Origin of the sequence: Streptomyces sp. NPDC051322, from assembly GCF_040689485.1 — a bacterium.
Taxonomy (GTDB): domain Bacteria; phylum Actinomycetota; class Actinomycetes; order Streptomycetales; family Streptomycetaceae; genus Streptomyces.
The window spans coordinates 1-57671 of the sequence record NZ_JBFBAK010000013.1 but is presented as its reverse complement, the minus strand read 5'-3'; the positions used below and the strand labels follow the sequence as shown (position 1 = coordinate 57671).

The following is a 57671-nucleotide window of genomic DNA, read 5'->3' as shown; positions in this document are numbered from 1 at the left end:
GCACGGGCGCCACCCCGCAGGCCGGCCCCGAGGACGGCTCCACCACCTCGGAATTCGCCGTCCCCGAGGGCTTCTCCCCCGAGGCGCCCACCGAGCCCGAGGGCTCCGCGTTCACCACGCCGCACACCTACAGCGCGCAGAACTCGCCGCCCGTCTTCACCCCGGCTCACGGCATCCCGATGGTCAGGCTGTCCAAGGAGGCGCCCTGGCAGGACCGGATGCGCACCATGCTGCGGATTCCGGTGCACGAACGGCCGACTCTGGAGCCGGCGCAGCGGCGGGACGACGAATCGGGACCCGCCATTCCCCGTGTGCTGGACCTGACGCTGCGTATCGGCGAACTGCTGCTGGCCGGCGGTGAGGGCGCCGAGGACGTGGAGGCGGCGATGTTCGGCGTCACCCAGGCGTACGGGCTGGAGCGCTGCGAACCGACCGTCACCTTCACCCTGCTGTCGATCTCGCACCAGCCGTCCCTGGTCGACGACCCGGTCACGGCGAGCCGGACCGTGCGCCGCCGGGGCACCGACTACACCCGGCTGGCCGCGGTCTACCACCTGATCGACGACATCACGTCCGAGGACGTCGAGGTGTCACTGGAGGAGGCCTACCGGGGCCTCGCCGGGATCCGGCGTAACCGTCACCCCTACCCCGGCTGGGCGCTCACGGTCGCCAACGGTCTGCTGGCGGGCGCGGCATCGGTGCTGGTCGGTGGTGGTGCGCTGGTCTTCGCGGCGGCCATGGTGGGCGCCATGCTGGGCGACCGGCTCGCCTGGCTGCTCGCCGGGCGCGGGCTGCCGGAGTTCTACCAGTTCGCGGTGGCCGCGATGCCGCCGGCGGCGGTGGGGGTCGCGCTGACCCTGGCCGACGTGCCCGATCTGCGGGCCTCCGCGGTGATCACCGGTGGGCTGTTCGCGCTGCTGCCCGGGCGGGCGCTGGTCGCGGGCGTGCAGGACGGGCTGACCGGCTACTACATCACGGCCTCCGCGCGTCTGCTGGAGGTGATCTACTTCTTCATCTCCATCGTCATGGGCGTGCTGATCGTGATCTATCTGGGGCTCCAGCTGGGCGCGGACACCCTGGACGCCGAGGCGGCGCTGCCCACCGTCGACCGGCCGGTGGTGCAGATCATCGCCTCGATGGTGCTCACCTTCGCCTTCGCGATCCTGCTCCAGCAGGACCGTTCCACGGTGCTCATGGTGACCATGAACGGCGGCGTGGCATGGGTGATCTACGGGGCGCTGCACTACGCGGGTGATTTCTCCCCGGTACCGTCCACGGCCATCGCCGCGGGCCTGGTGGGCTTGTTCGGCCAGTTGTTCTCGCGGTACCGGTACGCATCGGCGCTTCCCTATGTCACCGCGGCGATCGGCCCGCTGCTGCCCGGTTCCGCGACGTACTTCGGGATGCTCTACATCGCACACAACGACCTGGACAAGGGGTTCGCCTCGCTCACCAAGGCGGCGGCACTGGCGCTGGCGATCGCGGTGGGGGTGAACCTCGGTGGTGAGATCTCCCGGCTGTTCATGCGGGCACCGGAGGCACTGGGCGGCCAGCGGCGCGCGGCGAAGCGCACGCGCGGCTTCTAGGCCCGCAGTGATCGGCCGGACAGGACCTCCCTGTCCGGGCACCCGGCCGGGCCTCACCGGCGTCTCGCTCAGCGCTTGGCGTGGCGCCTGCGGCCGCCCGGCAGGCCCGCAGCGTCCTGCACGGCCGCCTCGGTGCCCGCCTTCTTGTTCTTGGACCGCGCCCGCAGGTACTCGATCGCGATCGGGACCACCGAGACCAGCACGATGGCGACCAGGATCAGCTCGATGTGCGCGTTGACGAAAGCGACCTTGCCGAGCGCCGCCCCGAGCAGCGTGACACCCACGCCCCAGAGGGTGCCGCCGATCACGTTGTAGACCAGGAACGAGCGGTAGTTCATCCGGCTGACGCCCGCGATGATCGGCGTGAACGTCCGCACGATCGGTACGAAGCGGGCCAGTACCAGGGACTTCCCGCCGTACTTCTCGAAGAACTCGTGTGCCTTCTCCACGTTCTCCTGCTTGAAGAGCCGGGAGTCGGGGCGCTTGAAGAGCGAGGGGCCGACCTTGCGGCCGAAGAGATAGCCGACCTGATCCCCGGCTACCGCGGCGACCGCCACCAGGATGCAGACCAGCCACAGCGGCGTGCCCAGTTTCCCCGTGGTGACCAGCAGGCCCGCGGTGAAGAGCAGGGAGTCGCCGGGCAGGAAGAAGCCGATCAGCAGGCCGGATTCGGCGAAGATGACCACCAGCAGGCCGGCGACCCCGAACGTACTGATGAGGTGGTCCGGGTCCAGCCAGCTCGGTCCGAGCGCAAGGGTAGTCACGGGTTCCGGGGCTCCTGGGGTCAATCGGCAGTGGTCAGTCGGCATGGGTGCCATGCGGCAATGGCTGGCCAAAACTATCAACGCCGCGGAACGCCCCCTGGTTCCAGTGCCGGTTCCGGCGCCGTTCCTGGCGCCCCCGCGGAGGTGCGGCATCCGGGTTCTCGGGGAAGGGTGAGCGCAGGAGGTGTATGCCGGATGAGCATCGAGGATTACGGCGGCGGGCAGACCACACAGTCCGACGTCCTGGTGGTGACGACGAATGACGTCCCGGGTTACGCGGTCCAGCAGGTGATCGGCGAGATCTTCGGTCTCACCGTGAGATCACGGCATCTGGGCAGTCAGATCGGGGCCGGGCTGAAGTCGATGGTCGGCGGCGAGCTCAAGGGCCTGACGAAGACCCTGGTGCAGACCCGTAACCAGGCGATGGAGCGGCTGATCGACCAGGCGCGTGCGCGCGGTGCGAATGCGGTGCTGGCGATGCGGTTCGACGTGACCGAGGCGGCCGACATCGGTACCGAGGTGTGCGCGTACGGCACCGCGGTGGTGGTCAACCGGCTGTGAAGCCCCGGCAGCCGGGCCTCATCCGAATGGTCAGAGCGAGTCCGCACCCCCGCCGCGAGGAACGCGAGGAAGGTGAGCCCGAACGATGGCACTGCACCGAGGCGCCCACGAGGCCAAGAAGTCCGGGGAACAGCGCAAGGTCGCGGTCAACCCCTTCTTCGGCGAGGCCAACCCGGTCGCCGGGATGGACACGGCGCCGCCCACGCACCGCATCCCGGACGGTCCGCTGGCGCCGTCGACCGCGTACCAGCTGGTCCATGACGAGCTGATGCTCGACGGGAACTCCCGGCTCAACCTGGCCACCTTCGTCACCACCTGGATGGAGCCCCAGGCGGACGTGCTGCTGGCGGAGTGCCGGGACAAGAACATGATCGACAAGGACGAGTACCCGCGGACCGCGGAACTCGAGCGCCGCTGTGTGTCGATGCTCGCCGCCCTGTGGAACGCACCCGATCCCGCGGCCGCCGTCGGCTGTTCGACGACCGGGTCCAGCGAGGCCTGCATGCTCGCCGGGATGGCGCTGAAGCGCCGCTGGTCGCAGCGGGCCGCGAAAAGGGAGGCCGGCTCCCGCTATCCGGGCGCTGCCCGGCCGAATCTCGTCATGGGCGTCAACGTCCAGGTCTGCTGGGACAAGTTCTGCAACTTCTGGGAGATCGAGGCCCGCCAGGTCCCGATGGAAGGCGACCGTTTCCATCTGGACCCGCAGGCCGCGGCCGATCTCTGCGACGAGAACACCATCGGGGTGGTGGCCGTGCTCGGCTCCACCTTCGACGGATCCTACGAGCCGGTCGCCGAGCTCTGCGCGGCGCTGGACGCCCTGCAGGAACGCACCGGTCTGGACATTCCGGTCCATGTCGACGGGGCGTCGGGAGGGATGATCGCCCCGTTCCTGGACGAGGACCTGGTCTGGGACTTCCGGCTGCCCCGGGTGTCGTCCATCAACACCTCGGGCCACAAGTACGGACTGGTCTACCCGGGCGTCGGCTGGGCTCTGTGGCGCTCCCCCGCCGAGCTGCCCGAGGAGCTGGTCTTCCGGGTCAACTACCTGGGCGGGGACATGCCCACCTTCGCCCTCAACTTCTCCCGGCCCGGGGCGCAGGTGGTGGCGCAGTACTACACCTTCCTGCGGCTGGGCCGGGAGGGTTACCGGGCGGTTCAGCAGGCGACCCGTGAGGTGGCCCGAGGGCTCGCCGAACGCATCGGGGCACTGGACGACTTCCGGCTGCTGACCCGGGGCAACGAGCTTCCGGTGTTCGCCTTCACCACGGCACCCGACGTATCGGCCTTCGACGTCTTCGACGTGTCACGGCGGCTGCGGGAGCGCGGGTGGCTGGTGCCCGCGTACACCTTCCCGAAGAACCGGGAAGATCTGTCGGTGCTGCGGGTGGTCTGCCGGAACGGTTTCTCGGCCGATCTCGGTGAGCTGCTGCTGGACGCCCTGGACTCATTGCTGCCGGAGTTGCGGAGCCAGTCGGGGCCGCTGAAGGGGAGCGCTTCGAAGGTGACGGCGTTCCACCACTGAGTGCGCCGCCGTCTTTTGTCCACAGGCTGTGGACAAAAGACAGCGGCGAGGCGGTCGGGACCTACCCTTGCCCCATGGACGACGTATGGACACGGTGACCGACCGGGCGTTCGCGGCGGCGCTCTACAGCCAGGGCGACGCGGGTCTGGACACCGGCGCCTCGCTGCTCGCCGCCGCCCCGGAGGCCGACCGGGAGCTCGCGTTGCGCGGGGAGGAGTTCCTGCGCCGGGCCTGGCAGGGCGGCTGGCAGCCGGCCGATGTCGTGCGGCTGGTCCGCCGCGATCTGGCGGAGCCGCACGTCCGGCTGTTGTCTGCCCTGATCGTCTCCGAGCTGCGGGCGTACGACCCGCTGCCGCCGCGCTGGCAGTCCCAGGTCGACGAACTGGACCCGTCCGTCCGGCGCGCCGACCGCTTCTCGCAGGCGACCACCGTCCTCGAGCTGTACCGCCTGCTGCTCCGGCTGCCGGCCGTCGAGCCGGTGGGCCCGGCGCCGGGTGCGACCGCCCTCGTACCGCCGCCGCACCACGCCGAGCCGCGCACGCTCACCCGGATCCGCGCACTGCTCGCCAAGGCCGAGGCGACGGACTACGCGGCGGAGGCCGAGGCGCTGAGCGCGAAGGCGCAGGAGCTGATGGCGCTGCACAGCATCGACGAGGCCCGGCTGTCCGCAGACGGCCGGCACCGTCCCGAGACCCCGGGCGCCTGCCGGATCGGGATCGACGCGCCGTACGAGAGCGCCAAGGCGGTCCTGCTGGACGCCGTCGCCACCGCGAACCGCTGCCGCGCCGTCTGGAACGGCGCCTTCGGTTTCTCCACGGTCGTCGGCTTCGAAGCCGACCTCGAGGTGGTCGAGCTGCTGCACACCTCGCTCCTGGTGCAGGGCACTGCGGCGATGACCCGGGCGGAGGCGGCCCAGCGGGCCGGTGGGCGGCGTCGCACGAAGACCTTCCGCCAGTCCTTCCTGATGGCCTACGCGAGTCGCCTCGGCCACCGGCTGGCCGAGGCCACCGGGCAGGTGACGGCGGAGGCCGCCGGATCACTGCTGCCGGTGCTCGCGGCGCGGGACGTGGCGGTGACGACCGAGGCGGAGCGGATGTTCCCGCGGACGACGGTCAGCCGGGTGCGCGGTGGGTCGGTCGCGGACGAGGCGGGCTGGATGGACGGGACGGCGGCAGCGGATGCGGCCCGGGTGGACGGACGCACGGACGGGCGCACCGAGGGAGGGACAGCGCTAGGACGCTGACGGGACGCCCGGGATCTTCTTTCCGTCGGTCTTCTTGAAGGTGTCCTTGATGCCGCTGTTCCATGACACCGTCAGTGTCTTGCCGTCGGCGGACTCGATGGAGCCCGCGGTGCGGTCGGCATTCCCGTCGGGGCACTTGAGCGACAGCTTCGCGGTGTCGGTGAGCGTGCCCGAGCAGACCGCTCCGCCCAGCAGCGCCGCGCTGTGACCCTGAATCACCATCAAGGTGGACTTGCCGCCGGTCACCGCGGCCCAACTGCCTTCGACGTCCGCGGCTTTCACCGTTCCCGAGCCGCCGCTGCCGTCATCGCTGCCGCCACCACTGCTGTCGCTCGGCTTTCCGGCCGGCCTTTCGGACGGCTTTCCGGACGGCGCCGGTGCGGCTCCGGAGTCCTTGTCGTCGCCGCTGCCGGAACAACCGCCGATGACCAGGACGGCCGCCAAACCGGCTGCCACGACGCCGGCCGTACGTACGAGCCTGTGCACTTCCCATTCCCCCTGGATCGCTTCGGGTCGAGCTGGCCAAGTTAGCAGGGCACCGGATCGGGACCTGGTGCGTCTACAGAGCAGGAGCGGGACTGCGGCGGAGCTGTAGCGGAACGAACACCCCGCGTGCACGTGCATTTGCTCATGCAGCGGCATGTGAACACAGCTATGATCCAGCACAGTTGACATCTGTACTTCCGCACTTCTTGTACTTCCCGGGAGCGACCTGTGCACCACCCGTACAACGGCATGGCGGCAACAGAGCTTCACGGGGTCGCCTGGCAGAAGAGTGAGCAGAGCAACTCGCAGGGGTCCTGCGTGGAGTTCGCCAGGCTGCCCGGCGGAGAGGTGGCGGTACGCAATTCACGCCACCCCGACGGACCCGCCCTGGTCTACACCCCGGCCGAGATAGCGGCCATGCTGCACGGCGCCAAGGCCGGGGAGTTCGACCACCTCGTGGCGGACCAGGAAACGGTTCGCTAGTCGGTGGCGTGCAGGCGGAACAGCGCCCACACCACCTTGCCGCGCAGCGTCCCGGCCAGCGGATGCCAGCCCCAGCCGTCGGCGAAGGAATCCACCAGGAAGAGCCCGCGGCCCGACTCGGCGGCGAAGTCGCTGACCTCGCCCGCACTGGGGCTCTGCTGGCTGGGGTCACGCACCGCACAGACCAGCCGCGAGGTCCACCGCATCAGGTGCAACCGGACCGGCGCATCGTCGGAACGCGGCGCATCAGCGGGCAGGGCATGCCGCAGCGCATTGGTGACCAGTTCGGAAACGACCAGCGCGACATCGTCGAAACGTTCCGCGAGACCCCAGCCGGTCAGCGTCGACCTGGTGAAGTGTCTCGCCCCACGGACCGCCTCGAAGCGCGGCGGCAACGCACAGGAAGCAGAACTGGACACAGCCGCGGGGTCGATGGGGGGAAGCCCCTGCCTTAACGGCTCGAGCATGGTCGATCCATTCATCCCCATGCGAGGCACTCCCGGGATTCGCGGCCGTGGTCGGCGTGCGGTGGTTCGAGAACGCAGGTGCGCGGGGACCATGGTTCCCAATGCGCAGGGCAGATGCAAGGGCAGATGCACGTGCACGCGCCGGACTTGGCCCCGAGCGTGCCGTTCTGACTCTTTTCTTCCTTCGGCTGATTCTGTAGCTTCGCTCTTTCCGTAATCGATTGAGTACAGCCTGAAGCGTTTTGGTGGCAGACTGCGCCCCATATCGCGACCGGGGAGGGTTGAAAAGTGTCAGCAGGCGAGTCCTGGGGGTCATCGCAGACGTTGAGCCCCGGGGGAGGTTCCGTTGTTCGGCGCATCTTGCTGGGGTCACAGCTCCGGCGTCTGCGCGAATCACGGGGGATTACCCGCGAAGCGGCCGGCTACTCGATCCGCGCGTCCGAATCCAAGATCAGCCGCATGGAGTTGGGCCGGGTGAGTTTCAAGGCCAGGGACGTCGAGGATCTGCTCACGCTCTACGGAGTGGCCGACGACGCCGAGCGCGGTTCCCTGCTGGGGCTCGCCAAGGAGGCCAATCTCGCCGGGTGGTGGCACAGTTACGGCGATGTCCTGCCGGGCTGGTTCCAGACCTACGTCGGCCTGGAGGGCGCCGCCTCCCTCATCCGCGTGTACGAAGTGCAGTTCGTGCACGGCCTGTTGCAGACCGAGGCCTATGCCCACGCGGTGGTCACCCGGGGCAACCCCAGGGCGTCGGCCGCCGATATCGACCGCCGGGTCGCGCTGCGCCTGGAGCGCCAGAAGGTGCTGGTCTCGGAGAACGCGCCGCAGCTCCACGCGGTACTCGACGAGGCGGCCCTGCGTCGCCCCTACGGCGACCGGTCGGTGATGCGCGGGCAGTTGCAGCACCTGATCGAGATCTCCGAGCAGCCGAACGTCACGCTGCAGGTCATGCCGTTCGACTTCGGCGGGCACGCCGGCGAGAGCGGCGCCTTCACCCTGCTGCGTTTCCCCGAGTCGGACCTGTCCGATCTGGTTTACCTCGAGCAGTTGACCAGCGCGCTGTATCTGGACAAACCGGAAGAGGTGGCCCAGTACGAGCAGGTGATGGGGGAACTCCAGGGGGAGAGCCCCGACGGAGCGGGCAGCCGGGACGTCCTCCGCGGTCTCCTCCAACTCACCTGACTCACCAGTACGATGACACCAGATCAGTGGTCTGCACCCGCAGTAGCAGCACTAGGGGATGACATGTCCTTCTTCACCGAGCTGGCCCACCAGTACATCGACGGCGAGTGGCGGACCGGCAACGGCTCCTGGGACATCATCGACTTCAACCCGTACAACGGGGAGAAACTCGCCTCGATCACGGTGGCGACCGTCGAGGAGGTCGATCAGGCCTACCGGGCGGCCGAGCGCGCGCAGCTGTCCTGGGCGCAGACCAACCCCTACACGCGCAGGTTGGTCTTCGAGCGGGCGCTGCGGCTCGTCGAGGAGCGCGAGGACGAGATCGTCGGCGCGATCATCGAGGAACTCGGCGGCACCCGGCTGAAGGCGCGGTACGAAGTCCGGCTGGCGATGGAGTTCCTCCGCGAGGCGATACAGCTGGCGCTGCGCCCGGAGGGCCGGATCCTGCCGTCCCCGGTGGACGGCAAGGAGAACCGCGTCTACCGGCTGCCGGTCGGTGTCATCGGGGTGATCAGCCCCTTCAACTTCCCGTTCCTGGTGACGCTCAAGTCGGTCGCGCCCGCGCTGGCGCTGGGCAACGCGGTCGTCATCAAGCCGAATCAGAACGCGCCGGTGGTCGGCGGCGGTCTGATCGCCAAGATCTTCGAGGATGCCGGGCTGCCGGCCGGTCTGCTGAACGTCCTGGTCACCGACATCGCCGAGATCGGTGACGCGCTCATCGAGCACCCGGTGCCGAAGGTGATCTCGTTCGCCGGCTCGGACCGGGTGGGGCGCCATGTCGGCGCGGTCGCCGGCAGCCACTTCAAACGCGCCGTGCTGGAGCTCAGCGGCAACAGCGCCCTGGTGGTGCTGGACGACGCGGACCTGGACTACGCGGTGGACGCGGCTGTTTTCAGCCGTTTCCTCTATCAGGGCCAGGTCTGTATGGCCGCCAACCGCATCCTGCTGGACCGCACCGTCGCGGCGCGCTTCACCGAGAAGTTCACCGAGCGGGTCGCGGCCCTGCGGACCGGCGACCCCGCCGACCCGGAGACCGACATCGGCCCGGTGATCAACAGTTTCCAGGCCGAGGCGCTGACCGGGCTGGTGGACCAGGCCGTCGCCGAGGGCGCGACCGCGCTCGTCCGCGGCACGACCCGGGGCAATCTGGTCGAGCCCACCGTGCTGGCCGGGCTGCCTGCCGACTCGCCGCTGCACCAGCAGGAGATCTTCGGCCCGGTGGTGCTGCTGACCACCTTCGACGGCGAGGACGACGCCGTACGGATGGCCAACGACAGCCCGTACGGGCTGAGCGGCGCCGTGCACACCGGGAACGTCGAGCGTGGCGTGCGCTTCGCCCAGCGGATCGTCACCGGCATGATGCACGTCAACGACTCGACCATCCAGGACGAACCGTTGGTGGCGTACGGCGGGGAGAAGTACTCGGGGCTCGGGCGGCTGAACGGTGACTCGACGGTGGAGGCCTTCACCACCCAGAAGTGGATCTCGATCCAGCACGGCCGCACGGACTTCCCGTTCTGAGACCGCCGGGCCGTAATCTGGACCGCATGTCAGCGATCCGTCTGCTCGTCCTCGGAGCAGTCCGCCAGCACGGGCGTGCACACGGCTACCAGGTTCGCAACGACCTGGAGTACTGGGGCGCCCACGAGTGGTCCAACGCCAAGCCCGGGTCGATCTACCACGCGCTGAAGCAGATGGCGAAGCAGGGCATGCTGCTGGCCCACGAGACCGCGCCCAGCACCGTGGGCGGGCCGCCGCGCACCGAGTACGAATTGACGGCGGCCGGCCGGGCCGAGTACTTCAGGCTGCTGCGCGAGGCCCTGGTCGGCTACGACCAGAAGATGGACGTGATGTCGGCGGCGCTCGGCTGCATCGTCGACCTGGAGCGCGCGGAGGCCGTCGAGCTGCTGACCCAACGGGTGCGGGCGATCGAGGCCTGGCGGGCCGAGGTCACCGAGCACTACATCCCGGAGGACGGGCCGCAGCAGCTGGGACACATCGGCGAGATCATGAACCTCTGGGTGCACTCGGCGGACGGCGGAGCCGCGTGGACGCGCGGCCTCATCGAACGGATCGAGGGCGGAGCCTACGTCTTCGCGGGCGAGGGCGAGCCGTTCGTGGGTGTTCTCGCGGAGGGCCAGGAGAATCCGTACGCCCACCGCGACGGTTGACGAGGAGGTCGTACACCGCCCACGACCGGCCGCGGAACGGCCGATTGTCAGTGCCTGCTGCCACACTCGCTCTCATGACCGAGCGGTGGGCTCTGGCGGCGGCGGAGGGCGGCGGGGCGGACCTGGCGCGGCTCGGCCGTGACGGGCTGCCCGTGGGGGACGTACTGCACGAGCCGGATCTGGTGGCAGCGGTCCGGTCGCGGCCCGACGTCGGCCGCTGGGTGTGGCGATCGACGGCCGGCATCTATCCGCGGCTGCTGGCCGCCGGCGTGCGCGTCGAGCGGTGTTACGACATCGAGGACGCGGAGCTGCTGCTGCTCGGCCACGCGGGACGGTACGGCGAGCCGCATTCCGCGGCGGCCGCCTGGGCGCGGCTGCACCACGCCCCCGTGCCGCCTGACCCGAGACCGCGGTCAGCCGAACCGGGCTCCCAGTCGTCGCTCTTCGAGCCGACGCCGGCGCACGTCCCGTTCGATGCGCTGCTCGAGGTGTACGCGGACCAGCTGCGGCGGCACGACACCGCCGAACACCCGGACCGGATGCGGCTGCTGACCGCGTCGGAGTCGGCCGCGATGCTGGTGGCCGCCGAGATGCACCGGGACGGACTGCCCTGGCGGGCCGATGTGCACCGGGCGGTACTGGACGAGCTGCTGGGCGAGCGGTATGCGGGGGGCGGTGAGCCCCGCCGGATGGCGGAGTTGGCCGACGAGGTGTCAGCGGCGTTCGGACGGCGGGTCAGACCCGAGCTGCCCGCCGATGTCGTGAAGGCCTTCGCCCAGGCCGGCATCAAGGTGAAGTCGACGCGCCGCTGGGAGATCCAGGGCCTCGGCCACCCGGCGGTGGAGCCGCTGATCCAGTACAAGAAGCTCTACCGGATCTGGACCGCACACGGCTGGAGCTGGCTGCAGGACTGGGTGCGCGACGGCCGGTTCCGGCCGGAATACCAGCCGGGCGGGACGGTCTCCGGGCGGTGGACGACCAACGGCGGCGGCGCGCTGCAGATCCCCAAGGTGATCCGGCGTGCCGTGGTGGCGGACCCGGGCTGGCGTCTCGTGGTGGCCGACGCCGACCAGATGGAACCGCGGGTGCTGGCGGCGATCTCCCGCGACCCGGGGCTGATGGAGGTGGCCGGGCATGACGGCGATCTCTACAGCGCCCTCTCCGACCGCGCCTTCAGCGGGGACCGGGACCACGCCAAGATCGCCCTGCTCGGCGCGATCTACGGGCAGACGTCCGGTGACGGCCTGAAGAACCTCGCCGCGCTGCGGCGCAGGTTCCCGGCCGCAGTGGCCTACGTCGACGACGCGGCGCGGGCGGGCGAGGACGGGCTGCTCGTCCGCACCTGGCTGGGCCGGACCAGCCCCCGGGCGGCCGGGGCGGGGGCCGAGGACGAGGGCGAAGCGGGGATTCCGCAGGACGACCCGGAATCCGCGGCCACCGGGCGTGCCTCATCGGACGCCAGGGCCTGGGGCCGCTTCACCCGGAACTTCGTGGTCCAGGGCAGCGCGGCCGACTGGGCACTGCTGATGCTGGCCGCACTGCGCCGGGCCCTGCACACCGAGGCACTCCGCGCCGAACTGGTCTTCTTCCAGCACGACGAGGTGATCGTGCACTGCCCGCAGGAGGAGACCCGGCGGGTGGCCGATGCGATCCGGGCAGCCGGTGAACTGGCCGGCCGGATCGCCTTCGGGGACACCCCGGTGCGGTTCCCGTTCACCACGGCAGTGGCGGAGTGCTACGCCGACGCGAAGTGACGGTGCCGGGTGGCTGCCGTCCGGGCGGGCCGGCCCGGATGCGTGCCGCCCGGATCGGCGGGTAGCCGAAACGACAGCATCAGCCACAGCACGAAGTGGCACGCACCGAGTGAGAGCACAAGGGAGCACGCACCGATGACTGACACCGTGAAGAGCACGCTGCCCGCCGCCGCACGGGAGACCACCGGGGACGCCCTGCAGGGCGCGTTGGTGGATCTGCTCGGCCTCTCCCTGCTGGCCAAGCAGGTCCACTGGAACGTGGTCGGGCCCCGTTTCCGCTCCGTCCACCTGCAGCTCGACGAGGTGGTCACCGCTTCCCGCGACTACGCGGACACGGTCGCCGAGCGCTGCTCCGCGATCGGTGTCGCACCCGACGGGCGCATCACCGCGCTGGCCAAAACGACCGAGCTGCCGGAGCCGGCCACCGGCTGGATCTCGGACGACGACGTGGTGGCCCTCCTGGTGGACGCACTGGGCGGCGCGATCACCCGGATGCGGGAGCGGATCGCCGCCACCGACCAGCCCGACCCGGTCAGCCAGGATCTGCTGATCGGGCTGACCGCGGAGCTCGAGAAGCAGCGCTGGATGTTCCAGGCCGAGAACCACGCCTGAGCAGATCGTCCTCGGCCGGCCGGAGTCCGGCCTCGGTGCCGGGCGGGCCGGTCGGCGCGGGCCGGCCGGGCTGCCGGATCCGGGAGGCGAGGACGGCGATGTCGTCCTCCGCGTGCCGGCCGAACCGATCCAGTACCTCGTCCAGCAGATCCTCCAGGCCGCCACCGGCCGGCAAGGTGAGACCGGTCAGCCGCCCCAGGGACACGTCGATGTCCTCGCCGCGCCGCTCCACCAGCCCGTCGGTGTACAGGAACAGGACGGAGCCGGGGGGACAGGGCAGCGTGGTGACCTCGTACCCGCCCAGCCCGGTGCCGAGTGGCGGTCCTACCGGTATCTCGGCGAGCCGGGCACCGGTCGCCGGGCCGATGAGCACCGGCGGCAGATGACCGGCGCTCGCCACGTCGCATGTCCCGCGGAACCGGTCGACGACCGCGAGCAGGCAGGTGGCGGCCCGGTCGAACCCGGATCTCTCGACCATGCGGTCGAGCTGCTCCAGGATGACGTGCGGTGACAGGTCGTCGACGGCCAGGACCCGGAGCATCGAGCGGTAATGGCTCATGGCGACCGCCGCTTCCACCCCATGGCCCATCACATCGCCCATCACCTTCAAATGACGGGCATCCGAGAGCGGCAGCACATCGAACCAGTCGCCGCCGACCATCGCACCGGGGCCGGACGCCAGATAGCGGGTGGCGACCTCGACGTGCGGGTGGGGTTCGTGCGGTTCGGAGAGCAGCGAACGCTGGAGTTCCAGGGCGATGCCGCGCTCGCGGGCATACCGCCGGGCGTGATCCAGGTCGATCGCCGCCCGGCCCGCCAGTTCCCGGGCCACCACCACATCGTCATCGGTGAATTCGGGCGAACCATCGGCCCGTACGAGCGTCAAGGAGCCCAACGGCCGGCCCCGCGCGGTCAGCGGCACGACGCACGAGGAGTGGAATCCGAGCGCCCGGTAGTCGGCGACCCGCTCGGGGTTGGGAGCGGAAACGCTGATCTGCTCGTCGCTGTACATATTGATCAGGACCGGTCGGCCGGTCGCCAGGCAGCGGGGAATCGCCCCGCCCTCCTGGTAGTCCACGTACTGCCCCGGCCGTCCGAACCGCTTCACCGCTTCCCGCAACCTCGGAACGGCGGCCATGCCCGCCCTGCGCAGCCGCACCACCCCGGTCGGGGCCGGCCGGACGGAGTGACCGACCTCCGGGGGGAAGATCTCGACGCTCGCCGCGTCGGCGAGGTCCGGAACCACGAATTCCGCGAGCTCACGGCAGGTGGTGTCCAAGTCGAGGGTGGTGCCGATGCTGGTGGATGCGGTGTCCAGCAGCGTCAGGTGCCGCCGGGCCTGCTCGAGCCGTTCCTGCTGGTGAACGTCGGCACTGACCTCCAGGACGATGCCGAGCAGGCCCCACACGCGTCCGTCCCGTTCGAGGCGGTGGTAGACGCCGTGCCAGTAGCGGGTTTCCGGGCCCGATGACGCGGGTGTCTGCCCGCTCGTCGTCACCTCGCGGGGCTGCCCGCCCTCGAGCACCTCGCGCAGCAGGCTCTCCTTCGCGTCGATGCCGGGCAGTACTTCGGAGATGGTCCGGCCCAGGTGGGCGGCGGCCGGGATGCCGTTGAGCCGTTCGAGCGCCGGGTTGACGTACAGGTAGCGAAGCCGGGTGTCGAGCAGGGCGACGCCCGCCATGGTGTCTCCGAGCAGCATGCCGACGGCTGCCGCGTCGAACGGCAGGGCCTCCTGCGCTTCGGCGGACAAGGCAACCTCCCCGGGACGGTTCCTGTATCCCATGGTCGGCCGCTCGGCGCCCCGGCGCATCCGACCGGTACCTGACGTCTGTGTGCCGGGACCACCGGCCACCGCAGCCGGAACCGGTCAAGCGGCTACGGGCCGACGTCCTGGCTGTCGTCGATGCCGTACTCCAGCCGGTCGAGCACGTCGACCACCCCGTCGACGTCCCGGCACAGGCGGACCGCGATCGGGATCACGCTCCTGCGCTCGACGAACCCGCTGAGCGTGACATGGCCGTCGGCGACGTCGACCGTGATCGCCGAGGGCGGCAGTCCCAGGGTTCTGGTGAGGACTCCCTCGAGCACTTCCTCCCGGATCGCCCGATCCCGGCGCAGGAAGATCTGCAGCAGATCGCTGCGGCTGATCACCCCGACCAGTCGGCCGTCGCCGTCGACCACCGGCAGACGCTTGACCCTTCTGACCTCCATCACCCAGCCGGCCTCGACGATCGTCCACAGCGGGCGGGCGACGACGGCGGGGCCGGTCATCAGCCCTTCGGCCGTGGTCGCGTCGGCCTTGCGCATGTCATCACGGACCCGCCGCTGTTCGGTGACACGCGGCTGCTCATGGCCGTCCGGGAGGACCGCGGTCAGGCCGAGCAGTTTGCGGAGCAGGTCGGCCTCGGAGACCACGCCCACCGGGCGCTCCTCGTCGTCCACCACGGGCACCGCCGAGATGTGGTGCTCAGCGAGCAGTTGTGCGATCTCCTTGAGGAAGGTGCCCCGCTGCACGCGCACCACATCCGTCGTCATCATGTCGCCGACGGTCCGGCTCGACGTCACGCGGAATCACCCTGCCTTTCCTGGCCCACCACCGGATCGGCCGCTCGTCGTTCCGGCCGTCCCGCTTCCCTGGTCAGTGTTCTCCTGACCCGTCCCCGGAACGCGCAGATCGGTGCCGAGAGATTCTCGCGCCGGTCACACCCGTGGTGGATCACCGGGCGAACAGGCAGCTGCCGAGGGCTATCAGTGCCGGCACCTTGACCGCCTCGAAGGCGATGTAGAACACATGGGCGGAGGAGCGGGGCAGCTCCTCCCCCGCGAGCACCCGGTCGGAGCGTCGGTTGAGCCGGGGCCGGATCACCGCGAGCTGTCCCGCGAGCAGGACCGCCGCCACCGCCGTGAGCACGGCGACCGGCAGAGTCGGCTGCCCGGTCGCGACCAGCACGATCACCGCGACCGCCAGGACCGCTTCCACCAGATTGAGGGCCCGGAACACCAGGCGTCCGATCGCGAGCCCGATCGGGACGGTGACCCCCGGGGCCCGGAACTTCAACGGTGTCTCCAGGAAGGAGATCGCCAGCACCATGCCGAGCCATACGAAGGTAACGGCGCCGGCCGCCGCTGCTGACGGGGTGTTCACAGGTTCTCCCAGGGACGGTTGCTTCTCATACGGCAGGCGCTCGTGCGGCGGGTGCTCATGCGGCGGGCGTGAGGTGGGCAAGGCAGGCGTCGGGCTCGACGAACGGTTCGAGCCGGGTGGCCTCGACGGGGGCCCGCAGCTCCGCCAGGGCGCCCTGCATCAGGCCCAGGTGGAGCGGGCAGACGATCGGTCCGAACTCTTCGGCGAGTTCGAGGAAGGGGCAGTGCCGCAGCCGCAGACCCTCGGGCACTTCGTCGCCGCCGTCCACGGCCTCCGGTTCGAAGCCCAGCTCGGCCAGCAGTCCGGTGAGCCGCCCGACCGATTCCGCGCCGGTCGCCCGGTGGAACGGAGGCGGCTGCTCGACCAGGTACCGCCCCCAACTCCGGCCGGCCTCGGTGGCCTCCGCCCCCGCGTCGGGCCCGGTCGACGCCAGCCGGCTGAGCAGGATCCTCGCCAGCAGGTGGTACCCGCGGCGCCCGCCGCGGTCCATCCCGGGCCGCGGTGCGTACACCGTACGAGGACGGCCCGGCCCGACGAGCTTCTCCAGTGTCCGCTCCACCGCGCCCTGCGATACCAGAGCGTCCAAGTGGAAGCGGACCGTGTTGGGATGCACTCCGACCCGCTCCGCCACCTCGTTGACCCCCAGCGGGGTCTCGGCTTCACGCAGCAGGTCAAGCACCATGCGGCGGCGCGGGGTTACCGCGGGGCCGCGCTGGTCGTCGGGCACTGTGTCCTCCTCACGTCCGGCGCGCATTCTCCACGGCGTAATTTCTACGAATGATACATGTAAGAATAGGGACCACTAGATGGGACGAGAGGAAACAACGTGGCGCCGTCTTCCGAGATCTACGTCCAGTCGACCGATACGGATCCGAGCGTCCGGGCCCGCGCCGTGGTGCGACAGGAGCATCGGCCCCTGCGGGACGGACTCGCGGCTCTCACCACGACGGGCGCCGCACCCGAGGCGCTGGTCGACTTCTGCACCGGCGAGCTGCGCGACAGCCTCTCGGCCGCCGACGAAACGCTCTGGGCGCCAGCCTCCGGTGCGGCCGAAACCCGGCTGCTGGTCCGGGCGTTGCGCGTCAGCAGGGCCGCGATCGATCGGCACATCGACGAGCTCGCCGCCGGCGACACCGGAGCTGTGACAGGTCCGCACCGGGCGGGTGGCGGCCGGTGAGTGACAGCGCTCCGGTGCCCCGCGCCCTCTACGACGTCAACGCCCTGACCGATCAGCCACCGGAAACGTCCGGGGCCGTCTGGCGGTTGGCCGAATCCGGACGCCAGCTCGACGCCAACGTCGTCCATCTGCCACCGCTGCAGCGCGTCGACACCCACACCGAAGCGGAGTTGGACGTCCTGCTGCTGGTCGTCGCCGGCCGGGGCACGCTGGGCACCGAGGAAGGGTCCGAACCGCTCGGCGAGGGACGGCTGATCTGGCTGCCGCACGGCTCCACCCGCTCCGTGACCGCGGGCGCCGAGGGCCTGTCCTACCTCACCGTGCACCGGCGCCGCCCCGGTATGCGGATCGGCCACCACCCATCCGGCCCGCGCCCGACCTCCGCAAGCGACTGAAAGACCGCCGGGAAGCGGCGCGGTGCGCCGCCTCAGCCCCAGAATGCCTGGGCCAGCGCCGCCCCCACGAAGGCGGCGCCGAGTCCGGCCACGACACTCGCCGCCACGTTGGCCAGGGCGAAGAAGCGGGCCCCGTCCTCGGCCAGGCGCATGGTCTCGTAGGAGAACGTCGAATACGTCGAAAGCGCCCCGCACAGCCCGGTGCCGACGAACAACTGCACCTGGGAGGAGGCCGCCCCGGCGGTCACCGCACCGGTGAGCAGGCCGAGTACCAGGCAGCCGCTGACGTTGACGGCGAAGGTGCCCCAGGGGAACACCGTGTCGTGCCGGGACTGGACCGTGCGGTCCGTGAGATAACGCAGCGGGGCGCCGATCGCCGCTCCGACGATCACCAGCAGCCAGTTCACCGATCCTCCGTGTCGCGGCCGACGCCGGTAAGGACGACTTCGCAGTGGTCGAGCATGACGAGCCCCTCGGGGACCAGCTCGTCGAGTTGCGGAAGAAACCCGCGGATCCGTTCCTCGGTGTCGACGATCATGATCGCCACCGGCAGGTCCTCGCTCAGCGACAGCAGCCGACTGGTGTGGATCAGAGCGGAAGCGCCGTATCCCTCGATGCCCCGGAAGACGGAGGCACCCGCCAGCCCCGACCGGTGCGCCCGGTGCACGATCTCGGTGAAGAGCGGCTTGTGGTGCCAGACATCGCACTCACCGATGAGAATGGTGAGCCGCACGGCCGGTCCGGTCAGCCTCATCGCTGCCTCCGTTCGAAGATCCGGCGGGTCAGCGTGACCGCGGTCCAGACCGCTGTGACCGCCGCGAGCAGGGTGAGTACCAGGTACACCAGGCCGGTCCGGGCATGTCCGTCATCGACCAGGCGCTGGATGTCGACCGCGTAGGTGGAGAAGGTGGTGAAGCCGCCCAGGACGCCGGTGCCGAAGAACGGACGGACCAGCCGGTGGGCCGACCGGACATCGGTGATGATCACCATGAAGACGCCGATGACCGCACAGCCGATGACGTTGACCAGCAGCGTCGTCCAGGGGAAGGTGCCGGCCTCGGTGGGCCAGAGCAGGGCGGCACCGTAGCGCGCGCAGGCTCCGATGCTGCCGCCGAGCGCGACCACGGCCACGACCGGCAGTTGCCCGCGTCGCAGCTGTCTGCGCTGCGCGGAGACGTGCAGGTCGAGGTCGGGGTCGACAGGCCCGTTCAGCATGGGTGCCGGACGCTTTGCCACGTGGTTCTCCTACTCGCCGGGCAGGGCGGTGCAGCCGAGTGCACGCCGTCGCAAGTAGGGACCGTTGGCGGCGTCGTCACCGCGGTTCGGGTACGGCGGGCCCCACCGCCGCGATGGTGGTTCGGAGAACAGCCATCGGGACGAGTTTATCGCGTGCGGAGGCCCCGCTCCTGTCGGCCCGGCATGGCGACTCGAGGTGCCGCGCAGGCCCGCTCGGAGGTGCAATGGAAGGAGATAGGGATCGTCGGCAAGGAGGCCCCGGATGCCCAAGGCGACGCGATTGCTGACCGTGCTCCCGCCCGAGTACCGCGAACGCCTGCTGGAGCTGGCGCACGACGTCTCCTTCCCGCAAGACGCACGGATCTTCGAAGAAGGGGGCACGGCGGACCGGTTCCTGGTGATCCGCTCGGGCACGGTCGCACTGGATCTGGAGGTGCCCGGCCGTCGCCGGATGACGGTCGGCACGCTGAGCATCGGCGATCTGCTCGGCTGGTCGTGGCTGTTCCCGCCGCACGAATGGGACTTCGGAGCTGAGGCGTTCAGCCCGGTGCGGGCCCACGAGTTCGACGGCCCCGCGGTCCGCTCACTGTGCGAGTCGGAGCCGGCACTGGGTTTCGTACTGACCCGAGCCATCGCCAAGATCCTCGCGCACCGGCTCGAGATGACCCGCGGGAAACTGCTCGACCAGTACGCGCTGCACGGCGGCCCGTACATGTGAGAGGCCGGGCCCGCCGACCGCCCGGTTACACGGGGGCGGTGAGCAGCGGTCGCAGTACGCCGTCGCTCAGCCGGGCGACCAGCGGTACGGCGAATCGACGTGCGGTCCAGGTGGCGGCGAACCCCACGACGCCCCCGACCACGAGCGCGGCCAGTACGTCGTGCGGGTAGTGGGCGCCGACGTAGACCCGGGACGCCGCCATCAGCAGAGTGAACACAGCGGCCAGGGCGCTCAGCCGCCGGTCGACGAGGAACAGCGCGGCTGCGACGGCCGCCGCGACGGTGGTGTGGTTGCTGGGGAAGGCGTAGTCATTGACCGGCGGGCACTTCTCGATCAGGAAGTCGTGCGGCAGCGCACGACAGGGCCGGGGTTCGACGAAGACCGACTTGATGCCGTCGTTGACGAGGTAGGCGAGCACGGCGGCGACCGGGGCCGCCAGAGCCGCTGTCATGACGGCGTGCCCCTGTCGCCGTGCGATCCACCAGCCCACCAGCATGAAGACGGCGAACAGAGCGATGCCGTAGCTGGTGAATTCGGACACCGTTCCGTTCAGCCAGTGGGTGTGGCGCGCGAAATCGGTGACGTCGCCGTACAGGCCGCCGTCGATGCCTGCGCCGTCCAGGGCGTGCCCGGCGAGGGTCGTAGTCGTCATCGGGTAGAGGCCTCCGGAGCGAGGGGGTGTGCGCAGGCGGGCTAAGGGTCTACAGAACTGTAGTCGATGAAGCCGGGCGGTGCTTTTCGCCCGGCTGGGCCCGACTGGAACCGACTGGGACCGACTGAAACCGACTGGAGAAGTTTTGCACGGTTCGGGCCATCGCTTGCTCCCGGCCGGACGGCGGCTCATGGTGGAGAGACCGAGGCGAAGGCGGTCGAGCGGTATGACGCGATCCGAAAGCGCCGGGGACGACCGCACGGCGTGGCCGGAGGATCCCGTCGACGAGGCGGCCAGCGCCCGGGCCACCGTCAATCCGCACGGCGTCGTGTCCGGTTGGAGTGAGGGCGCGCGTCGGCTGCTCGGCTACCGGGCCGCGGAGATCGTCGGCCGGACCGCGACCGTACTGCTCGCCGGTGATCCGCCCGCCGAGGTGCTGCGGTCGTTGGAGACCCGGCCGAGGTGGACGGGGCCGGCGACGCTGCTGCACCGGGACGGCCACCACGTCACGGTGAACGTGCTGGCCCAGCGCCCGGCGCCGATGGGGACGACCGGCGAACCCGGCGGGGGCGGCCACTGGCTGCTGGTCACCCCGCTCGTCCGCCCACCCGAGCCGTCCCAGGACGACGCGCTGCTGATGTGGTCGTTCTCCCAGTCGCCGTCCACCATGGCGCTCTACGACACCGGCCTGCGGCTGCGGCGGGCGAACGCCCGCATGGAACGGGCGACGGGCCTGTCCGAGGCGGAGATGCGGGGGCTACGGGTTCCAGAGGTCGTGGTCCACCCGGAGAGCGACCGAACGGAGGAGTCCATGCGGCGGGCGCTGGCAACGGGCGAACAGCAGCACCTGCGGCAGACCCTGCGCCTGACGACACACGAGCGCGAGAGCGTGTGGACGACGTCGCTCACTCCGGTGCGGGACGCCGACGGGACGATACGGGGCGTGCTCCTTTCCGCGCACGACATGACCGAGGAGCACCTGGCCCGGGCACGGCTGGCGCTGCTCAACGACGCCAGCATCCGCATCGGCAGCACCCTGGACCTCCCGCGCACCGCGCAAGAACTGACCGACGTGGCCACTCCCCGCCTCGCCGACTTCGCCACCGTCGACCTGCTCCCCTCCATCGAAGGCGGCACCGACCCACGCGCCGGCGTGCCGAGCAGCCCCGTGGTGCTGCGCCGGGTCGCCGGCCAGTCCGTTCTGCCGGGCTGCCCCGAGGCCGTGGTCCGGCGCGGCGCGGTGGCGACCTACCCGGACACCTCACCGGCGGCCGAGTGCCTGGCCCTGGGCCGGCCGCTGATCCGGGCGGTGACCGACCCCGGGGTGGCCAGCTGGGAGAGCGAGGACCCGGACCGGGCCGAGCGGGTGCGACGGTACGGCTTCCATTCGGTGCTGGCCGTGCCGATGCGGGCCCGCGGCATCACGCTCGGCGTCGCCACCTTCTCCCGCCACCGGCGTCCGGAGCCCTTCGAGCAGGACGACCTGCTGCTGGCCGAGGAGATCACCGCCAGGGCCGCGGTATGCATCGACAACGCCCGCCGCTACACCCGCGAGCGCCGTACCTCCCTCGCCCTGCAGAGCAGCCTGCTGCCGCAGCGCCTCCCCGAGCAGGCCGCGGTGGAGGTCGCATCCCGCTACCTGCCCGCCCGTGCCCAGTCGGGGGTCGGCGGCGACTGGTTCGACGTGATTCCGCTGTCCGGCGCCCGGGTCGCGCTCGTCGTCGGCGACGTCGTCGGCCACGGCATTCAGGCCTCGGCCGCCATGGGAAGGCTGCGCACCGCCGTACGCACGCTGGCCGATGTCGATCTGCCGCCGGACGAACTGCTGACGCACCTGGACGATCTGGTCATCCACCTGGCCGAGGCCGGCAGCACCGGCGACACCGGCGGTGACATCGGGGCCACCTGTCTGTACGCCGTCTACGACCCGGTCTCCCGGGTCTGCACCCTCGCCCGCGCGGGTCACCCGACGCCCGCGGTGGTCACCCCGGACGGCGCGGTGGAGTTCATCGACCTCCCCGCGGGCCCGCCGCTGGGCCTGGGCGGCCTGCCCTTCGAGGCGACCGAGATCGAACTGCCCGAGGGCAGCCTCCTCGCCCTGTACACCGACGGTCTCCTCGAAACCCGGGGCCGCGACATCGACGAAGGCGTCGACACGCTGCGGGACGTGCTGGCCCGGCCGGAGGAGTCGTTGGAAAGGCTCTGCGACACCGTGCTCCGGGCCATGTTGCCGGACAGGCCTACCGACGACGTGGCGCTGCTGGTGGCCCGTACGCGCGCGCTGGACACGGCCCACGTCGCCACCTGGAACGTGCCGGCCGATCCGGCAGCGGTCCCCGACGCACGTAAGAACGCGTGCCGGCAGCTGGCCGAATGGGGCCTGGAGGAAGCCGTGTTCGTCACCGAACTCGTCGTCAGCGAACTCGTCACGAACGCCATCCGCTACGGCGGCGCCCCCATCCGGCTCCGGCTGATCCGCGACCGCAACCTCATCTGTGAGGTCTCCGACAGCAGCAGCACCGCCCCGCACCTGCGCCGGGCGCGCGTTTTCGACGAAGGCGGCCGAGGGCTGCTGCTGGTCGCCCAGCTCACCCAGGGCTGGGGCACCCGCCAGACGTACACCGGCAAGACGATCTGGGCCGAACAGACGCTCCCCGCCGACTGACGGACCGGGGCTCAGCGAGAAGCCGCCCGGCGGCTGCGGCGCCGCGCGAGCCGGTGGAACGCGCTCGGGGCGCGGGTCGGCGCGGGCAGCGCGCCGGAGACCGCGTCGGCCAGCAGCGTGCCGACCGTCTCGGCCGCGCAGGCCCGGTTGGCGCCGATGCCGCCGGAGGGGCCGCGTTTGATCCAGCCCACCACATACGCGCCCGGCCGGCCGGTCACCCGCCCGCCCCGGTGCACGACGGTGCCGGTCGCCTCGTCGAACGGCAGCCCGGCCACCGGCACACCGCGGTATCCGATCGCCCGCAGCAGCAGGCCGGCGGGGATCTCCGCCTCCGACGGGCCGGCGCCGGCGTCCTGGGTCGAACCGTCCGTAACGCGCAGGCCCCGCACGCTTTCGCCGCCGAGTATCTCCCGGGGACCGGAATGGAAGCGGAAGACGATGCGCCGCCCCGGCGCCGGCCCGAGCGACCAGTCCACCCGGGCGCGGCCGACGCCCTGCAGGACCGCTGCTCTGTCGTTCGGCCCGGCGGCGTCGATCGACGTACCGATCCGCGGATCGTGGTCGTCCACCACCAGCCGCACACCGGACAGGTGCTTCAGCGCCAGCAACTCCGACCGGGTGTATGCCGCGTCCGCGGGCCCGCGGCGTCCGAGCAGCACCACCTCGCGTACCTTGCTCGCGCGCAGCGCTTCGAGTGCGTGCCCGGCGATGTCGGTGCCGGCCAGCGCCTCCGGGTCGCAGACCAGGATGCGGGCGACGTCGAGGGCGACGTTGCCGTTGCCGACGACGACCACCCGCTCGGCGGACAGGTCGACGGTGTCCGCCGCGACCTCCGGGTGGGCGTTGTACCAGGAGACGAACGTGGTCGCGGCGATACTGCCGGGCAGGTCCTCGCCCGGGATCCCGAGCCGGCGGTCGGTGGCCGCGCCCACCGCGTAGATGACCGCGTCATGGTGCGCGGCGAGTTCCTCCGCGGTGATGTCCCGGCCCACTTCGAGCCCCAGATGCGTGCGCACCCGGGGATGGGTGTGGAACCGGGCGAAGGTGTCACCGACCTTCCGCGTCGCGGGGTGGTCCGGCGCCACGCCGTACCGCACGAGGCCGCCCGCCACCGGCAGCCGGTCGACCAGGGTCAGCTGGGCGTTGGTGTGCAGCAGCAGGTCCTCGGCTGCGTACATGCCGGCCGGACCGGTGCCGACGACCGCGACCCGGATCGGCGCGAAGTCGGACGGCAGACTGCGCGCGAACGTCGGCGCACCCCAGGGGTGGAAGTTCGGTCCCTCGTCGACGCGTTCCGGCTCGACGCCCTCGAAGTACGCCGCGTTGATCGCGGCGTACTCCTGCTGCGTGTCGGGCAGGCTGTCCACCGGCAAGACCGCGTCCACCGGACAGGCGTCCGCACAAGCCCCGCAGTCGATACAGGTCCTGGGGTCGATGTACAGCATCTCCGTGCTGCCGAACGCCCGCTCCTGCGGTGTCGGGTGGATGCAGTTGACCGGGCAGGCGGCGATGCAGGTGGCGTCGCTGCAACAGGTCTGCGTGATGGCGTAGGTCATCTCGTCGGCTCAGATCAGGTTCGCACGCTTGTAGAACATCAGCGCCGGCTTGGTGAGCAGGCCGGCCGATGCCAGGAAGTCCATCAGCCCCGAACAGCTGGAGCGCATCATGGACTTGTGGTGCTCGTTGGCGCGCGCCTCGCCCACAGCGCGCGACGCGTCGAGTCCGGCGTTCGCGTAGACGTCCTTGTTCACCATGCTGGTGACGATGACGTAGGAAGCGATCGCGACGACGACGGCATGGATCCGGCGGCGCAGCCAGCCGGCCTTCTGCAGGCGCCTGCGCGTCTCGGCGCGGGCGAACTTCATGTGCCGGGACTCCTCGACGACATGGATGTTGTTGATGGTGCGGACGAACGGCGCGACGCGTTCGTCCCGCATCCAGTCGCGCTGCATGACGTCGAGGACCTCCTCGGCGACCAGGATCGCCGCGTACGCCGCCTCGCCGAAGGCAACCGTCTTGAAGGCCCTGCCCAGTTCCAGCGCGATCCTGCGGGGTCGATAGGCCGGTGCGCCGAGCTTCTCGGCGCCACGGGCGAACATGATCGAGTGCCGGCACTCCTCGGCGATCTCGGTGAGCGCCCACTGGACTTCCGCGCGGGTCGGGTCCTTGGCGTACACGTCGCGCAACACCATCTGCTGCAGGATCATTTCGAACCAGATGCCGGTGCTGGCGACCGATGCGGCCTCCTGCCGGGTCAGCTCCTTGCGCTGCTCATCGGTCAGTTCGCCCCAGTAGGCCGTGCCGTACAGCGTGCTCCACTCCGGGCTGGCACCGTGGAAACCCTTGTCCAGCGGTGTTTCCCAGTCCACCTCGGTGGCCGGGTCGTACGAAAGCGTCGCGGCCGAATCGAGCAACCGCCGTGCGACGTCGTCCTCCTGGCGGTCCCGGGTCTGCGGCCGAACGGTGCTGCTTGCCATGGTGCGGCTCCCTCGATTCGAGTCTGCAGGTCCTTGTTCGCTGGTGCGTAGGCGCGCGGCAGCCGTCGTCGTCACCGACGGGCAGCCCCGCACGGCTTGTTAGACGGACCGTATAACAAGGGCGCCGCCGGGCCTACCCCCCAGTAGGAACTGGTGCGCAGGATTTCCGGCGGCGCGGAGCCGTCGTAGGGAGCCGCCGGAAGGTCAGCGCCGCATCGGCCCCCAGGAGCGACGCAGCCGCATCACCTCGCGGACGGCGTCGTCGATCACCGCCAGGTCGATCCAGCTGACCGGCCGGACCTCGCACAGCAGCGGTTCGTTGTCCGGCCCCCGGCCCGCTTCCCGGCCGGACAGCGTCCACGGCCGGACATCGCCGTCGCGGTCCCGGCGGAGGTGCGAGTAGTCGTACAGACGCCGGGCCACCCACAACCCCACGGGCCGGTCGCCCCACCACGGCTCCAGCGCGAGAGCGTTCACGGACAGCCCCGGCAGGGGGACGCCGGTCAGGTGATCCGTACTGGTCGGGGAGCACAGATCGGCGGCGGGGCCACCGGACCACCGGACGTAGAGGTCCTGGCGCTCGACCACCAGGGACCCCAGCTCATCGAGGGAACGGGTCACTCCGAGCCGGGATTCGTCGTACGCGGGCCCGCCTCGTTCCCCTTCCTCGCAGCTCACCGTCGCCTCACCTCCCTGCACGCGCTCACCGCAAGTACCCGTGTCGCCCGGCTCCACGCACGGCGCACGACCCGGGCGATCGTCAGAGCAGATCCTCCAGCCCCGGCACCGGGACCACTGCATCCGGTTGTTGCGCGGTGAGGGACTGTTCCGTCCAGATGATCTTGCCGCGCGGGGTGTAGCGGGTGCCCCACCGTTCGGCGAGCTGGGAGATGAGGAAGAGGCCCCGGCCGCCCTCATCGGTGGTGGCCGCGTAGCGCAGGTGCGGGGAGGTGCTGCTGCCGTCGGAGACCTCGCAGATCAGTTTGCTGTTGTAGAGGAGCCGGACGCGGATGGGCTCAGCGCCGTAGCGGATGGCATTGGTGATCAGTTCGCTGAGGATGAGTTCGGCGGTGAAGGCGAGGTCGTCGAGACCCCAGGTGGCCAGTTGCCGGGAAGCCTCGGAGCGCACCCGGGCCACAGCGGCCGGATCGGCGGGCACGTCCCATTCGGCGATCCACTCCGCCGCCAGCCGGCGGGTGCGCGCCACCAGCAGGGCGACGTCGTCGACCGGGCGCGGAGGGAGCACGGACTCCAGGACCCGGGCGCAGATCTCCTCCGGGCTGCCGCCGGAGGAGCCGAGCGTGCGGGCCAGCAGGTCCAGGCCGGTGTCGATGTCCCGGTGGCGGTCCTCGATGAGCCCGTCCGTGAAGAGGACCAGCCGGCTGCCCTCCGGGAGCTGCACTTCGGTGGATTCGAAGGGCATGATGCACAGGCCCAGCGGCAGGCCGGCGGGCGCATCGGGAAACTCCACGCTTCCGTCGGGGTGTACGAGCGCCGGGCCGGGATGCCCGGCCCTGGCCATGGTGCAGTTGCCGGAGACCGGGTCATAGATCGCGTACAGGCAGGTGGCGCCGGTGATGCCCGCGCCGTCGCGCGCCCGCTCCTCCGCGTCGATGCGATCCACCAACTCGTCGAGGTGACCCAGCAGTTCATCGGGCGGCAGATCCAGGCTCGAGAAGTTGTGCACCGCTGTGCGCAGGCGGCCCATGGTGGCCGCCGCGTGCAGGCCGTGGCCCACCACATCGCCCACCACCAGGGCCACCCGCGCGCCGGGCAGCGGGATGATGTCGAACCAGTCACCGCCGACTCCGGCCCGCGCCGGCAGATACCGGTAGGCGACATCCAGGGCGCTCTGCTCGGGCAGCACCCTGGGCAGCAGGCTGCGCTGCAGCGTCACGGCCATGGCGTGCTCGTGGGTGTAGCGGCGGGCGTTGTCCACGGAGATCGCCGCCCGCGCCGTCAGCTCCTCCGCGAAGGACTTGTCCTCGTCGTCGAAGGGGCGGGGATCCTCCGCTCGCCAGAAGGTGGCCAGCCCCAGGACGACACCCCGCGCCCGCAGCGGAACAGTGACGAGGGAGTGCATCCCGTACTCCAGGATGTTCCGGATGGCCTCGGGTTCGTCCAGCTGCCAGGCGGACCCGGTCAGCTCCGGTTCCATCACGGCCTCCTCCCTGCTCAAGGCCGCAGCAGAGGGAGACGAGGGGCTGAAACGGATCACGCCGCCCGCGGGGAAGAGGGGGTGGTCCGCCCGGATGCCGCTGACGGCCGCCCGGCGCAGCGCGGCGCCGGCGTCCGTCGGCTCCTCGCCCTCCAGCACCGGATCCACCAGGTCGACGGTGACGAAGTCGGCGAAGGAGCCGGTAGCCACCTGCGCCAGTTCCTCCGCGGTGCGCACCACGTCCAGGGTCGTGCCGATCCGTACCCCGGCCTCATAGAGGAACGCCAGTCGCCCGCGCGCCGCCTCGGCCCTGCCGGTGAGCGCCGCGAGCTCCGTGGTGTCCCGGAGCGTGGCGACGGTGCCGGCGGTTCCGGCCTCCGGCCGGGTGCCCCGTACGTTGATGGCCAGCAGACGTTCCCCGGCAGGGTGGACCTCATCGGTGGCAACGCGTCCGGAGGCCAGCAGCCCTGCGGTGCGCGGCGACAGACCGAGCTCGCTGACGTGGCGCTGCTCGGAGTCGGGGGGCAGCCCGAGCAGCCGCCGGGCCTCGTCGTTGGCCAGCAGCAATCGACGGTCGGGCCCCAGGATGAGGACGCCCTCCTTGACGGCGTGCAGCACCGCGTCATGGTGGTCGTACATCCGTGTCATCTCCGCCGGGCCGAGCCCATGCGTCTGCCGGCGCAGACGTCGGCTCACCAGAGCGGAGCCGCCCGTGGCGAGCACCAGCGCAACGGCCGCGGCGCCGAGGAGCACCGGCATCTGCCCGTTCACCACGCCGGACACGTTCGCGATGTTGATGCCCGAGCTGACCAGGCCCACCACCGAGCCGCGGCTGTCCTTGACGGGCACGAGGGCCCGGACCGCGTCAGTGGGCGTTCCCTGGTACACCTCCGTGAAGGCCTCCCCCGCCGCGGCTCGCGCGATGTCGCCCGATGAACGCTTACCGATGAGGTGCGGCAGGGGGTCGGTGTAGCGCACCCCGTCGGTGTTCATGACGTCGAGGAAGTCGACCCCCGCGGCCCGGCCGGCTCGCACGGTCAGGGGCTGCAGCTCCGCCGTGGGGTCGGGGGCCCGCAGCGCCGCCACGAGGCCCGGGGCATTGGCGAACGATTCCGCTGCGGCGAGCGAACGGTGCGCGGCATCGCGCCGGCCGGCGGTACGGGCCTCGAGGAACAGCGCCACCGCTGCGGCGGCCACCAGCAGCACCACGAGGACCGCCTGAAAGACGAACACCTGACCGGCGACGCTGCGGGTCCCCCGAGTCCGACGCGGGCGCGGCCCGGCAGGGCTTGGCGTGGCCCCCTCGGTAGGTGTCGGGGCGGGCTCACGCCGGTGCGAGCCGAGGGCGGACCGAAGGAATCGACCGAAACGTCCAGACATAAGCCGTATCTAACACCGGGGCCTCTGCCGGGGCCGCCCGCCGAATCGCGCGCCGCAGCGCGGAAACGTCGGGGCGCCCCGGTCCGGCGGGACCTCCGCCGGTCCGCAGCAGGCGCTTTCAACGATTCTCGTCCGGCGTCTTGTCGGCACGAGCCGACGTGCCCTACCGTCCTTCCTCGAAGCATCGAAGCGCTTCGACGTGTCACCTCGTGTCCGCCGTCCCCCCACGTTCCCGACACTTGAGGAAGTCACCGCCATGAGTCCCCTCACCCGTCGCACACTCATCAAGAGCGCCGCGGTCGCCACCGCGGCCGTCGCGGGCGGCCCGGCGCTGTCCGCAGGACAGGCGTCCGCCGCCACGTTCGTCAAGGGCGCCGACATCAGCTGGCTGCCACAGATGGAGGCGGGCGGTTACACCTTCCGCAACTCGTCCGGCACCCAGCAGGACCTGTTCACGATCCTCAAGGGCTACGGCCTCGGCGCGGTCCGGTTGCGCACCTTCGTCAACCCCTCCAACGACCCGGGCAACGGCCACTGCAGCATCGCCGAGACCGCGGCGCTCGCCAAACGCGCCAAGGCGGCCGGCATGCAGGTGATGATCGACTATCACTTCGGGGACACCTGGAACTCCGTCGGCACGCAGAAACCGCCCGCCGCCTGGCAGAACATGTCCTACAGTCAGATGCTCGACGCGATGTACGACTACGTCTACCACACCATGAACGTGGTCAAAGCCAATGGCGTCACGCCCGCCTGGGTCCAGATCGGCAATGAGATCAACTCCGGAATCTGCGGCACCACCGGCTCGCTGGCCCACCACCCCGACCAGATGACCGGGCTGCTCAACGCCGCCCATGACATGGTCAAAGAGGTCTTCTCCGGCGCCCAGGTCCTCATCCACCTGGCCCAGCCGCAGAACTACGACTCCATCACCGCGTTCCTCAACGCCTACCGCGACCACGGCGGCGCCTGGGACGTCACCGCGTTCTCCTCCTACGGCAGCGCCGGTGTCGCCGCGGGCATCGTCGGCAACATGAACTCGGCCAGGAAGACGTACGGAAAGCCGGTCATGCAGGTCGAGTTCGGCGGCCGGTACGACCGGGCCGCTGCCACCGAGGCCGCCCTGCAGGCCTACATCAGCAACCTCAAGAGCATCGGCGCACTCGGCATTTTCTACTGGGAACCCGAGGTCTACGCCCCCTTCAACACCTACAACATGGGCGCCTGGGATCCGTCCACCCGCAGGCCGACCTCCGCGATGGACGGATTCCGCAACGCCTGAAGCAGGGAGCGGTGCCCGGCGTCACCAGCCCTCGTCCACGGACGGAGCTCGACCGGCAGAGCGGCGGGTCCGCGTACGCTCGCGGCCATGTCCACCGTGCCCGCCGCCGCCCAGGTCCTCGCGATCCTGCGGTACCTCTCGCATCAAGTCGGCCCGGTCCCGGCGGCCGCCATCAGCCGTGACGTCGGGCTGCCCCGGTCGACGACTTACCACTTGCTGGACACGCTGGTCCGGGAGGACTTCGTCGTCCATCTCCCGGAGGAACGCCGTTACGGCCTGGGTGTCAGCGCGTTCGAGCTCGCCTCGGGCTACAGCCGGCAGGCCCCGTTCGAGAGGCTGGCCAGGCTGCCGCTGGCGATGCTGGTCGACGGCACCGGGCACAACGCGCACCTGGCCGTGCTGCACGGGCGCGAGGTCATCTACGTCATCGAGGAACGAGCACCGGGACGTGCGCCGCTCGTCAGCGACGTCGGGGTCCGGTTGCCGGCCCATCTCACCGCCAGCGGCCGGGCCGTTCTGGCGCGGCTGTCCCGGGCGCAGGTGCGGGCGCTCTTCCCCGATCCCTCGGTGTTCGTCTCCCGCGACGAGCCGGGGCCGAGCTCGCTGTCCGGGCTCCACAACCTGCTCGTCGAGGTCCGCAGGCGCGGCTACGCGACGGAGGAGGGAGAGGTCACCCGCGGCTTCTCCTCCGTCGCCGCCGCCGTCCTCGACCACAGCGCCCACCCGATCGCGGGCGTCGCGGTCACCTTCCCCGGCGCGGAGGTGGGTCCGGAGCAGCGCGAGCGGATCGCGGGGCAGGTGGAACGGACCGCCCGCGAGCTGAGCCGTCGCATCGGCGGGGTGCTGGAGGCTCCTCGGGCTTCGGCGGAAGGGCCGGACCGGAGCGTATGAGCTCCGGGCCCGGCCCTTCGTGCACGGGCAGGTCGGTCAGCTGAGCCGGCCGACCGCCGACTCGGCGGCGGCCAGCGCGTTGCCGTCGGCGACATAGCGCACGGTCGCCTCGATCTCGGGGGCGAGCCAGCGGTCGGGGCCGGGACCCTCGACCGTCGCCCGCAGTCCGTCACGTACGGCGGCGGTGCCCGGCGCAGGCGTCAGCGGGGCGCGCAGGTCGAGGGCGCGGGCGGCCGTGTACAGCTCGACGGCGAGGACGCGGGTGAGCCCGTCGATGGCGCGGCGCAGCTTGCGAGCCGCGGACCAGCCCATCGACACGTGGTCCTCCTGCATGGCACTGGAGGGGATGGAGTCGACGGAGGCGGGAGCCGCCAGCCGCTTCAGCTCGGACACGATGGCCGCCTGCGTGTACTGCGCGATCATGTGGCCGGAGTCGACACCCGGGTCATCGGCGAGGAAGGGGTTGAGGCCGTGGTTGCGGGCCACGTCGAGGAAGCGGTCGGTGCGGCGCTCGGAGACCGAGGCCAGATCGGCGACGGATATGGCGAGGAAGTCGAGTACGCAGGCGACGGGCGCGCCGTGGAAGTTGCCGTTGGACTCCACCCGGCCGTCGAGGGTGACGATGGGGTTGTCGACCGCGCTGGCGAGTTCCCGGGCGGCTACCGTCTCGGCGTGCGCGAGGGTGTCGCGGGCAGCGCCGTGCACCTGCGGGGAGCAGCGCAGCGAGTACGCGTCCTGGACGCGGGTGCATTCCGGGCCGCGGTGGCTGGCGACGATGTCCGAACCGGCCAGCAGCGCGCGCAGGTTGGCGGCGCTGTCGGCCTGGCCCGGGTGGGGGCGCAGCGCCTGCAGGTCGGCGGCGAACACCGCGTCGGTGCCGAGCTGGCCCTCCACGCTCATCGCCGCGGTGATGTCGGCGGTGCGGAGCAGCTGCCGCAGGTCGTGGGAGGCCAGGACGAGCATGCCGAGCATGCCGTCGGTGCCGTTGATGAGGGCGAGGCCCTCCTTCTCCTGGAGGACGACCGGCGTGAGGCCCGCCTCGGCGAGCGCCTCACCGGACGGTTTGCGTACGCCCTGGGCGTCGCGCACCTCGCCCTCGCCCATCACGGCGAGTGCGCAGTGCGCGAGGGGTGCCAGGTCGCCGGAGCAACCGAGGGAGCCGTATTCGTGGACCACCGGCGTGATTCCCGCGTTGAGCAGGGCGGCGTAGGCCTCAGCGGTCTCGGTCCGTACGCCCGTACGGCCGGTGGCGAGGGTGGACAGGCGGAGCAGCACGAGCGCGCGGACGACCTCGCGTTCCACCTCCGGACCGGAGCCGGCGGCGTGCGACCGCACCAGGCTGCGCTGGAGCTGGGTGCGGAGTTCACCCGGGATGTGGCGGTTGGCGAGGGCGCCGAATCCGGTGGAGACGCCGTAATGGGGCACCACGTCGTCGGCGAGGCCCTCGATCACTTCGCGGCTGCGCGCGATCTCTTTGCGGGCTTCGGGGGAGAGTTCGACGCGGGCGTCGTGGCGGGCGACGGAGACGACTTCGTCGGCGGAGAGCGGGCCGATGCCTATAACAACAGTCATACCTCCATGAAGCCGCACGCCGGCGGCGGGAGGCGATACCCGGAAAGGCAGAAGTGTCTGGGATCCAAGACACGCGTCAGTGTCTCGGATCCCGGACAGGTGTCGTGCGCGGCGCCTACCCCCGCCGGACCGGAACGGTCATGGTGGTGGGCGTCTCCCCGGGCTCCTCCGCTGCGGGCGTCTCCGGACCACCCGCCCGCGACGCGGCGTCGCGTGGGCGGACGCACAGGGCGTACAGGCCCCAGAGCAGTGCCAGCCATACGGCACCCACGACGAGGGCGACCCTGGTCTCGCCGGAGAAGGCGAGGAGAACCATGACGCCGGCCATGAAGGCGATCGTGACGATCTGGGCGAGCGGCCACAGCGGTACCGGGTAGCGCAGGGCGGCCGCTTCCTCGGAGGACATGTTCCGCCGTGCGCTGACCTGGCTGAGCAGGATCATCAGCCATACCCAGACCGTGGCGAAGGTCGCGATGGAGGAGATGATGAGGAAGATCTTCGCAGGCATGAGGTAGTTCAGCAGGACACCGAGCAGCAGGGCCGCGATCATGATGACGACCGTCATCCACGGCACGCCCTTGCGGGAGAGCCGCCGCATGACGGCCGGGGCCTGATCACGCTGCGCCATGCCGTACATCATGCGTCCGGCGGCGAAGATGTCGCTGTTGATCGCGGACAGGGCGGCGACGATGACGACGACATTGAGCACGGTGGCCGCGGACTTCACGCCCAGTACGGCGAAGATCTGGACGAAGGGGCTGCCGGAGGAGTCGACGTTCTGCCACGGTTCGAGCGACATGATGACGGCAAGCGTCAGAACGTAGAAGAGCACGACCCGGATCGGGATGGAGTTGACCGCGCTCGGGATGGTCTTTTCCGGGTTCTCCGCCTCGCCCGCGGTGACGCCGATGATCTCGGTGCCGCCGAATGCGAACATCACCACGGCGAACGAGATGACGAATCCGTGGATTCCGTGCGGAAAGAATCCGCCGTTGCTCCAGAGGTTCGAGATTCCCGCGTGCGCTCCGCCGTGACTCAGGCCGAGGACCAGGATCGCGACACCGGCGACGATCATCGCGACGATGGCGGCTATTTTCGCCAGCGACAGCCAGAACTCCAGCTCGCCGAAGACCTTGACGCTGAGCAGGTTGAACCCGCCGATGACGAGGATGGCGGCCAGCAGCCAGATCCAGCGCGGCACGTCCGGGAACCAGAATCCCATGTAGAGACCGAGTGCGGTGATGTCCGCCAGACAGACGATGACCATCTCGAACGCGAAGGTCCAGCCGGTCATGAAACCGGCCAACGGCCCCAGATATTTTGTCGCGTATTCGCCGAACGAGCCCGCAGACGGCGAACTGACGGCCATCTCACCGAGTGAGCGCAATACCAGAAAGACGGCCGCGCCGCCGATCAGATAGGCCAGGAGGACAGCCGGTCCGGCGGCTCTGATGGATTCGGATGACCCGTAGAAGAGCCCGGTGCCGATCGCTGAGCCGAGTGCGATGAAACGTATGTGGCGCGAGCGGAGTCCTCTGCTCAGAGTCGCCGTTTCGGTTGCCAACTGTGCCCTCCCTTGGGACCAGTGGTGACGAGGGGTGCGGACGCCGGGTCCGGAGGTTCGGGGACCGATGAACTCCGCACGCCCCGGGAAGCACCCTGTATATTCCTGTATATACAGGCGTTGTCAAGAGGTGATCCAGTGAGTGAACAGGGCCCGACGTCGAGCACGTCGCCCGCGGTCGGGCGTGCGCTGGACATCCTGCTGCACCTCGCGGTCCGCCCGGGGCCGGTGAAGACAGCCGCGATCGCCCGCGACCTCGGTATCCCGCGGTCATCCGCCTACCACATACTCTCGGTCCTGGCCGAGCGGGGATTCGTCACCTACCTCCCGAAGGAGCAGGCCTACGGGCTGGGGGTCGCGGCCTTCGAGATCGGCTCCGCCTACCTGCGGCACGAACCCCTGGAGCGCCTGGCCCGCCCCATCCTGCACAACCTCGCAGGCCGGCTCGGCCGGACCGTGCACCTGGGCATCCTGCACGGCGCGGAAACGGTCTACCTGCTCAAGGAACGCCCGCCCGCAGGACGGTCCCACGACGCCGATGCCGTCCTCGTCACCGACATAGGCGTCCGGCTGCCCGCCTACCTGACGGCCAACGGCCGGGCCATCCTCGCGCACTCCGGCGAGGCACAACTGCGGGCTCTCTTTCCGCGGCCGGGCGACCTCATCACCCGTACGGGCAAGGGACCGCGCTCACTGGCGGAGCTGCTGGGCCTGCTCGCCCGGGATCGCGGGCGCGGCTGGTCGGAGGAGACCGAGCTGGTCTCCCCCGGATACCGGTCGATGGGTGTGGCGGCGTTCGACCACCACGGACGGCCCGTCGCGGCCCTCAGCAGCACCTGGCACACCCACCACTGCCCCCACGACCCCGGCCACCTGCGGGAGGTCCTGCAGCAGGGCGCGCACCGGCTGACCGCCGCTCTCCGCGGCCGCGCGCCCGAGCGGCCACCCGGCGGAGGTCACCTCGCGTCGAAGGCGCCCTCCAGCCGGTAGCGGGAGCCGGGGTGCAGCAGTCGCGCGGTACTCACGAGCGCGCCCCGGGACCAGGTGCGTCGCTGGATCAGCAGGCAGGGTTCGGAACGGGCGATGTCGAGGATGGCGCATTCCTCGGCCGAGGCGAGCACCGCCTCCACGACGTGTTCGCCCCGCTCGAGCGGGGCGACCGCGTTGAGGAAGGTGAACGGTGTCCGGTCGGTGAAGTCCTGCTCGAGGTAGTCATGAGCGAAGGCCGGGTTGACGTAACGGTCCTCGAGCTGGATCTGCACGCCGTTCTCGCTGTGTACGACTCGCGAGTGGAAGACCACCTCGCCCTCGGTGACACCGAGCTCGGCACTGACCTTCGGCCCCGCATGCTCCTCGCGTACCAACAGCACCCGGGTGTCGTGGCGGTGGCCCCGCCGCCGCACCTCTTCGGCGATGTTGTGCACCTCGACCAGGCCGGAACTGCCTTTGTCCAGCGCCACGAAACTGCCCACGCCCATGACCCGGCGGATCAGCCCCTGCGTCGCCAGCTCGCGCAGGGCACGGTTGACGGTCATCCGGGAGAGACCGAGCGACGCCACGAACTGGCTCTCCGACGGCAGCGCGTCGCCCTCCCGCCAGCGGCCACTGACGATCTGCTCGGACACCAGGTCCTTCACCCGCTGGTACGCCGGAGCAGCACTCGAAGCCCGCTCCTGGTAGAGACGGACCAGGTCCGCAGCCTCCACGGCCAAGCCGCTCACCCCACCCGTCGCCGTCTGTCGCGCATGCCCCGCCAGGAAATTCTATGCGGGCCCGATCCGGTTTCTCGGATCCGAGAAACCCGCAGCGCGCGGCTGGTCCTCATCCCGGCCGCCGCCTGTGATGGAAAGCGTACGCAGTTTCCCCCCGGCCAGGAGGCCCCCATGACCAGCGTTTCTCCGGGTTCCCGGACCATCCGGGCACCCCGCGGCACCGAACTGAACTGCCTGGGCTGGCAGCAGGAAGGCGCGCTGCGCATGCTCATGAACAACCTCGACCCCGAGGTCGCCGAGCACCCGGAGGACCTGGTCGTCTACGGCGGCACCGGCAAGGCCGCCCGCAACTGGCCCGCCTATGACGCCATCGTCCGCACCCTCAAGACGCTCGAGAACGACGAGACGCTGCTCGTCCAGTCCGGTAAGCCCGTCGGTGTCATGCGCACCAGCGAGTGGGCGCCGCGCGTGTTGCTCGCCAACTCCCATCTGGTCGGCGACTGGGCCAACTGGGAGGAGTTCCGGTCCCTGGAGGCACGCGGACTGATCATGTACGGCCAGATGACGGCCGGTTCATGGATCTACATCGGCAGCCAGGGCATCCTGCAGGGCACTTACGAGACCTTCGGCGCCATCGCCCGCAAGAAGTTCGACGGCACCCTGGCCGGGACCATCACCCTCACGGCGGGGCTCGGCGGCATGGGAGGCGCCCAGCCGTTGGCCGTGACGATGAACGACGGTGTCGCGATCTGCGTCGACTGCGACCCCACCCGTATCGAGCGCCGCATCGCCCACCGCTACCTCGATGTCGCCGCCGACGACCTCGACCACGCGCTCCGGCTCGCCGTCGAGGCCCGCGACGCCCGTACCCCGCTCTCCATCGGCCTGGCCGGCAACGCCGCCGAGGTCTTCCCGGAACTCTTGCGGCGCAAGGCGCCCATCGACATCGTCACCGACCAGACCTCTGCCCACGACCCGTTGTCCTATCTGCCCGTCGGCGTGAGCGTGCAGGAGTGGCACGAGCAGGCGGCCAAGGACCCCGCCGCCTTCACCGAACGGTCCCGTGCCTCGATGGCCGAACACGTGGCAGCCATGGTCGGATTCCTCGACGCCGGCGCCGAGGTCTTCGACTACGGCAACTCCATCCGCGACGAGGCCCGCAAAGCCGGCTACCAGCGGGCGTTCGACTTCCCCGGCTTCGTCCCCGCCTACATCCGGCCCCTGTTCGAGGAGGGGATGGGCCCGTTCCGCTGGGCCGCGTTGTCCGGTGACCCCAAGGACATCGAGGCCACCGACAAGGCCATCATGGAACTCTTCCCGGAGAACGAGCACCTGCACCGCTGGCTGAAGATGGCCGACGAGCGGGTCGCCTTCGAGGGCCTGCCCGCCCGCATCTGCTGGCTGGGCTACGGCGAACGGCACCGCGCCGGCCTGCGCTTCAACGAGATGGTCGCCTCCGGTGAACTGTCCGCCCCGGTCGCCATCGGCCGCGACCACCTCGACTCGGGCTCCGTGGCGTCGCCCTACCGCGAAACCGAGTCCATGCTCGACGGCTCCGACGCCATCGCCGACTGGCCGCTGCTCAACGCCCTGGTCAACACCTCCTCCGGCGCCTCCTGGGTGTCTCTGCACCATGGCGGCGGCGTCGGCATGGGCCGTTCCCTGCACGCCGGCCAGGTGTGCATCGCGGACGGCACCGAACTCGCGGCGCAGAAGCTCGCCCGCGTGCTGACCAACGACCCGGGGATGGGCGTCATCCGCCACGTGGACGCCGGCTACGAGCATGCCGGCGACGTCGCACGCGAGCGCGGTGTTCGCGTGCCCATGGCCGAGACCGACACCGACTCCGACACCAAGTGAGGACGGAAACCGTGACAGTCCCCGTGGACCTGCCACCCGAACCGTGGACGGGCCGCGACGACGGGCCCGGTACGGACAACCTGCGCTGGCATCACATCGTGGGCATGGGCACCGCGCAGACCCAGGAGCAGACCCAGGAGTGGGACGCCGCCTTCGTGGGTTTCCGCAGCGACGAAGGGGTCCGGCGCAACAAGGGCCGACCGGGCGCGGCAGCCGGGCCGGCCGCCCTGCGCGCCGCCCTGGCCCCGATGGCGCTCCCCCAGCCGCTGCAGGCACTGGACGCCGGTGACATCACCGTCGGCGACGGCGACCTGGAAGCCGGGCAGCAACGCCTGGCCCGCGCGGTCACCCTGCTCCTCGACCGACGGCGCGGCCGCCCCGTGGTGGTCCTGGGCGGCGGCCACGAGGTCGCCTACGGCAGCTATCTCGGACTGGCCGACAGTCGGGCCGTACTCGACGGCGCCCGCCTCGGAGTGCTGAACCTGGACGCCCACTTCGACCTGCGCGACGACGACCGGCCGAGCTCCGGCACTCCGTTCCTGCAGATGGCGCGCGGTGAGGAGCAGCACGGACGACGACTGAACTACGCAGTGCTCGGGGTGAGTCAGCCCAGCAACACCCAGCGGCTGTTCCACACCGCCGAGAAGCTCGGCGTGCGCTATCTCCGCGACACCGAGTGCGGAGCGCTCTGCGTCGCCGGCGTCGATCTCTTCGTCGACGCATTCCTGGCCGGCTGCGACATCGTTCACCTCAGCATTGATCTCGACGTGCTGCCGGCCGCCGCGGCGCCGGGGGTGAGCGCACCCGCCGCCTACGGCGTCCCCATGGAGATCATCGAGTACGTGTGCGCCCGGGTCGCCGCGAGCGGGAAGCTGGCGCTGTGCGATGTCGCCGAGCTCAACCCGGACCTCGACGCCGACCACCGCACGGCCCGTGCCGGGGCACGCCTGGTGCACCGCATCGTGACCTCCCCCGTGACCGGAGAGACCCCGGCCGGAGAGGCCCTGGCCGGGCAGACCCTGGCCGGAGCTGCTCAGCGCGCGTTCCCGGCAGCAGAACGGCTGCAACCGGACCCGTGAGGGGGCTACGGTAGGGGCCGGCTGAGCAGACCGGAAGGGCGGCAGCACGGGGATGACGTCGACGGGGGACTTCGAGGCCTCGGTGCAGCGGCACCGGCCGGAGCTGCTGGCGCACTGCTACCGGATGCTCGGCTCGGTCCACGACGCCGAGGAACTCGTGCAGGAGATGTATCTGCGGGCGTGGCGCGCGCGGGACCGTTACGACCCGTCGCGTGCTTCCCTGCGGACCTGGTTGTACCGGATCGCCACGAATGCGTGTCTGACCGCGCTGGACGGCCGCGCCCGCCGCCCGATGCCCTCCGGTCTGGTCACCGAGAGCGAACCGCTGGGCTCGCTCGTCCACGGCGGGGAGGCAACCTGGTTGCAGCCGCTCCCGGACAGCCTGCTCGGCGCAGGCGACCCGGCCACCGCGGCGATCGACTGGGGCAGCCTGCGGCTGGCCTTCGTCGCAGCGCTGCAACTGCTGTCACCGAGAGAGCGCGCCGTCCTGATCCTGCGCGACGTGCTCGACTACCCGGCGGCGGGGGCAGCGGACATCCTGGAGACCTCGGTCGCGTCCGTGAACAGCTCGCTGCAGCGGGCTCGTGCCCGGATCCGGGCCGCGGGCATGCCGGAGGAGCAGGTCACTGAGCCTTCCGACGCGGAGCAGCGGTCGTGGGTGGACCGGTACATGGCGGCCTTCGTCCGCGCGGACATCCCAGGACTGCTGCACATCGTGACCGAGGACGTCCTCATGGAGATGCCGCCCATGGTCAACTGGTTCACCGGCCGGGAGAACTACGCCGCATTCATGGGCTGGGTGTTCGACAAGGCCGGCACCGCCTGGCGGTTGCTGCCGGTACGGGCCAACGGGCAGGCCGGCTTCGCCGCCTATCGGCGCGGGGACGGCGGCGTGTTCGAGCTGCACACCCTGCAGGTGTTCACGGTCACGGGCGGCGGCATCAGCCGGGTCTCGGTCTTCCAGGACCCTGACGTATTCGCCGCCTTTCCCCTGGCGCAGAAGCTCGACGGCTGATCCGCCGCCGGCGCGGGCCCGCCCGAACAGGTGCGGGCGGACCCGGCAGGACCGGCTGCGGATCAACTGGCGGGCTTCGCCGGGCTGTTGTGGTAGCCGGCGACCAGCCAGGCACCGTCGGTCTTCTCCAACACCCACGTCGCGTACGTGACCCGGTCGGCGGGCACCTCGGACTCGCCGGGGAAGAGGATGCCGGTCTCGCTCACGACGATCGCGCCGTCACGTCCCAGGAACCGGATCCCCAGCTGTCGGTCGGTCGTCGTGGTGCCCTTCAGGAAGGAGGCGAACCCGGCCGCCATGCTCTGCCGGATCTCCTCGCGGGAGGCGCGCAGCGAGCCGGGCAGGATCGCGGTGGCCTCCTGCGTGTAGTCGGCGACGAAGGCGTCGGCGTCGCCGGCGTCCCACGCCTGGTAGACGCCCTGGAGGACGGCGGTGATCGCCGACCTGTCCTTCGCGCGGTTATCGGACATCGTTCTCTCCCGTCATTGCACTCGGCCGGGCCCGAAGAGGGCCCGTCAGTACATACCGGCGTGCCTCTCGGAACTCATCGCGCGCATCTCAGGAACTTTCTCTCCGGAGCGGGCGGAGAGGCAGGGCCCGGGGGGACGGGACAGTCACGACGCGAGTCAACCTCTGCGCGGGTAGCGGGGCGTCATCAAGCGGTCACCGCCAGGGACACCAGCCGCGCACCGTGCGGGGCATCGTCCGCGACCGCGAGGGCGACGTACCGGGCCTGCCCCGACAACCGCAGCGACGCGGTCGTGCTGCGGCCGGGGAGCGCCCCGGCCTGCCGGTACGTCAGCCCGTCGGTGCTCGTCTCGATCCGGGCGGCGGGCGTCCGGCCGCCGGTCCAGCGCGCGGTGACCCTGCCGAGCGGCACGACCGCACCCAGATCGACGACCATCCGGCCGCCCGGCCCCGGCGTCCACGCGGTGTGCGGGTCTCCGTCCACCGCGGCGGCGGGGTCCGACATGCCGGCCGGCAACGGCGACGTCGGGAAGGTGACCCGCTCCAGCGCCAGGTCGTCCAGCGGATAGGGCGCCGTGCCCGGCAGCGTGACCGTGCGGGCGCGCCCCGACCGCAGCGTGACCCGGACCGTGCGACCGCCCGGGGCGGCGACCTCGACCCGGCAGGACGGGCCGCGCAGCACGACGGTCGCCGCGTCGCGGACCTCGGCGCTCAGCCCCACCGGCAGTCGGCCGTCCCGCCCTCGCAGGACCGCGCGCGCCGGGGCCACCACCGCGGCAGCCGGGCCGAGCGCGGCCCGGAACACCGTGCCCTGCGCGGTCACCGTCTGGCCGCCCGCGTACAGGGTGACGGCGCGGGTGTCCTGCGCCACCGCGACCTCGGTGGCCACCGCCGCGCCCGAGAGGTTGAACAGGCTCAGGTGGCCGCCGGCGGTGGAGGCCCGCACGGCCTCGTGGCCGGCCTCGGGCGCCGGGCGCGCCGCCGCGGCGCGGACCGCCCCCGGAGAGCCGTCGGGCAGGCCCTCGACGAGCAGCGGCGCCGCCGGCCCGTCCGAGAGGATCACCGTGTCGCCGTACACGGCCAGGGGGCTGGTGCCGCCCCGGACGACGAACCCGGCCCGGCCGTCCACACTGATCCACCCGCCGTCGCTGCTGAGATCGGCCGGCGGGTAGGCGACCAGATCGGTCCAGGACGAACCGTCGGCGGAGCCCTGCACGGTGTACGCCTCGCCGGCCGCCGTCTCCCAGCTCAGCGAGACCCGGTCCATCGCGGCGGGCCCGGTCAGGTCCACCTCCAACCAGCTGTCGGCGCGGGTGCGCTGGGCGACCGAGACCGCCCAGCGGGAGGCCGGGTCGCCGTCCACGGCGAGCGCCGCGCCCTTCCCGGTGTCCGCGGAGGACGAGGACGCGGTGCCGCCCCGGGCCAGATCGGCGCCCGTGGCACCGTCGCGCACCTCGAACGCATAGAGCGAGTAGCCGTACTTGGGGTGACCGCGCCGGCCCAGCATGCGCAGGTACCGGTACGTACCGCGGGGAAAAGTCAGGCGGTCGGTGCGCGGACCGGCCGTCGGGTGCCCGGCGTTGCCGCTGTCGGCGGCCGCGACGGTGGCCACGCCCTCCGCAGAGGTGTACGTACGGCTGCCGTCGAGCCCGGCGATCCCCGGCATGGTCAGGTTGAAGACCTCGATCCGGCCCTCGCCGGCCGCCGTGCCGGTCGTGGCGTAGACGACCTCGCCGCCCGGCAGCGTCGTGAAGCCCGCGTACCCGCTGTCCAGGGCGAGCAGCACCGCGCCGGCGTCCAGGCCGTCCCGCAGCTCGGTGTACGTGGCGACGGAGCGGCCGACGACGTTGCCCGACGTGGTGGGCAGGAACATCGGAGTACTGCCGCTGAGTGAGAACAGCCAGTCGTCGTGCGCCGGTTGCCAGCCGAACTTCACGAAGCCCGGCTTGGTGACCGCGCCCGCCCAGGCCCGCGGCGTCTGGTGGGCGACCAGCCCCGGCCCGGTGCCGAAGTCGGTGACACCGGCGGCCCGGCGGAAGAGCTCCTCCGCGGTGAGCGCGGTGACCCGTCTGCCCTGCGCCGCCCGCCACTCGTGCAGCAGGTAGCTGATGGCCAGTTCGGCACGCGCCTCGGGTTCGTACTTGGGCTCGCCGGAGAACTTGGTGATCCGGTCGGCCGGCGCGTATGCCTGGTAGGCCGGCAGGCGCTTCGCAAGGGCGGCCTCGGCGTAGGCGGCGGCCCGGTCGCCCAGCACCTGGGCGAGGAACGCGACAGGAATGACGTCGCGGCCGTAGAGATGCTCGCGGTCGTTGACCATCGGCATCAGCGGCTCGCCGGAGTCACTCATCACCGCCAGCGTGGATGCCCAGAGGCGGTCCGCGTTCGGCTGGGCGGTGAGGACCTCGGGCAGCGGCCGGCCGGCGGTCAGGAAGTGGACCGCGTTGCGGCCGGACGTGCGCCACAGCTCGCACTGGTAGTGCGGCCCGAACGAGCCGTGGTTCTCCACGATGAAGGTGTCGTAGAGGTTCTGCGCGGTGTTGTCGCTGACCGGGACACCGTCCACGACCGCCGCATTGGCCCGGTCCGCGGCTGGCAGACCGGTCTCGTTGCGGCTCCACCTGCCGTACCAGGAGTTCCAGGACGCATTCCGGGAGTCGTCCGCGGCCCAGGCCAGCGCGGGCGCCAGCGACTGGGCGTAGACGCCCATCTCCTCCAGCTTGGTGTCGCCGACGTGGTTGCCGCGCAGTCCGTCGGGCGTCCAGCTCCCGGACAGCGGGTCGTTGCCCGATCCCAACGAAGTGGTGTAGGCAGCCTGTTCGCGCACGATGGTGTCGATGTGTGCACGCGTCGCGGCGTCCAACTGGTCCCACAGCAGGCGGGCGGCGAGCACGAAGTAGAGCTGGAAAGTGGTGTCGAAGAACAGGGTCTTGCCCCACTCGGTGCCGCCGGTCAGACGGTTGGAAGCGGCGAAGTGGGTGAGGGTGGCCAGGGTGCGGGAACGCAGCGTGTCCTCGTCGATCCCGGCGATGTCGGCGTCGTAGCCGCCCCGGGTCAGCAGCAGGGCGTGCCCGAGGACGACGGCGAAGCCGAAGTCGCCGGCCTTGTAGTGCCCGGCGGCCGCGTCCCACTGAGTTTCGGTCCACCGGGTGTGGCGCAGCAGAACCTGGTGGTAGGCGGCGGCGACGGGGTCCGGTGGGGTGCTGGACGGGACGATGCCCAGGGGTGCCTCGCCCGCCCGGGCCGCGGCCCGGGCGGGCGAGGCGGTCGCGAGCGTCACCGGACCGGCGACCAGAGCAGCCGCCATTCCAGCGAATTGGGCGAAACGACGGCGGCTCAGCGGGGTTGTGCGGTCCTGCACGGCTGGCTCCAACCTCGGGGGTCGGGCGCCGACACCCACTAGACAACGTTGTCAGACGCCGGTCATTCTTCGCACCCCCCTCGCCGCCGTCAACCCCTGCGGACACCGGTGCCCGTTCGAGCCCTGCGCGGAGGCCCCGCAGCCGACCGAACAGGTCATGTGGATGAACATTGGACTGCACTGTGAACCGTGACGAGAGAGGACGCTAACCGCTGCGACGAAGAGGGGTCAACCCCGCTTGCGAGCGGCCCGAACGTTCATGTGGGTGAACTCCAGCGACCCGGGCCGAAGTCCCGGAATCCGGCGAACGGGCTGTGGCCTGCGGCTTGTTGGCAAGCTCGTGATGTTGAGAACTGTTTCTTTGTTTTGACTCTTGACCGCAAAACGAACACGACAGCAAACTGTGCCCCGTCTTCCCTCGCTGGGCGAAGGGCACTGCGTGCTCCGGTAGGCACGGCCGGGCACCACCGACTGCCCCTGCCCTGTTCTTCCGGCACTCCCGTGACGAGTACCGCCTCTGTCCCAGCCCGGACGCGACGCGTCCGCGGTGCGCGCCTTTTCACGACACGTCAGCGGAGCAGCGCCGACCGCGCTGTGCCGCAACGAGACGAGGAGCACCTCATGACCGGAATCAACCGTCGCGGCTTCATCAGGGCCGCCGGGCTCGGATCCGCCGCCCTGGCACTGCCGCTGACCGCCGCGGCGGGCAGGGCGAGCGCGAGCACCGGTGGGTCGCAGGCCCTGAAGGCGACCGTGCAGGCCTCGGGCGCCTGGCAGGTGACCGCCAGGGAGCTGGGCTGGACCTTCAGCGGTTCGGTCGGCTCGGCGGCGACCGACATCGCCACCAGGCCGGGATCGGACGCACTGGGCCGCTACACCGAGACCACGTTCACCTTCCAGTCGGGCGCGCGGAAGGGCGGCATCCGGGTCTACAAGGGCGCGTCCTCCGTCGTCTTCACCGACACCTACGTCCGGGCCGGGACCAACGGCAATCCGTTCCCGACCTTCACCGGCTACCCGAAGCTCGCCCACCGGCTGAGCCACAGCGACTGCTTCGGGCGGTTCCAGTTCAACACCTTCTCGGGTGCGTCGGACAGCCCGTGGGTGTTCTTCGACGCGGCGGGCCACACCTTCGTGCTGTCGGCGGCGAACCACTTCCAGGAGGCGCAGACCGGGGAAGGCGCGGACGGCTCGATCGCGGCCGGCGTGATCAGCTCGATCGGCACTCTGCCGGCCGGCTACACCCGGCAGACGATCCTGTCGGCCGCGGCCGGTGTCGGGGCCGCGCACCGCGCCTGGGGCACCGCGCTGACCAGGCTCGCGGGCAAGCCGCTGCCGGCCAACGACGCGGGCGTGATGCTCAGCACCCTGGGCTACTGGACCGACAACGGCGCGGACTACTACTACGAGTACGAGCAGTCCAAGGGCTACACGGGCACGCTGCTGGCCGTCCGCGACGAGTGGGCGTCCCAGAAGATCCCGATGGGCTACCTGCAGCTCGACAGTTGGTGGTACCCCAAGGGCCCGAAGGGCGACTGGAACGACCTGCCGGACGGCACCTCCCGGTACGAGGCGGACAAGGAGCTGTTCCCGGACGGACTCGCCGCGTTCCAGAAGCAGTTGGGGATGCCGCTCGTCACCCACGCCCGGTGGATGGACAAGACGAGCCCGTACCACGGCGAGTACGCGATGTCGGACAACGTCGTCATCGACCCGGCGTTCTGGCAGAGCGTCATGGACTACCTGCGCGACAGCGGAGTCGTCGTCTATGAGCAGGACTGGCTCTGCAACAACGCCAAGCCCGCCGAGAACCTCACCGACGCCGACGCGTTCTTCGACAACATGGCCCACCACGCGGCGAGCGACGGCCTGGACCTCCAGTACTGCATGGCGCTGCCGCGCGACTACCTGCAGAGCACCCGCTATCCCAACCTGACCACCATCCGGGTCAGCGACGACCGCTTCGACCGGCCGAAGTGGGACATGTTCCTCTACGACTCGCAGTTCGCGGGCTCGCTCGGGGTGTGGCCGTGGGTGGATGTGTTCATGAGCGGCGAACTCAACAACCTGCTGCTGGCGAACCTGTCGGCCGGGCCGGTCGGCGTCGGGGACAAGCTGGGGAAGGTCAACGCCGACCACCTGTTCCAGGTGGTGCGTCCCGACGGGGTCATCGTCAAACCGGACGCGCCCGTCGTCCCCACCGACGCCACGTACGTCGGCGAGGCAGCCGGGAAGCTGCCCGCCATGGTGGCGTCCACCCATGTGGCCCACAGCGGGCTGACCTACCGTTACGTCTTCGCGTACGCCCGGCAGTTCGTCCCCCCGGAGCAGACCTACCAGGCGGAGGAGGCGAAGCTGTCGGGAGTGGTCGTCGGCCGGGACAATTCCGGATACTCCGGCAACGGTTTCGCCGACTACCAGCACGCCGACGGGGACTACGTGGAGTGGACGGTGCAGGCGCCCGCCGCGGGCACTTACACGCTGCAGTTCCGCTACGCCAACGCCTCCTTCACCGACCGCCCGCTCGCGGTCGCGGTGAACGGCGGTGACGCCCGGACCCTGTCGTTCCCCTCGACCGGCTGGTGGACGTCGTGGAGCGTCGTGGGACTGACCGTCACCCTGGCCGAGGGTGCCAACACCGTGCGCGCGACCGCCACCGGGTCCAGCGGCGGCAACATCGACTGGCTCGGCGTCACCCGGGGCTCCGTGCCGACCGGCCTGTCCCAGAACGCCTCGTTCACCCTGAAGGAGCTGGGGACGACCGGGCGGGCCTACGTCTACGACTACTACGCCGGCACCGGCGAACTGGTCTCCACGGGCGGCCGGGTGAGCGCCACCGTCACCGACGGCACCTACTGGGTCGTGGCGCCGGTGGGCGACTCCGGCATCGCCTTTCTCGGTGACGCCGGGAAGTTCGTCGCGCACGGCACCAAGCGCATCGAGCACCTGAGCGACGACGGGCACGTGCACGCCACCATCGCGTTCGCGGCCGGCGAGGGGCCAGTGACCCTGCACGGTTACGCGCCGCGCAAGCCGGTCGTCACCGCCACCATCGGAAGCGTCGGCGCGGTCGCCTACGACCGGTCGGCCAAACGCTTCACGGTCACCGCCACCGCGGCGGCGAACAACCGGGCCGCCCTCACCATCAGGCCCTGACCGTGGTCCACCCGGCTCGCTGCTTCGGTCAGATCGGACGGACTCGGCGGTCTGCGGGCGGTCACGTACCGCTGTGCCGCAGACTGGCACCGATCGCTTGACCGACCAGGAGATGGATTTCATGACTGACCGGCCTTTGACGCTGATGGCAGTACACGCTCACCCGGACGACGAGGCCACCGGGACGGGAGGTGTGCTGGGGCGTTACGCGGCGGAGGGCATCCGCACGGTGCTCGTCACGTGTACCGACGGTGGCTGCGGTGACGGTCCGGGTGGTGCCAAGCCGGGCGAGCCGGGGCATGATCCGGCTGCCGTCGCCGAGATGCGCCGAGGCGAGCTCGAAACGAGCTGTGAGGTCCTGGGGGTGGATCATCTTGAGCTGCTCGGGTATGCCGACTCCGGAATGATGGGCTGGCCGGCCAACACCGCGCCCGGATCGTTCTGGAGTACGCCGGTGGATGAGGCGGCCGCTCGGCTCGCCGAGCTGATGGTGCGTTACCGGCCCGACGTCGTCGTGACCTACGACGAGAACGGGTTCTACGGCCACCCGGATCACATCCAGGCAAACCGGATCACGATGGCAGCACTTTCGCTGACCGGGATGGCGTCGAAGGTCTACTGGACGACGGCGCCGCGCTCGATGATGAAGGAGTTCGGGACGATCATGCGCGAGTTCGGCGCGGACTGGGAGGAGCCGGACCCGTCCGAGGCCGGAGCGGGTCCCGAAATCGGCCTGCCCGACGAGGAGATCACCACGTGGGTGGACGCCACTGAATTCGGCAGCCAGAAGTTCGACGCGCTGGCCGCGCACGCCAGCCAGGGTGAGAACATCTTCTTCCTGCGGATGGGCAAGGAGAGGTTCACGCAGCTCATGGGCGTGGAGACGTTCGTCCGGGTCCACGACACCACCGGCGCTCCCCTGCCCGAGAACGACCTCTTCGCCGGCCTACGCTGACCCCGGTCAGCGGCCGCCCCTCGGACCAACCAGGGGCCACCCGGTTGAGCACGAGTGTTGTTAACACCGCGTGGGCTTGATCATGGCGAAGGCCCCCGTGCGTGGTGAAGGTGTCGAATCTTCACCGCACGGAGGCCTTCGTGTCCCAACGTGTCCGCGCAGGCCGCCCGGCAGCCCATGACAAGCGCGTCTACATCTTCCACGGCACCGTCGCCTTGATCCGACTCCGCCCGTGATCTCCGCCGGGTCTAGTAGCCGGTCGCACCGTCGAGCATCTCGCGCAGGATGTCCAGGTGCCCGTTGTGGCGGGCCGTCTCCTCGGTGAGGTGGAGGAGGATCCAGCGCAGATCCACGTGGCGACCGTCGCGGATGGCTCGCTGGGCCTGCTTGTCCAGGCCGTTCCCGGCGACCAGCTCGCGGTAACGGGCGCTCTGTTCAGCGTATTCGTCGAGCAACTGTGCGAGCGGGAAGTCGACGGCAATACGCATCTCGCGGTCGGGGTCCTCCTCTGTCATAGGGGCCCGGTCTTCCTCGCCGAGGAAAACCACTTGGAACCAGTAGTACTCGACCCAGCGGAGGTGGTTGATCACCCCGCTCATGGTCATCAGCGGTGAGCCCGGCAGGAGCGCCTTGCGGGCGTTCTCCTCGGAGACGCCATCACACTTGGCGCGGGCGGTGTCACGTGCGTAGTCGAGAAACGTGGTGAGCTGAGTGCGCTCGTCCCACGCGGGCGGCGTGTCGTCCATTCTGGTCATCGAGCGAAGCGTCCCCGATCACCGCGACCGATGTCGAGGCATTTATCGAAAGACCCAAGCTGCTTCGCCCACCCAGCCCCCTTGCCCGGCGGGCCGCTCCAGCGAATCAGCGCCGGTGGACCGCCCGGCATGAGCCGCCGGACAGGCCCTAGCCAGACCCGCCGGTGCGTCCAGGGCCGGTCGCACCTGTCGAAGGACGCCATGCGCCGCATGGGCGACACCTTCATACCCAGCCCGGAGCGTCTGACCAAGCCCCGCCAGGAACCTGAAGTTGAGATCGCCGCTCACCGCACGGCCCGTCCCGCCGCCGATGATGTGGATCGTGCCGCGCGAACGAGAAAGCCCAGCTCAGATGCTGTCTGAGCTGGGCTTTGAATGAGCCGCCTTCGGGATTCGAACCCGAGACCTACGCATTACGAGTACGAAAGCAATCGTGCCGCCCAGTGATCCGTAGGGCTGCCAGATCTCGTTTGCCTGATGAGAGCACTTGAGCGACACTCGCTCGTGCTGCGTCGTGTTGACCGATCCAAAGGCATCCGCGCTCCCCTTGCGCTCCCCTGTCCACTCTCGGCGTTGCGCAGCACGGCTTTGCTTCACTCCCTGCAACCCCGGCGGGACGACTCGGGCGTGTGGGCTGTCTGATCCACGCCCTTGTCTGGCCTGGATCGCCGAGTCGAGGCTCTCCCAAGGCGTGTTGAGTGCGGAAGATGATGCTTACGGTTGTTGGCATCACACAACTGGGCCGCATTCTGATCAGTCGGTTGCAAGGACAGGGATTTGAATCTGTCGAGCGATTGGATCAGCCCCATCGGTTCGAAACGGTCGGGCGGCCGACTCCCAGGGTCATTGCGTGATCAGGATCTGTCCGGGTTCGTCACGTGAGGCCGAGGGTTTGTAGGGGCCGGAGGTAGTCGCGGCCGGCGTGGCGGAGGGCGGCGGCGATGTTGGTCTGGCCGTCCTGGCGGAAGATGCTGATGGCGAGGTTGCGCAGGGAAGCCATGGTGCGGGGCAGGGTGCCGGTGCGGACCTTGGAGTCGTCCTCGCGGAACGTGCGGTCCCGCACGTGGTGCAGGAGGTTCTCGATGCCCCAGTGGCCTCTGATCCAGGTGACGAGTTCAGTGCAGGTGGCGTCGAAGACACTCAGGCTGGTGATCAGGTAGACGCGCTCGATGGCCAGCTTCCCGGTGCTCAAGTCGCGTCTCCACCGCACCACTTGGATAGCCTGCCGGGCGCCGGGGTAGTCCAGGTGGCTGAACGCGGCGGCTTTGAGCCGGCGGATCTCATCGCGGTGGTGGGCGTGGTCGCGGGTGCGGTGCCCGAGCGGGATGTCCCGCCAGGGCAGCTTCCTGACCTGTGCGTGCAGGCCGGGATGGTTCTTCTTCACGACAGCCACGTAGTGAGCGCCGCGGCCGATCAGATAGGCCCCGTGATCATGCTGGGTGTGCAGGGCGTCGGCGGTCACCACCGAGTTCTGTAGATCCAGGCCGTCCAACAGGGGTGCGAAGGAAGGGATCTCGTTGCTCTTGGAGGCGACCTGCCGCTGGGCCAGGACCACGCCGAGATGGTCCATCGCCGCCAGCAACTGAATCGCCGTGGCGGTCTTGGTCCGCGAACCGCGTACCACCTTGCCGCCGACCGCGATCACCCGCCGCACCGGCCCCGCCTTCGTCTCCGGTTCAGTCGGGGATGGCGTTCTGGCCTGCAGAAACGCGCCGATCGCCGCGTCCAGCGCATCACCGTCCACACGCTGCAGCAGGCGACGCACCGTTGCGGCGTGCGGTACCGGTCGCAGACCGGTGAGTGGATCGGCCGCGAAGCCAAGGACACCCAGCGCATACTGCGGGGCATCCGTGATCCACTCGCTGATCGCGATGAGCGAGCGGGCCCCGGTCAGCACTGCCGATACGGCCGCGCACAGCAACGCGACCGCCGGATACCGCAGTCCCCGCACATCTCGGGGATCGGCGACCAGGATCAGGAAACGCCGCAGGTCAGCGACATCACTTGAGGTGAGGGAATCAGTCGTGGAGCCCAGTTGCTCCAGCACGGAGGGGATCGGCGATGATGTTCGGGCAGGCACTGTCTCGCTCGGTTCTCATGGGTCTCGACAACCACATGATCACCGGCACCGTGCCTGCTCTGCGCTCCGGGGCCCCTTGCCGCACAAAGGACCTGACGACACGTCACTCACGAGACCGGCGAACCGGACCAATCCCAATCACGCAATGACCCTGCACCGCCACCACCTCGCCGCCGATCTCCGCTGCTGGTTCCAGCTCCTCGCCCTGGACGGCGAGCTCGCCAAGGTCACCCCGAAGACCCTGCGCTACCGCATCCTCCACGTCCCCGCCCACCTAGTGCGCGGCCAGCGCAAACGCCGTCTGAAACTCCCCGACACCTGGCCTTGGGCCACGGCGATCATCCGCGCCTTCGAACGGATCCTCGCCCCGCCCCACCCCACCCGACCAGCACGAACGACCTCATCGAGCATCGAGAGGAGGCTCACCCGCAAGCTCCGGGACCGTGGAACCCGACGTCATCCGGCACGTCAGCCGACGCGCACCCCTGACCGGAACCGTCCCCGGACAGGGATCAACGCGACATCACGGACGCAAGACCAACCGGATGTCGCCGTGAAACAACGAGGCCAGGCCCGTCGGGAAGGATCACCTCAGCTGACGTTCAGTCACCCGTCACTGTTCTCCTGAAGTAAATTCCATTTTGACATTGAGAGTCATCATTCGCGATGCAAATTTTGGGACCGCTGTCGTTCTTTACACTCATGATATCGATTGTGCAGTTGGCGTATCGGAGTTCAATGGCGGTTCCTTTTTTCATTGATTTGTCAGTGGAGGTCGTCGACGGGAATTTATATATCTTCCAACTCAGTGGGGCGGGGTCGGCATGACAATCCGCATTGAATTCTGCGACGGCAACGCCGGAGGATGAAAATCCTCCTGATTCATAGAATGTGATGCGCTCGCCCTTGTCGCCAGCCCAAGAGCCGAGAACCTGGCTTCTATTTAGGGGTGCCAGTTGTATCGATGATCCGACGAACAAATAATCGACCAGGACGATTCCTGTCGCAACGATGCAAAGAATCGCTATTATGCAGAAGAGTGCGATCGTCAGTGGGTGCAAACGACGTCGCGGGACTGGAGAACGAGCCCAGTACTGTGGTGGTTGGTTTCGATTTTCGTATCTTGAATTCATGGCTGAGTGCCTTTCTTGATCATGCGAATAGCTGTGCCGCAGACTGTTTGGCGTCTGCGGCACAGCTAGCTAGTACGTGCAGCCGATTGTGGCGACCGCGCCCGAACTAGTATCTGAGAATTTCTGACCAGTTGAATGTTTCCGTCATTGTTGCACCAGGACCCGCTGTGATGTCTGGCATGTCGTACTGATGGTTGAAAGAGTGTTTATCTGTGGTGTTGTTGGCGGTGAATTGCACGGTGATCGTCCTCGATGGCTTAGAGACGGCCGACACAACGCCGTTCAGGCTGTAGCTGCCCAGGAAGGCATCCGCTGGATTCCGGGTCCCAACGCGGCCGTTGCTAATCATGCCAGCAAGGTCCGTCACTAGTTGGGGGATAGTCGCTGGATCCCGGTACCTAGTTTGCCTCTGCTCGCCCTGGACATTGCCATTATTGGTTCGCGCAAGTGTGATGAAATCACTCCGGAGTCCACTGACGGTCGAGTCCTTCTTCAGGTTTTCTAGGAATGATTGACCAGGACCGAAATATTTGGCTCCACCGGATCCAGTAAGCCATTGATATATCAGCGAATACTGATTTCCGCACTGCACGTTGAGGGCAGATCCCACCCCGGTCTTTCGTCCGAGATACCCCGCTCCAATCCCTGCTGTGGTGATGATCGCGTTACTGAGCATGTCGCCTACATGCTTCGCTCCCAGTTTCGCCGCAGCTCCCCAATCGATTCCTGGACTGTGGTGGAAGCAAGCGCCGTCGTTCGAGTTCGGGATCCACCAGCACGTCCCAGCAGGGTCGTACCGATATGTGGGGCCATTTCCGACATAGGCGTACGAGGATTCACCGGGATCTTCTTGGCTCGGGTTGTAGGGATCAGGGCTGGTAAAGCGTCCCTGATCCGGGTCATATGTACGAGCCCGCATGTTGTAACCAAGGGCATCGGCGAGGGAGGCATCCTCACCACCGGCAGGTTCTTTGTACTGTCCTGCGTACCCAAAGTTATTATTCGGCTGATTGGAATCCACGCCAGGGCCGCCAGCGCCGAAGGCACTTGAATACTCGTATGTCTTGGCCTGACTTCCAGAGGCCGTAGTGAGATCGGTGATAGAACCAATCAGATCGCGATGGTAATAATACAAAGCGTCTGTACCGGCACTTGACCGGTGTTCAGATTCTACGGCTCCGTCTGGGTTGTACTCATAGTCCGCGTACAGCGAGCCAGTCGAAGTGTATTCGGCTGCCAACTGCGGGATGTCGTTGTTGATGTCCCAGGCGAGACTGACACCGGTCTTGGTTCGTTTGCTGCGGTTGCCGTCTGAGTCATAGGTGAATCCCCAAGTTTTGCCGCCGGCCGTCATGGAGGTGAGCTGGTTGTTTGGGTCGTATCCGTAGGTCTGGTTCCCAGCTTTCGTCTGGTTGCCATCGGAGTCGTATTCATATCCGGTGGCGGTGGAACCCGTCACGGTTTTGGTGAGTTCGTCAGCGTCGTTGTAGGTGTAATTGGTAGTTGTGCCTTTTGCGTCGGTGCGGGACTTTCGATTTCCTGTCTTGTCGTAGGTGTACATGGTGGTTGGTGCTCCAGTGGGGCATGAGTCGGCTTTGACCGTTGATGAGCATTCCGTGTTGAGGCGCCCGGCGGCATCGTAGGTGTAGTACTGCGATTTGGCTGTGCTCTGACGGGTGCTGTCGACACGCTTGGGCTGGCCTGCTGGATCGAGAACGGCGTGCCAGGCGGAGAGAGTGGTGCCGGCTTTGGTGGACGCGATGTCGGTGAGCTGTCCAGCTGCGTTGATCGTGCGGGCTTCGCTGTAGCCGTTAGCCGTGGGCAGTCTGGTAGTGGTCAGGTTTCCTGCGTCGTCGTAGCCGTAGGTGACGGTGGAGTTATCGGTGGTGGAGGTGTGCCGTTTTCCATCATCGTCGTACGTGTATGTGCTTGTGCGGCCGTGGGGCAGGGTTCGCGTGGCTAGGTTGCCAGCGTCGTCGTAGGTGTAGGCGAATCCCTTGGTTTGGCCGGGCACGGAGACTGCTGTGAGCTGGTTGTTCTCGTTGTAGTCCAGGGTCCGCTTGCCGGTTGCATCTGTGATCTGGTGTCGGTTGCCCGCGGCATCGTAGACCGTGGTTACCGCGGGGGTGCTATCTGAATACTGGATGGTGACCGGCTGCCCCAGGGCATCGTGTGTGGTGGTGGTTTTTACTCCGCGTGCGTTGGTGACGGTTTCTTGGTTCCCGTCTGCGTCATAGCTGTAAGAGACCTTGTGGTTGAGCGGGTCGGTGACGGTCTTGAGGCGGTGGGCGTCGTCGTAAGCGTATGCGGTTGTATGGGCGTTGTCGTCGGTGCGCGTTTGAATGTCTCCGGCGATGTCGTAGCCGTAGGTCGTCAGACCGCCGTCCGGGGCTGTGACTGTCTTGATGCGGCCCAGTTCGTCGTATGTGGTCTTTGTCGACTCACTGTTGGCATTCGTTGCCAGGGTCTGTTGGTTTTGAGCGTTGTATTCAGCGGTCTCTGTGTGTCCGAGCGGGTCCGTCGTCTTTTTCAGATTTCCGGCAGCGTCGTAGCTGTAGGTGGTGGCGTATTTTGCGGGGTCAGTACCGGTGACGTTGCCGCGAGGGTCGACGGAGGTGGTAGGGCGTCCGTCGTGGTCGTAGGTCCAAGTCGTCGTGTGACCCAGTGGTGTTGTTTCGCTCTTGAGGTACCGCGCCGCGTCGTACGCGTACGTAGTGACTTTTCCACGCGGGTCTCTGACAGTCTCTACCTGGTCATCGTCGGTGTAGGTGTAGACCGTGGTCTTCTGCCGTGGGTCGGTGACCGACTTGACGTTGCCGTTTTCGTCGTACTTGGTGGAGGTGACGTGGTTCAGAGGATCGGTCACCTCGGTGGGCCGGTCAAGTGCGTCATATTTAGTGGTTGTGGCAGCCCCGGTCGGGTCGACTGTCTCCTCGAGGTTCCCGTTGCCGTCATACCCGTAGGTTGTCGTGTATTTGGCTGGGTCGGAATTTGGCAGGTTTCCACGCGGTGTGGTGACTGAGACGAGGTGATTTTCACTGTCGTAGCCGTAGGTGGTGCGGTTGTTGATTTCGTCCACTCGGGCCTTGGGGTTGCCCTGCTTGTCATACTCTGTGGTGGAGAACTTCTTGTCGGGTCCTGTTACTTTCTCTAGACGATCTGCCGAGTCGTAGTCGTAGGTGGTGACGCGGGTGAGGGGGTCGGCAACTGTCTTGGTGTTGCCGTTGCTGTCGTAGGTGTAGGTCGTGGTGTGATTATCCGGGTCGGTTGCTTTCCATAGCCTTCCGTGGTCGTCATAGTCGAAATGAGTTGTGTATTTAGCGGGGTCGGCTCCAGGGACGTTCCCACGGGGGTCCGTGGTTGTTTTGATTCTTCCTGCTTCGTACGTATGGGTTGTCTGGTTACCTTCGGGGGTTGTGACCGATTTCAAGAGCCCCGTACTGTCGTACGCGTAGCGCGTTACACCCCCTCCGGGGGCCTGCTCTGTTTCGATCTGTCCGTCGGGTGTGTAGGTGTAGGTGGTGACACCATTTGGGCCTGTGACCGTTTTGATCCGGTCGGAAGTACCGTCGTACCCGTACACGGTCTTGAAGCCTCGGCCGTTGGTGTAAGTCTTGAGGCGGTCGGTGGTATCAAATTCGAACAGTTCGGTGGTTCCACCCTTCATCTGGGAAGCCAGGTTTCCACGGGCATCGTATGTGCGCAGCGTCTGACTGCCGTTGGCGTCGTATTCAGCAGTGTCGTTCAGGTGCTGGTCGTATTCGCGGTCGTTACCGCCCCCTTCGGGCCGGTAACTGTTCATGAGGACACCCGCCTGGTAGATATCCGTCCAGATTCCGCCGTTGGGATCAGTCATGTCGGACTCGCCGGAGCCTGCGGGTGCTCCATTCGTGGAAGTCCAGGAAAAGCTGTAAGAGTTGCCCGAGGCGTCGATCTGCTTCTTGATTCGCCCGGTCGAGGGGTCGTAGAAGTTCTGGGTGACGGTGTTCTGGTTGGGGTCCACCACTGTGGACAAAAGTCCATCGAGGTATGTGTACTTGGTGATGCCCCCGTCGGTTCCTGTCACCGAGGCCAGTTGACCGCCCACATAGCCGTAGGTGACTTTGTGTGTGTCCGGCAGGGTCACGCTGTTGAGCCGGCCCGTTGTCGTGTCGACATCGAGAGTGGTCTCCCGCCCAACTGCGTCAGTGATCTTCGTGAGATTCCCGCCGGAGTAACTGAACGTCAGCCCCTCGCCGCTTCCATTGGTCCAGCTCGACAGAACCCCTGCGGCATCGAAGGTCCGGCTGGTGTGATCGATGTTGGTGACCTTAAAGCCACCGCTCGTCGCGGTGAGCACATATCGCACGGGGGCGGGGGCTGCGTAGGTGCCGTCGCTGTTCTTAGTGAAAGTGATCCGCGCGCCGTCTGACTCGTAGAGTGTGGCTTTGCCTGTTTCGGGGGTTATCCGGGACTCGAAGGAGAGCTTCCACCCCTTTCCCAAGAGGCCGTCGCTGTCCGTCGCTGCTGATGAGTAGTTGCGAGTCAGTGTCAGAGGAAAACCCATACCGGGCACCGTCGTGTCATCGATTGTCTCTGTGACAGCTCCGGTAGCGGTGTTGACTGGGTCGGCGATGGATGTCTGGTAAAAGCAAGTGCACGCACCTGAGAGACTCTGCCCGATACCTGGTGTGTAGATTGCTGGTGCACCTGGGCTGGTCACCGTTGCTGTCCACTTCGTAGGCAGCCAGTACTCTGCATATGTGGGTTTCGCCTCCCCGGGAACCTTGTAGAAGTGGTTGGTCATCTCGGTGGCGTAGGAGAGCTTCGCGTAGTAGACGGTGCCCGCCTTGCCAGCGAACACTCCGTCTACAGCCGACCATACGCAGGTGTGAGGTGCGCTTCCCCCACCTATCCACCTCAAACACTCTGCTGTCGTTTCAGCATCGTTCGCCGAGAACGAATTCTCGCTGTTCATTCTGGTGGCGACCAGCTTGTTATCCGAAGCCTGGTACACCTGCATCCGAATGAACCGTGGTGTTGCTGCTGGCTCCCCTGTCCAATCGGCCGCAACGTTCCAGGTTGTCTGTCCGGGCTGGTAGTTGGGTGCCACCCTAGGATTTGTGGGAGGGTTTGACGGTAGCGCTGATGCCACTCCGGATGGATCCAGCTGAGATTCATCGTTAACGATGTAGATGGAACCCCAGTAGGCTCCCTGGATTACGGGGAGTTGGATGTCCTGCGCCTGAGCTGTCGACAGTGATTTGGCAGGTTGCCCTGCAGTCAGAGGTTTGGGGTCGCTGGACGAGGCCCGTTTCTCTTGCTCTGCCCACTTATTCAGGCGTTTTTCGTGTCGTAGTGCTGGGCCCAGTTCCCGGAGTTGTTGGTCGCGTTTCACCTGGGCTCTTCGCTCATGCGCGGTCATGGCCTTCGCCGGCTTGAGCGGCTTGGACGGGTGCGCAGCGATAGACGCCTTGACGTGTGTTTGTGAACTGGCCTGAGCGGACGCAGCGCTGAGAGCCCCGCCTCCTGCTAGCACGGCCAGTACTGCTGTTGCGCCGATGAGACGCCTAACCCGCGTGCGGACTTGCAGCACGGATCCTCCCCAAGGTGTGCAGGCAACTGCCTGCAAGCAAATAGACTTGCAAATCTTTGCAGGTTCATGACATCTACGGTCAACGTCTCCACAACTCGCCAACGTGACATGTCCCACAGTCTCCTGCGTGCAAGCAGAGAGTCACTTTTTCCATGCACATGCTGGTAGAGCTTTCCAGATGTATGGATCACGTGAGGGCAGTTCTGGAAATGTGCTCGCGTGGTGATCATCACGTGCCTGTAGGTACAACCGTTCGGTATATCTGAGTGCCAAATGGGGAACGCTCTCGCTTCCTAATGCTGTTGTCAAGCAGTCATAGTCACTGGAGGTGCGACTTGATAGCACCGTCGGTCACGGATCAAGGCCCACAGAACGTTGACGC

Annotated in this window: 46 protein-coding genes and 1 pseudogene (1 of these 47 running past the window's edge); 24 read left to right on the top strand and 23 right to left on the bottom strand. The window is 68.9% G+C overall.

From position 1 onward, the window contains the following. A protein-coding gene (locus tag AB0436_RS26650; protein WP_366470473.1) for a threonine/serine exporter family protein crosses the window boundary here: on the top strand, window positions 1–1586 show its 3' portion. The gene continues 79 nt to the left of window position 1, outside the view; only the last 1586 of its 1665 coding nucleotides appear in the window; the start codon falls outside the window, past its left edge; its stop codon occupies window positions 1584–1586. Between the two features lie 68 nt (window positions 1587–1654). Here the strand turns inward: AB0436_RS26650 and AB0436_RS26645 are convergent, their stop codons facing one another. After that, window positions 1655–2350: a VTT domain-containing protein gene (locus AB0436_RS26645; protein WP_366470472.1), complete on the bottom strand. Its 696-nt coding sequence runs from the start codon at window positions 2348–2350 to the stop codon at window positions 1655–1657. A gap of 195 nt (window positions 2351–2545) precedes the next feature. Here AB0436_RS26645 and AB0436_RS26640 point away from each other — a divergent pair, with 195 nt between their 5' ends. The 3 genes from AB0436_RS26640 (at window position 2546) to AB0436_RS26630 (ending at window position 5676) form a co-directional block, all read left to right on the top strand. Beyond that, window positions 2546–2911 carry a YbjQ family protein gene (locus AB0436_RS26640; RefSeq protein ID WP_365858341.1) on the top strand — a complete coding sequence of 122 codons (366 nt, stop codon included), beginning with the start codon at window positions 2546–2548 and terminating at the stop codon, window positions 2909–2911. An 85-nt stretch (window positions 2912–2996) separates the two neighbouring features. Continuing rightward, window positions 2997–4433 (top strand): glutamate decarboxylase, encoded by a 1437-nt coding sequence (locus AB0436_RS26635; RefSeq protein WP_366470471.1) that lies wholly within the window; start codon window positions 2997–2999, stop codon window positions 4431–4433. An 85-nt stretch (window positions 4434–4518) separates the two neighbouring features. Continuing rightward, the gene (locus tag AB0436_RS26630) at window positions 4519–5676 is read left to right on the top strand and encodes a DUF2786 domain-containing protein (protein ID WP_366470470.1); all 1158 of its coding nucleotides are present in this window, start codon (window positions 4519–4521) and stop codon (window positions 5674–5676) included. Here the strand turns inward: AB0436_RS26630 and AB0436_RS26625 are convergent. Continuing rightward, window positions 5665–6162: a hypothetical protein gene (locus AB0436_RS26625; protein ID WP_366470469.1), complete on the bottom strand. Its 498-nt coding sequence runs from the start codon at window positions 6160–6162 to the stop codon at window positions 5665–5667. The genes AB0436_RS26630 and AB0436_RS26625 overlap by 12 nt on opposite strands. 228 nt (window positions 6163–6390) lie before the next feature. Between AB0436_RS26625 and AB0436_RS26620 the strand changes: the two genes are divergently transcribed. Then, window positions 6391–6645, top strand: a complete 255-nt coding sequence (locus AB0436_RS26620) for a DUF397 domain-containing protein (protein ID WP_366470468.1) — start codon at window positions 6391–6393, stop codon at window positions 6643–6645. Here AB0436_RS26620 and AB0436_RS26615 read toward each other — a convergent pair. Next, window positions 6642–7133, bottom strand: a complete 492-nt coding sequence (locus AB0436_RS26615) for an ATP-binding protein (protein ID WP_366470467.1) — start codon at window positions 7131–7133, stop codon at window positions 6642–6644. The two genes, AB0436_RS26620 and AB0436_RS26615, sit on opposite strands and share 4 nt — an antisense overlap. Before the next feature lie 267 nt (window positions 7134–7400). Between AB0436_RS26615 and AB0436_RS26610 the strand changes: the two genes are divergently transcribed. From AB0436_RS26610 to AB0436_RS26590, 5 genes are all read left to right on the top strand, one after another. Further along, on the top strand, window positions 7401–8294 hold the full coding sequence (locus tag AB0436_RS26610) for a helix-turn-helix transcriptional regulator (RefSeq protein ID WP_366470466.1): 894 nt from the start codon (window positions 7401–7403) through the stop codon (window positions 8292–8294). Between the two features lie 63 nt (window positions 8295–8357). Beyond that, window positions 8358–9815: an aldehyde dehydrogenase family protein gene (locus tag AB0436_RS26605; RefSeq protein WP_366470465.1), complete on the top strand. Its 1458-nt coding sequence runs from the start codon at window positions 8358–8360 to the stop codon at window positions 9813–9815. 26 nt (window positions 9816–9841) lie between these two features. Continuing rightward, window positions 9842–10465: a PadR family transcriptional regulator gene (locus tag AB0436_RS26600; protein WP_366470464.1), complete on the top strand. Its 624-nt coding sequence runs from the start codon at window positions 9842–9844 to the stop codon at window positions 10463–10465. A 74-nt stretch (window positions 10466–10539) separates the two neighbouring features. Further along, on the top strand, window positions 10540–12219 hold the full coding sequence (locus AB0436_RS26595) for a bifunctional 3'-5' exonuclease/DNA polymerase (protein WP_366470463.1): 1680 nt from the start codon (window positions 10540–10542) through the stop codon (window positions 12217–12219). A gap of 135 nt (window positions 12220–12354) precedes the next feature. Then, window positions 12355–12831 (top strand): DNA starvation/stationary phase protection protein, encoded by a 477-nt coding sequence (locus AB0436_RS26590; protein WP_366470462.1) that lies wholly within the window; start codon window positions 12355–12357, stop codon window positions 12829–12831. On the opposite strand, the gene AB0436_RS26585 is transcribed toward AB0436_RS26590, so the two are convergent. From AB0436_RS26585 to AB0436_RS26570, 4 genes are all read right to left on the bottom strand, one after another. After that, the gene (locus AB0436_RS26585; protein WP_366470538.1) at window positions 12752–14530 is read right to left on the bottom strand and encodes a SpoIIE family protein phosphatase; all 1779 of its coding nucleotides are present in this window, start codon (window positions 14528–14530) and stop codon (window positions 12752–12754) included. The genes AB0436_RS26590 and AB0436_RS26585 overlap by 80 nt on opposite strands. A gap of 176 nt (window positions 14531–14706) precedes the next feature. Further along, window positions 14707–15369, bottom strand: a complete 663-nt coding sequence (locus tag AB0436_RS26580) for a CBS domain-containing protein (RefSeq protein ID WP_366470537.1) — start codon at window positions 15367–15369, stop codon at window positions 14707–14709. Between the two features lie 178 nt (window positions 15370–15547). Then, window positions 15548–15976: a hypothetical protein gene (locus AB0436_RS26575; RefSeq protein WP_366470461.1), complete on the bottom strand. Its 429-nt coding sequence runs from the start codon at window positions 15974–15976 to the stop codon at window positions 15548–15550. A gap of 55 nt (window positions 15977–16031) precedes the next feature. Then, the gene (locus AB0436_RS26570) at window positions 16032–16730 is read right to left on the bottom strand and encodes a helix-turn-helix domain-containing protein (RefSeq protein ID WP_366470460.1); all 699 of its coding nucleotides are present in this window, start codon (window positions 16728–16730) and stop codon (window positions 16032–16034) included. A gap of 72 nt (window positions 16731–16802) precedes the next feature. On the opposite strand from AB0436_RS26570, the gene AB0436_RS26565 reads away from it, so the two are divergent. Next, on the top strand, window positions 16803–17153 hold the full coding sequence (locus AB0436_RS26565) for a hypothetical protein (protein WP_366470459.1): 351 nt from the start codon (window positions 16803–16805) through the stop codon (window positions 17151–17153). Further along, window positions 17150–17548, top strand: coding sequence for a hypothetical protein (locus tag AB0436_RS26560; RefSeq protein WP_366470458.1), 399 nt, complete (start codon window positions 17150–17152; stop codon window positions 17546–17548). The genes AB0436_RS26565 and AB0436_RS26560 overlap by 4 nt, the downstream gene beginning before the upstream one ends. 32 nt (window positions 17549–17580) lie before the next feature. Here AB0436_RS26560 and crcB (AB0436_RS26555) read toward each other — a convergent pair whose 3' ends face one another. The 3 genes from crcB (AB0436_RS26555) to crcB (AB0436_RS26545) are packed head-to-tail and all read right to left on the bottom strand — an operon-like array spanning window position 17581 to window position 18763. Beyond that, a complete protein-coding gene (crcB, locus tag AB0436_RS26555) occupies window positions 17581–17955 on the bottom strand; it encodes a fluoride efflux transporter CrcB (RefSeq protein ID WP_366470457.1) in 375 nt (124 codons plus the stop codon). Then, window positions 17952–18302: a DUF190 domain-containing protein gene (locus AB0436_RS26550; RefSeq protein ID WP_366470456.1), complete on the bottom strand. Its 351-nt coding sequence runs from the start codon at window positions 18300–18302 to the stop codon at window positions 17952–17954. The genes crcB (AB0436_RS26555) and AB0436_RS26550 overlap by 4 nt, the downstream gene beginning before the upstream one ends. Then, window positions 18299–18763 (bottom strand): fluoride efflux transporter CrcB, encoded by a 465-nt coding sequence (gene crcB / locus AB0436_RS26545; RefSeq protein ID WP_366470536.1) that lies wholly within the window; start codon window positions 18761–18763, stop codon window positions 18299–18301. The genes AB0436_RS26550 and crcB (AB0436_RS26545) overlap by 4 nt, the downstream gene beginning before the upstream one ends. A 283-nt stretch (window positions 18764–19046) precedes the next feature. On the opposite strand from crcB (AB0436_RS26545), the gene AB0436_RS26540 reads away from it, so the two are divergent. After that, entirely contained in the window at window positions 19047–19502 is a 456-nt protein-coding gene (locus tag AB0436_RS26540) for a cyclic nucleotide-binding domain-containing protein (RefSeq protein ID WP_366470455.1), read from the top strand. Between the two features lie 25 nt (window positions 19503–19527). Here AB0436_RS26540 and AB0436_RS26535 read toward each other — a convergent pair whose 3' ends face one another. Continuing rightward, window positions 19528–20154: a phosphatase PAP2 family protein gene (locus AB0436_RS26535; RefSeq protein ID WP_366470454.1), complete on the bottom strand. Its 627-nt coding sequence runs from the start codon at window positions 20152–20154 to the stop codon at window positions 19528–19530. Between the two features lie 226 nt (window positions 20155–20380). Between AB0436_RS26535 and AB0436_RS26530 the strand changes: the two genes are divergently transcribed. Then, window positions 20381–22819 carry a SpoIIE family protein phosphatase gene (locus tag AB0436_RS26530; protein WP_366470453.1) on the top strand — a complete coding sequence of 813 codons (2439 nt, stop codon included), beginning with the start codon at window positions 20381–20383 and terminating at the stop codon, window positions 22817–22819. 11 nt (window positions 22820–22830) lie between these two features. Here the strand turns inward: AB0436_RS26530 and AB0436_RS26525 are convergent, their stop codons facing one another. From AB0436_RS26525 to AB0436_RS26510, 4 genes are all read right to left on the bottom strand, one after another. Beyond that, window positions 22831–24375: an FAD-dependent oxidoreductase gene (locus tag AB0436_RS26525; RefSeq protein WP_366470452.1), complete on the bottom strand. Its 1545-nt coding sequence runs from the start codon at window positions 24373–24375 to the stop codon at window positions 22831–22833. A gap of 9 nt (window positions 24376–24384) precedes the next feature. Beyond that, a complete protein-coding gene (locus AB0436_RS26520; protein ID WP_366470451.1) occupies window positions 24385–25296 on the bottom strand; it encodes a diiron oxygenase in 912 nt (303 codons plus the stop codon). A gap of 204 nt (window positions 25297–25500) precedes the next feature. Then, window positions 25501–25917 (bottom strand): DUF6098 family protein, encoded by a 417-nt coding sequence (locus AB0436_RS26515; protein WP_366470535.1) that lies wholly within the window; start codon window positions 25915–25917, stop codon window positions 25501–25503. A gap of 139 nt (window positions 25918–26056) precedes the next feature. Beyond that, window positions 26057–28834 (bottom strand): SpoIIE family protein phosphatase, encoded by a 2778-nt coding sequence (locus AB0436_RS26510; protein WP_366470449.1) that lies wholly within the window; start codon window positions 28832–28834, stop codon window positions 26057–26059. 256 nt (window positions 28835–29090) lie between these two features. Between AB0436_RS26510 and AB0436_RS26505 the strand changes: the two genes are divergently transcribed. Both AB0436_RS26505 and AB0436_RS26500 read left to right on the top strand, forming a co-directional pair. Next, entirely contained in the window at window positions 29091–30116 is a 1026-nt protein-coding gene (locus AB0436_RS26505; RefSeq protein ID WP_366470447.1) for a glycosyl hydrolase 53 family protein, read from the top strand. A gap of 87 nt (window positions 30117–30203) precedes the next feature. Further along, complete coding sequence (locus tag AB0436_RS26500; protein ID WP_366470446.1) at window positions 30204–31007, top strand: IclR family transcriptional regulator; 804 nt, start codon at window positions 30204–30206, stop codon at window positions 31005–31007. Window positions 31008–31043: 36 nt separating this feature from the next. Here AB0436_RS26500 and hutH read toward each other — a convergent pair whose 3' ends face one another. Beyond that, the gene (gene hutH / locus AB0436_RS26495; protein WP_366470445.1) at window positions 31044–32579 is read right to left on the bottom strand and encodes a histidine ammonia-lyase; all 1536 of its coding nucleotides are present in this window, start codon (window positions 32577–32579) and stop codon (window positions 31044–31046) included. A gap of 115 nt (window positions 32580–32694) precedes the next feature. Further along, window positions 32695–34143, bottom strand: a complete 1449-nt coding sequence (locus tag AB0436_RS26490; RefSeq protein WP_366470444.1) for an amino acid permease — start codon at window positions 34141–34143, stop codon at window positions 32695–32697. Window positions 34144–34281: 138 nt separating this feature from the next. Between AB0436_RS26490 and AB0436_RS26485 the strand changes: the two genes are divergently transcribed. Continuing rightward, window positions 34282–35133, top strand: a complete 852-nt coding sequence (locus AB0436_RS26485; RefSeq protein ID WP_366470443.1) for an IclR family transcriptional regulator — start codon at window positions 34282–34284, stop codon at window positions 35131–35133. Here AB0436_RS26485 and hutC read toward each other — a convergent pair. Then, entirely contained in the window at window positions 35100–35849 is a 750-nt protein-coding gene (gene hutC / locus AB0436_RS26480) for a histidine utilization repressor (RefSeq protein WP_366470534.1), read from the bottom strand. The two genes, AB0436_RS26485 and hutC, sit on opposite strands and share 34 nt — an antisense overlap. Before the next feature lie 177 nt (window positions 35850–36026). Between hutC and hutU the strand changes: the two genes are divergently transcribed. Genes hutU through AB0436_RS26465 form a run of 3 tightly spaced genes read left to right on the top strand, consistent with a single transcriptional unit; the run spans window position 36027 to window position 39809 of the window. Continuing rightward, window positions 36027–37715 carry a urocanate hydratase gene (gene hutU / locus AB0436_RS26475; RefSeq protein ID WP_366470442.1) on the top strand — a complete coding sequence of 563 codons (1689 nt, stop codon included), beginning with the start codon at window positions 36027–36029 and terminating at the stop codon, window positions 37713–37715. A gap of 11 nt (window positions 37716–37726) precedes the next feature. After that, a complete protein-coding gene (gene hutG / locus AB0436_RS26470; protein ID WP_366470441.1) occupies window positions 37727–38794 on the top strand; it encodes a formimidoylglutamase in 1068 nt (355 codons plus the stop codon). Window positions 38795–38846: 52 nt separating this feature from the next. Beyond that, complete coding sequence (locus AB0436_RS26465; protein ID WP_366470440.1) at window positions 38847–39809, top strand: RNA polymerase subunit sigma-70; 963 nt, start codon at window positions 38847–38849, stop codon at window positions 39807–39809. Between the two features lie 62 nt (window positions 39810–39871). Here the strand turns inward: AB0436_RS26465 and AB0436_RS26460 are convergent, their stop codons facing one another. Both AB0436_RS26460 and AB0436_RS26455 read right to left on the bottom strand, forming a co-directional pair. After that, window positions 39872–40279: an SgcJ/EcaC family oxidoreductase gene (locus tag AB0436_RS26460; protein WP_366470439.1), complete on the bottom strand. Its 408-nt coding sequence runs from the start codon at window positions 40277–40279 to the stop codon at window positions 39872–39874. 185 nt (window positions 40280–40464) lie between these two features. Beyond that, window positions 40465–43581: a discoidin domain-containing protein gene (locus AB0436_RS26455; RefSeq protein ID WP_366470533.1), complete on the bottom strand. Its 3117-nt coding sequence runs from the start codon at window positions 43579–43581 to the stop codon at window positions 40465–40467. 675 nt (window positions 43582–44256) lie between these two features. Between AB0436_RS26455 and AB0436_RS26450 the strand changes: the two genes are divergently transcribed. Continuing rightward, window positions 44257–46791 carry a CBM35 domain-containing protein gene (locus AB0436_RS26450; protein WP_366470437.1) on the top strand — a complete coding sequence of 845 codons (2535 nt, stop codon included), beginning with the start codon at window positions 44257–44259 and terminating at the stop codon, window positions 46789–46791. A gap of 121 nt (window positions 46792–46912) precedes the next feature. Next, window positions 46913–47746: a PIG-L family deacetylase gene (locus AB0436_RS26445; protein ID WP_366470436.1), complete on the top strand. Its 834-nt coding sequence runs from the start codon at window positions 46913–46915 to the stop codon at window positions 47744–47746. A 248-nt stretch (window positions 47747–47994) separates the two neighbouring features. Here the strand turns inward: AB0436_RS26445 and AB0436_RS26440 are convergent, their stop codons facing one another. Further along, complete coding sequence (locus AB0436_RS26440) at window positions 47995–48501, bottom strand: DinB family protein (RefSeq protein ID WP_366470435.1); 507 nt, start codon at window positions 48499–48501, stop codon at window positions 47995–47997. Between the two features lie 150 nt (window positions 48502–48651). Here AB0436_RS26440 and AB0436_RS26435 point away from each other — a divergent pair. Then, window positions 48652–48864 (top strand): annotated as a pseudogene (locus tag AB0436_RS26435) (hypothetical protein); the annotation flags it as partial. A 511-nt stretch (window positions 48865–49375) separates the two neighbouring features. Here the strand turns inward: AB0436_RS26435 and AB0436_RS26430 are convergent. After that, on the bottom strand, window positions 49376–50548 hold the full coding sequence (locus tag AB0436_RS26430; RefSeq protein ID WP_366470434.1) for an ISAs1 family transposase: 1173 nt from the start codon (window positions 50546–50548) through the stop codon (window positions 49376–49378). Here AB0436_RS26430 and AB0436_RS26425 point away from each other — a divergent pair. Further along, window positions 50511–51209 carry a transposase gene (locus AB0436_RS26425; protein ID WP_366470433.1) on the top strand — a complete coding sequence of 233 codons (699 nt, stop codon included), beginning with the start codon at window positions 50511–50513 and terminating at the stop codon, window positions 51207–51209. The two genes, AB0436_RS26430 and AB0436_RS26425, sit on opposite strands and share 38 nt — an antisense overlap. A gap of 611 nt (window positions 51210–51820) precedes the next feature. Here the strand turns inward: AB0436_RS26425 and AB0436_RS26420 are convergent. Further along, complete coding sequence (locus AB0436_RS26420; RefSeq protein ID WP_366470432.1) at window positions 51821–56806, bottom strand: DUF6531 domain-containing protein; 4986 nt, start codon at window positions 56804–56806, stop codon at window positions 51821–51823. Window positions 56807–57671 lie beyond the last annotated feature (865 nt).

Excerpts from the sequence above, each read along its gene's own strand:
- AB0436_RS26640 (WP_365858341.1), top strand. The coding sequence starts at position 2,546 with ATGAGCATCGAGGATTACGGCGGCGGGCAGACCACACAGTCCGACGTC.
- AB0436_RS26635 (WP_366470471.1), top strand. The coding sequence starts at position 2,997 with ATGGCACTGCACCGAGGCGCCCACGAGGCCAAGAAGTCCGGGGAACAG.
- AB0436_RS26630 (WP_366470470.1), top strand. The coding sequence starts at position 4,519 with ATGGACACGGTGACCGACCGGGCGTTCGCGGCGGCGCTCTACAGCCAG.
- AB0436_RS26615 (WP_366470467.1), bottom strand. The coding sequence starts at position 7,133 with ATGGGGATGAATGGATCGACCATGCTCGAGCCGTTAAGGCAGGGGCTT.
- AB0436_RS26605 (WP_366470465.1), top strand. The coding sequence starts at position 8,358 with ATGTCCTTCTTCACCGAGCTGGCCCACCAGTACATCGACGGCGAGTGG.
- AB0436_RS26600 (WP_366470464.1), top strand. The coding sequence starts at position 9,842 with ATGTCAGCGATCCGTCTGCTCGTCCTCGGAGCAGTCCGCCAGCACGGG.
- AB0436_RS26595 (WP_366470463.1), top strand. The coding sequence starts at position 10,540 with ATGACCGAGCGGTGGGCTCTGGCGGCGGCGGAGGGCGGCGGGGCGGAC.
- AB0436_RS26590 (WP_366470462.1), top strand. The coding sequence starts at position 12,355 with ATGACTGACACCGTGAAGAGCACGCTGCCCGCCGCCGCACGGGAGACC.
- AB0436_RS26585 (WP_366470538.1), bottom strand. The coding sequence starts at position 14,530 with ATGCTGCTCGGAGACACCATGGCGGGCGTCGCCCTGCTCGACACCCGG.
- AB0436_RS26580 (WP_366470537.1), bottom strand. The coding sequence starts at position 15,369 with ATGATGACGACGGATGTGGTGCGCGTGCAGCGGGGCACCTTCCTCAAG.
- AB0436_RS26570 (WP_366470460.1), bottom strand. The coding sequence starts at position 16,730 with ATGCGCGCCGGACGTGAGGAGGACACAGTGCCCGACGACCAGCGCGGC.
- AB0436_RS26550 (WP_366470456.1), bottom strand. The coding sequence starts at position 18,302 with ATGAGGCTGACCGGACCGGCCGTGCGGCTCACCATTCTCATCGGTGAG.
- crcB (WP_366470536.1), bottom strand. The coding sequence starts at position 18,763 with ATGCTGAACGGGCCTGTCGACCCCGACCTCGACCTGCACGTCTCCGCG.
- AB0436_RS26540 (WP_366470455.1), top strand. The coding sequence starts at position 19,047 with ATGCCCAAGGCGACGCGATTGCTGACCGTGCTCCCGCCCGAGTACCGC.
- AB0436_RS26535 (WP_366470454.1), bottom strand. The coding sequence starts at position 20,154 with ATGACGACTACGACCCTCGCCGGGCACGCCCTGGACGGCGCAGGCATC.
- AB0436_RS26530 (WP_366470453.1), top strand. The coding sequence starts at position 20,381 with ATGACGCGATCCGAAAGCGCCGGGGACGACCGCACGGCGTGGCCGGAG.
- AB0436_RS26525 (WP_366470452.1), bottom strand. The coding sequence starts at position 24,375 with ATGACCTACGCCATCACGCAGACCTGTTGCAGCGACGCCACCTGCATC.
- AB0436_RS26520 (WP_366470451.1), bottom strand. The coding sequence starts at position 25,296 with ATGGCAAGCAGCACCGTTCGGCCGCAGACCCGGGACCGCCAGGAGGAC.
- AB0436_RS26510 (WP_366470449.1), bottom strand. The coding sequence starts at position 28,834 with ATGTCTGGACGTTTCGGTCGATTCCTTCGGTCCGCCCTCGGCTCGCAC.
- AB0436_RS26505 (WP_366470447.1), top strand. The coding sequence starts at position 29,091 with ATGAGTCCCCTCACCCGTCGCACACTCATCAAGAGCGCCGCGGTCGCC.
- AB0436_RS26500 (WP_366470446.1), top strand. The coding sequence starts at position 30,204 with ATGTCCACCGTGCCCGCCGCCGCCCAGGTCCTCGCGATCCTGCGGTAC.
- hutH (WP_366470445.1), bottom strand. The coding sequence starts at position 32,579 with ATGACTGTTGTTATAGGCATCGGCCCGCTCTCCGCCGACGAAGTCGTC.
- hutU (WP_366470442.1), top strand. The coding sequence starts at position 36,027 with ATGACCAGCGTTTCTCCGGGTTCCCGGACCATCCGGGCACCCCGCGGC.
- AB0436_RS26465 (WP_366470440.1), top strand. The coding sequence starts at position 38,847 with ATGACGTCGACGGGGGACTTCGAGGCCTCGGTGCAGCGGCACCGGCCG.
- AB0436_RS26460 (WP_366470439.1), bottom strand. The coding sequence starts at position 40,279 with ATGTCCGATAACCGCGCGAAGGACAGGTCGGCGATCACCGCCGTCCTC.
- AB0436_RS26455 (WP_366470533.1), bottom strand. The coding sequence starts at position 43,581 with ATGGCGGCTGCTCTGGTCGCCGGTCCGGTGACGCTCGCGACCGCCTCG.
- AB0436_RS26450 (WP_366470437.1), top strand. The coding sequence starts at position 44,257 with ATGACCGGAATCAACCGTCGCGGCTTCATCAGGGCCGCCGGGCTCGGA.
- AB0436_RS26445 (WP_366470436.1), top strand. The coding sequence starts at position 46,913 with ATGACTGACCGGCCTTTGACGCTGATGGCAGTACACGCTCACCCGGAC.
- AB0436_RS26440 (WP_366470435.1), bottom strand. The coding sequence starts at position 48,501 with ATGACCAGAATGGACGACACGCCGCCCGCGTGGGACGAGCGCACTCAG.